This window comes from Pseudomonas serbiensis, from assembly GCF_030580745.1.
In the GTDB taxonomy this organism is placed as follows: domain Bacteria; phylum Pseudomonadota; class Gammaproteobacteria; order Pseudomonadales; family Pseudomonadaceae; genus Aquipseudomonas; species Aquipseudomonas serbiensis.
The window spans coordinates 114866-172536 of record NZ_JAUQOO010000004.1 but is presented as its reverse complement, the minus strand read 5'-3'; the positions used below and the strand labels follow the sequence as shown (position 1 = coordinate 172536).

At 58.5% G+C, this 57671-nt stretch carries 53 protein-coding genes and 4 tRNA genes (1 of these 57 cut by a window edge); 36 read left to right on the top strand and 21 right to left on the bottom strand.

All coding sequences use genetic code 11. The features are described from left to right. Both Q6A51_RS07420 and Q6A51_RS07415 read right to left on the bottom strand, forming a co-directional pair. A protein-coding gene (locus Q6A51_RS07420) for an L-threonylcarbamoyladenylate synthase (RefSeq protein ID WP_200999861.1) crosses the window boundary here: on the bottom strand, positions 1–512 show its 5' portion. 118 nt of this gene lie to the left of the window's left edge; only the first 512 of its 630 coding nucleotides appear in the window; its start codon is at positions 510–512; the stop codon falls past the left edge of the window. Between the two features lie 13 nt (positions 513–525). After that, the gene (locus Q6A51_RS07415) at positions 526–1389 is read right to left on the bottom strand and encodes a PHP domain-containing protein (RefSeq protein WP_304574451.1); all 864 of its coding nucleotides are present in this window, start codon (positions 1387–1389) and stop codon (positions 526–528) included. A gap of 67 nt (positions 1390–1456) precedes the next feature. Between Q6A51_RS07415 and Q6A51_RS07410 the strand changes: the two genes are divergently transcribed. The 6 genes from Q6A51_RS07410 (at position 1457) to Q6A51_RS07385 (ending at position 5637) form a co-directional block, all read left to right on the top strand. Then, a complete protein-coding gene (locus tag Q6A51_RS07410) occupies positions 1457–2056 on the top strand; it encodes a septation protein A (RefSeq protein WP_201019346.1) in 600 nt (199 codons plus the stop codon). A 1-nt stretch (position 2057) separates the two neighbouring features. After that, positions 2058–2357 (top strand): YciI family protein, encoded by a 300-nt coding sequence (locus tag Q6A51_RS07405; RefSeq protein ID WP_117164088.1) that lies wholly within the window; start codon positions 2058–2060, stop codon positions 2355–2357. Positions 2358–2516: 159 nt separating this feature from the next. After that, positions 2517–2930: a translation initiation factor 2 gene (locus Q6A51_RS07400; protein WP_304574450.1), complete on the top strand. Its 414-nt coding sequence runs from the start codon at positions 2517–2519 to the stop codon at positions 2928–2930. Positions 2931–2937: 7 nt separating this feature from the next. Then, positions 2938–3615: a response regulator transcription factor gene (locus Q6A51_RS07395; protein WP_200999866.1), complete on the top strand. Its 678-nt coding sequence runs from the start codon at positions 2938–2940 to the stop codon at positions 3613–3615. A gap of 139 nt (positions 3616–3754) precedes the next feature. Further along, positions 3755–4216 (top strand): Spy/CpxP family protein refolding chaperone, encoded by a 462-nt coding sequence (locus Q6A51_RS07390; protein ID WP_201019348.1) that lies wholly within the window; start codon positions 3755–3757, stop codon positions 4214–4216. Between the two features lie 80 nt (positions 4217–4296). Further along, positions 4297–5637, top strand: a complete 1341-nt coding sequence (locus Q6A51_RS07385) for a sensor histidine kinase (RefSeq protein WP_304574449.1) — start codon at positions 4297–4299, stop codon at positions 5635–5637. A gap of 33 nt (positions 5638–5670) precedes the next feature. On the opposite strand, the gene Q6A51_RS07380 is transcribed toward Q6A51_RS07385, so the two are convergent. Then, the gene (locus Q6A51_RS07380) at positions 5671–6231 is read right to left on the bottom strand and encodes a nitroreductase family protein (protein ID WP_304574448.1); all 561 of its coding nucleotides are present in this window, start codon (positions 6229–6231) and stop codon (positions 5671–5673) included. Positions 6232–6394: 163 nt separating this feature from the next. On the opposite strand from Q6A51_RS07380, the gene Q6A51_RS07375 reads away from it, so the two are divergent. Both Q6A51_RS07375 and Q6A51_RS07370 read left to right on the top strand, forming a co-directional pair. Beyond that, positions 6395–7849 (top strand): TrkH family potassium uptake protein, encoded by a 1455-nt coding sequence (locus Q6A51_RS07375; protein ID WP_200999870.1) that lies wholly within the window; start codon positions 6395–6397, stop codon positions 7847–7849. A 58-nt stretch (positions 7850–7907) separates the two neighbouring features. Then, a complete protein-coding gene (locus tag Q6A51_RS07370; protein WP_201019351.1) occupies positions 7908–8219 on the top strand; it encodes a DUF962 domain-containing protein in 312 nt (103 codons plus the stop codon). 6 nt (positions 8220–8225) lie between these two features. On the opposite strand, the gene Q6A51_RS07365 is transcribed toward Q6A51_RS07370, so the two are convergent. Further along, the gene (locus Q6A51_RS07365; protein ID WP_201019352.1) at positions 8226–9047 is read right to left on the bottom strand and encodes a UDP-2,3-diacylglucosamine diphosphatase; all 822 of its coding nucleotides are present in this window, start codon (positions 9045–9047) and stop codon (positions 8226–8228) included. Positions 9048–9180: 133 nt separating this feature from the next. Here Q6A51_RS07365 and Q6A51_RS07360 point away from each other — a divergent pair, with 133 nt between their 5' ends. After that, entirely contained in the window at positions 9181–10068 is an 888-nt protein-coding gene (locus Q6A51_RS07360; protein WP_304574447.1) for a DMT family transporter, read from the top strand. Here Q6A51_RS07360 and Q6A51_RS07355 read toward each other — a convergent pair. Next, positions 10062–10364, bottom strand: a complete 303-nt coding sequence (locus tag Q6A51_RS07355) for an Rdx family protein (protein ID WP_304574446.1) — start codon at positions 10362–10364, stop codon at positions 10062–10064. The two genes, Q6A51_RS07360 and Q6A51_RS07355, sit on opposite strands and share 7 nt — an antisense overlap. Before the next feature lie 407 nt (positions 10365–10771). On the opposite strand from Q6A51_RS07355, the gene Q6A51_RS07350 reads away from it, so the two are divergent. Then, positions 10772–11653 (top strand): DUF4123 domain-containing protein, encoded by an 882-nt coding sequence (locus tag Q6A51_RS07350; protein ID WP_304574445.1) that lies wholly within the window; start codon positions 10772–10774, stop codon positions 11651–11653. Positions 11654–11905: 252 nt separating this feature from the next. Continuing rightward, positions 11906–12994, top strand: a complete 1089-nt coding sequence (locus tag Q6A51_RS07345) for an LLM class flavin-dependent oxidoreductase (protein ID WP_201019355.1) — start codon at positions 11906–11908, stop codon at positions 12992–12994. 61 nt (positions 12995–13055) lie between these two features. Here Q6A51_RS07345 and Q6A51_RS07340 read toward each other — a convergent pair whose 3' ends face one another. Next, a complete protein-coding gene (locus tag Q6A51_RS07340) occupies positions 13056–13961 on the bottom strand; it encodes a LysR family transcriptional regulator (protein ID WP_200999877.1) in 906 nt (301 codons plus the stop codon). Between the two features lie 228 nt (positions 13962–14189). On the opposite strand from Q6A51_RS07340, the gene Q6A51_RS07335 reads away from it, so the two are divergent. The 14 genes from Q6A51_RS07335 to Q6A51_RS07270 all read left to right on the top strand — a co-directional run bounded on the left by Q6A51_RS07335 (position 14190) and on the right by Q6A51_RS07270 (position 29044). Continuing rightward, on the top strand, positions 14190–14798 hold the full coding sequence (locus tag Q6A51_RS07335; protein WP_201019356.1) for a cysteine dioxygenase family protein: 609 nt from the start codon (positions 14190–14192) through the stop codon (positions 14796–14798). Beyond that, positions 14795–16378 carry a rhodanese-related sulfurtransferase gene (locus Q6A51_RS07330; RefSeq protein WP_304574444.1) on the top strand — a complete coding sequence of 528 codons (1584 nt, stop codon included), beginning with the start codon at positions 14795–14797 and terminating at the stop codon, positions 16376–16378. Before Q6A51_RS07335 ends, Q6A51_RS07330 begins: the two co-directional genes overlap by 4 nt. 342 nt (positions 16379–16720) lie before the next feature. Next, a complete protein-coding gene (locus Q6A51_RS07325; protein ID WP_304574443.1) occupies positions 16721–18073 on the top strand; it encodes an LLM class flavin-dependent oxidoreductase in 1353 nt (450 codons plus the stop codon). Then, a complete protein-coding gene (locus Q6A51_RS07320; RefSeq protein ID WP_304574442.1) occupies positions 18070–19248 on the top strand; it encodes an acyl-CoA dehydrogenase family protein in 1179 nt (392 codons plus the stop codon). The genes Q6A51_RS07325 and Q6A51_RS07320 overlap by 4 nt, the downstream gene beginning before the upstream one ends. A gap of 496 nt (positions 19249–19744) precedes the next feature. Beyond that, complete coding sequence (locus tag Q6A51_RS07315) at positions 19745–20848, top strand: methyl-accepting chemotaxis protein (protein ID WP_405046128.1); 1104 nt, start codon at positions 19745–19747, stop codon at positions 20846–20848. A gap of 33 nt (positions 20849–20881) precedes the next feature. Beyond that, positions 20882–21247 (top strand): response regulator, encoded by a 366-nt coding sequence (locus tag Q6A51_RS07310; RefSeq protein WP_200999883.1) that lies wholly within the window; start codon positions 20882–20884, stop codon positions 21245–21247. Positions 21248–21251: 4 nt separating this feature from the next. Next, positions 21252–21569 (top strand): STAS domain-containing protein, encoded by a 318-nt coding sequence (locus Q6A51_RS07305; RefSeq protein WP_201019361.1) that lies wholly within the window; start codon positions 21252–21254, stop codon positions 21567–21569. A gap of 3 nt (positions 21570–21572) precedes the next feature. Then, positions 21573–23639, top strand: a complete 2067-nt coding sequence (locus Q6A51_RS07300; protein WP_304574440.1) for a chemotaxis protein CheA — start codon at positions 21573–21575, stop codon at positions 23637–23639. Between the two features lie 27 nt (positions 23640–23666). Further along, positions 23667–25295, top strand: coding sequence for a methyl-accepting chemotaxis protein (locus Q6A51_RS07295; protein WP_201019363.1), 1629 nt, complete (start codon positions 23667–23669; stop codon positions 25293–25295). 15 nt (positions 25296–25310) lie between these two features. Then, positions 25311–25829 (top strand): chemotaxis protein CheW, encoded by a 519-nt coding sequence (locus Q6A51_RS07290; RefSeq protein WP_201019364.1) that lies wholly within the window; start codon positions 25311–25313, stop codon positions 25827–25829. A gap of 1 nt (position 25830) precedes the next feature. Beyond that, the gene (locus tag Q6A51_RS07285) at positions 25831–26643 is read left to right on the top strand and encodes a CheR family methyltransferase (RefSeq protein ID WP_304574439.1); all 813 of its coding nucleotides are present in this window, start codon (positions 25831–25833) and stop codon (positions 26641–26643) included. After that, positions 26634–27164 carry a chemotaxis protein CheD gene (locus Q6A51_RS07280; RefSeq protein WP_236250234.1) on the top strand — a complete coding sequence of 177 codons (531 nt, stop codon included), beginning with the start codon at positions 26634–26636 and terminating at the stop codon, positions 27162–27164. The genes Q6A51_RS07285 and Q6A51_RS07280 overlap by 10 nt, the downstream gene beginning before the upstream one ends. Beyond that, the gene (locus Q6A51_RS07275; RefSeq protein WP_304574438.1) at positions 27161–28213 is read left to right on the top strand and encodes a protein-glutamate methylesterase/protein-glutamine glutaminase; all 1053 of its coding nucleotides are present in this window, start codon (positions 27161–27163) and stop codon (positions 28211–28213) included. Before Q6A51_RS07280 ends, Q6A51_RS07275 begins: the two co-directional genes overlap by 4 nt. A gap of 168 nt (positions 28214–28381) precedes the next feature. Further along, the gene (locus Q6A51_RS07270; protein WP_200999891.1) at positions 28382–29044 is read left to right on the top strand and encodes a response regulator; all 663 of its coding nucleotides are present in this window, start codon (positions 28382–28384) and stop codon (positions 29042–29044) included. A 2-nt stretch (positions 29045–29046) separates the two neighbouring features. Here Q6A51_RS07270 and Q6A51_RS07265 read toward each other — a convergent pair whose 3' ends face one another. From Q6A51_RS07265 to Q6A51_RS07255, 3 genes are all read right to left on the bottom strand, one after another. Then, the gene (locus Q6A51_RS07265) at positions 29047–31317 is read right to left on the bottom strand and encodes a molybdopterin guanine dinucleotide-containing S/N-oxide reductase (RefSeq protein WP_304574437.1); all 2271 of its coding nucleotides are present in this window, start codon (positions 31315–31317) and stop codon (positions 29047–29049) included. 106 nt (positions 31318–31423) lie between these two features. After that, positions 31424–32347, bottom strand: a complete 924-nt coding sequence (locus Q6A51_RS07260; RefSeq protein WP_304574523.1) for an ABC transporter substrate-binding protein — start codon at positions 32345–32347, stop codon at positions 31424–31426. A gap of 232 nt (positions 32348–32579) precedes the next feature. Continuing rightward, entirely contained in the window at positions 32580–33473 is an 894-nt protein-coding gene (locus Q6A51_RS07255) for a LysR family transcriptional regulator (RefSeq protein WP_304574436.1), read from the bottom strand. A gap of 150 nt (positions 33474–33623) precedes the next feature. Here Q6A51_RS07255 and Q6A51_RS07250 point away from each other — a divergent pair, with 150 nt between their 5' ends. From Q6A51_RS07250 to Q6A51_RS07235, 4 genes are all read left to right on the top strand, one after another. Then, on the top strand, positions 33624–34646 hold the full coding sequence (locus Q6A51_RS07250; RefSeq protein WP_304574435.1) for an alpha/beta hydrolase: 1023 nt from the start codon (positions 33624–33626) through the stop codon (positions 34644–34646). A gap of 64 nt (positions 34647–34710) precedes the next feature. After that, the gene (locus Q6A51_RS07245; protein WP_201019368.1) at positions 34711–36138 is read left to right on the top strand and encodes a mechanosensitive ion channel family protein; all 1428 of its coding nucleotides are present in this window, start codon (positions 34711–34713) and stop codon (positions 36136–36138) included. A gap of 243 nt (positions 36139–36381) precedes the next feature. Beyond that, on the top strand, positions 36382–36786 hold the full coding sequence (locus tag Q6A51_RS07240; RefSeq protein ID WP_201000267.1) for a helix-turn-helix transcriptional regulator: 405 nt from the start codon (positions 36382–36384) through the stop codon (positions 36784–36786). A 99-nt stretch (positions 36787–36885) separates the two neighbouring features. After that, the gene (locus Q6A51_RS07235) at positions 36886–39660 is read left to right on the top strand and encodes an ATP-binding protein (protein WP_304574434.1); all 2775 of its coding nucleotides are present in this window, start codon (positions 36886–36888) and stop codon (positions 39658–39660) included. Here the strand turns inward: Q6A51_RS07235 and Q6A51_RS07230 are convergent. Beyond that, positions 39640–41109: an ATP-binding protein gene (locus Q6A51_RS07230; RefSeq protein ID WP_304574433.1), complete on the bottom strand. Its 1470-nt coding sequence runs from the start codon at positions 41107–41109 to the stop codon at positions 39640–39642. The genes Q6A51_RS07235 and Q6A51_RS07230 overlap by 21 nt on opposite strands. 217 nt (positions 41110–41326) lie before the next feature. Further along, on the bottom strand, positions 41327–42277 hold the full coding sequence (locus Q6A51_RS07225; protein ID WP_304574432.1) for a GlxA family transcriptional regulator: 951 nt from the start codon (positions 42275–42277) through the stop codon (positions 41327–41329). A 210-nt stretch (positions 42278–42487) separates the two neighbouring features. On the opposite strand from Q6A51_RS07225, the gene Q6A51_RS07220 reads away from it, so the two are divergent. Then, positions 42488–43210, top strand: a complete 723-nt coding sequence (locus tag Q6A51_RS07220; protein WP_304574431.1) for a pirin family protein — start codon at positions 42488–42490, stop codon at positions 43208–43210. Positions 43211–43323: 113 nt separating this feature from the next. Here the strand turns inward: Q6A51_RS07220 and Q6A51_RS07215 are convergent. From Q6A51_RS07215 to Q6A51_RS07200, 4 genes are all read right to left on the bottom strand, one after another. Then, positions 43324–43399, bottom strand: a tRNA-Gly gene (locus Q6A51_RS07215). Positions 43400–43401: 2 nt separating this feature from the next. Beyond that, a tRNA-Glu gene (locus Q6A51_RS07210) sits at positions 43402–43477 on the bottom strand. 104 nt (positions 43478–43581) lie between these two features. Then, positions 43582–43657: transfer RNA gene (locus Q6A51_RS07205), tRNA-Gly, on the bottom strand. Positions 43658–43661: 4 nt separating this feature from the next. After that, positions 43662–43737, bottom strand: a tRNA-Glu gene (locus Q6A51_RS07200). Positions 43738–44021: 284 nt separating this feature from the next. On the opposite strand from Q6A51_RS07200, the gene Q6A51_RS07195 reads away from it, so the two are divergent. Further along, positions 44022–44780 (top strand): hypothetical protein, encoded by a 759-nt coding sequence (locus tag Q6A51_RS07195; RefSeq protein ID WP_200999899.1) that lies wholly within the window; start codon positions 44022–44024, stop codon positions 44778–44780. Positions 44781–44831: 51 nt separating this feature from the next. Here Q6A51_RS07195 and Q6A51_RS07190 read toward each other — a convergent pair whose 3' ends face one another. Continuing rightward, positions 44832–45314, bottom strand: coding sequence for a GAF domain-containing protein (locus Q6A51_RS07190; RefSeq protein WP_200999900.1), 483 nt, complete (start codon positions 45312–45314; stop codon positions 44832–44834). Then, positions 45311–46201: an ATP-binding protein gene (locus Q6A51_RS07185; protein ID WP_200999901.1), complete on the bottom strand. Its 891-nt coding sequence runs from the start codon at positions 46199–46201 to the stop codon at positions 45311–45313. Before Q6A51_RS07185 ends, Q6A51_RS07190 begins: the two co-directional genes overlap by 4 nt. A gap of 86 nt (positions 46202–46287) precedes the next feature. Here Q6A51_RS07185 and Q6A51_RS07180 point away from each other — a divergent pair, with 86 nt between their 5' ends. Beyond that, positions 46288–48648, top strand: a complete 2361-nt coding sequence (locus tag Q6A51_RS07180; RefSeq protein ID WP_304574430.1) for a hybrid sensor histidine kinase/response regulator — start codon at positions 46288–46290, stop codon at positions 48646–48648. On the opposite strand, the gene Q6A51_RS07175 is transcribed toward Q6A51_RS07180, so the two are convergent. Beyond that, positions 48641–49126, bottom strand: a complete 486-nt coding sequence (locus Q6A51_RS07175; RefSeq protein ID WP_200999903.1) for a glutathione peroxidase — start codon at positions 49124–49126, stop codon at positions 48641–48643. The two genes, Q6A51_RS07180 and Q6A51_RS07175, sit on opposite strands and share 8 nt — an antisense overlap. A 111-nt stretch (positions 49127–49237) precedes the next feature. Then, on the bottom strand, positions 49238–49633 hold the full coding sequence (gene msrB / locus Q6A51_RS07170) for a peptide-methionine (R)-S-oxide reductase MsrB (protein WP_236123884.1): 396 nt from the start codon (positions 49631–49633) through the stop codon (positions 49238–49240). A 191-nt stretch (positions 49634–49824) separates the two neighbouring features. On the opposite strand from msrB, the gene Q6A51_RS07165 reads away from it, so the two are divergent. The 3 genes from Q6A51_RS07165 to Q6A51_RS07155 all read left to right on the top strand — a co-directional run bounded on the left by Q6A51_RS07165 (position 49825) and on the right by Q6A51_RS07155 (position 53125). Then, positions 49825–51036 (top strand): pyridoxal phosphate-dependent aminotransferase, encoded by a 1212-nt coding sequence (locus tag Q6A51_RS07165; RefSeq protein WP_025261262.1) that lies wholly within the window; start codon positions 49825–49827, stop codon positions 51034–51036. A gap of 248 nt (positions 51037–51284) precedes the next feature. Further along, positions 51285–52172: a protease HtpX gene (htpX, locus tag Q6A51_RS07160; protein WP_025261263.1), complete on the top strand. Its 888-nt coding sequence runs from the start codon at positions 51285–51287 to the stop codon at positions 52170–52172. Between the two features lie 185 nt (positions 52173–52357). Beyond that, positions 52358–53125 carry a DODA-type extradiol aromatic ring-opening family dioxygenase gene (locus tag Q6A51_RS07155; protein ID WP_304574429.1) on the top strand — a complete coding sequence of 256 codons (768 nt, stop codon included), beginning with the start codon at positions 52358–52360 and terminating at the stop codon, positions 53123–53125. A 72-nt stretch (positions 53126–53197) separates the two neighbouring features. Here Q6A51_RS07155 and Q6A51_RS07150 read toward each other — a convergent pair whose 3' ends face one another. Together Q6A51_RS07150 and Q6A51_RS07145 are read right to left on the bottom strand one after the other, a co-directional pair. Then, positions 53198–54901, bottom strand: a complete 1704-nt coding sequence (locus tag Q6A51_RS07150; RefSeq protein WP_201019376.1) for a DEAD/DEAH box helicase — start codon at positions 54899–54901, stop codon at positions 53198–53200. A 412-nt stretch (positions 54902–55313) separates the two neighbouring features. Then, the gene (locus Q6A51_RS07145) at positions 55314–56075 is read right to left on the bottom strand and encodes a spermidine synthase (protein ID WP_200999907.1); all 762 of its coding nucleotides are present in this window, start codon (positions 56073–56075) and stop codon (positions 55314–55316) included. A gap of 162 nt (positions 56076–56237) precedes the next feature. Here Q6A51_RS07145 and Q6A51_RS07140 point away from each other — a divergent pair, with 162 nt between their 5' ends. Beyond that, complete coding sequence (locus Q6A51_RS07140) at positions 56238–57584, top strand: class II 3-deoxy-7-phosphoheptulonate synthase (RefSeq protein WP_200999908.1); 1347 nt, start codon at positions 56238–56240, stop codon at positions 57582–57584. Positions 57585–57671: the final 87 nt, after the last annotated feature.

Below are 57671 nucleotides of genomic sequence, written 5' to 3'. Positions count from 1 at the left end.
ATCAGATCGACCTGATGCTCCAGAATCTGCCGCATCTCATAAGGGTCGCTCAGCGGCACGCTGTCACCGGGCATGATCAGGCTGACGCTCATCAACGGCTCGCCCAGTTGCTCCAGCAACGCTTGAGCAATCGGATGGCTGGGCACGCGCAGACCAATGGTACGGCGCTTGGGGTGCAGGATCAGGCGCGGCACTTCACGGGTTGCATTCAGAATAAAGGTGTAAGGTCCCGGCGTATGAGCCTTGAGCGCTCGAAAGGCACCGGTATCGACCTTGGCGAACAGGCCCAGTTGCGACAGGTCGCAGCACATCAGGGTGAAATTGTGCTTGTCGTCCAGTTGGCGCAGACGGCGGATACGCTCGATGGCGCTCTTGTCGCCGATCTGGCAGCCCAGCGCATAGGACGAATCGGTCGGGTACACCACCAGCCCGCCGGCCTTGATGATTTCCGCGGCCTGTTTGATCAGACGCGGTTGCGGGTTCTCCGGGTGGACCTGGAAAAATTGACTCACGGTAACTTCCTGTTCAGACGGAGGCTGGAGGCTGTTCATGTTTGAATCTGCACCACAGTGGCGGCAGATCCTCGGGCAATGGCCGGTATATACCGATCTCGGACCAGGCACCTGGGCCGTGAAAGTCGCTGCCGGCCGTAACCAGCAAGCCGAACTCACGGGCCAGTATTGCCAGGGTCCCGACCTGATCGGCCGGTTGCATGCCATTCACCACTTCGATGGCGTGGCCACCAGCCTGGATGAAATCGGCGACCAGTTTACGCCGTTTACTGCGCGTGAAGTCATAATGCGATGGATGCGCAAGGCTGACCCAGGCACCTGAAGCCCGCAAAGTGGCGACTGTTTCTTCCAGAGTCGGCCAATGCTGCTTCACATCACCCAGCTTGCCCGCCCCCAGCCACTTGCGAAACGCTTCAGAGCGGTCCTTGACGAAGCCGGCACGTACCAGAAAGTCCGCAAAGTGCGGACGGGCCGGTGCATTACCGCTGTCTCCCAGCTCCTGCTGGATCGCCCGGGCACCTTCCAGCGCTCCAGGCATACCTTTTATCGCCAATTTGCGACTGATTTCTTCGGCCCGCAGCCAGCGGCCTTCGTGCAAACGGCTGATTGCATCGACCAGCGCCTGGGCATTCACATCGAATCCGTAGCCCAGAACATGAATGGTCGCGCCACCCCAGGTGCAGGACAATTCAACCCCGTTGACCAGTTGCATCCCCAGCGAATGCGCAGCCGCACGGGCTTCTTCAAGGCCTTCGACCGTGTCATGGTCGGTCAGGGAAAGGACGCGCACGCCGTTTTCATAGGCACGGGCAACCACAGCCGCTGGCGCAAGAGAGCCATCCGAAGCGGTGCTGTGGCAGTGCAGGTCAACATTCATATTGGGGTGCTTTCGCTGTCTTTGATGTTTGTTATTATGCCGTCACATCCTGCTTCTGGCTGCCATTGTGAAACAATTCCTAGACTTCATCCCGCTGCTCCTGTTTTTCATCGTCTACAAGACCGAACCTCGCGCCGTCGACATCCTGGGCAACAGTTACATGCTAGGCGGGATTTTCAGTGCAACCGCGATGCTGATCGTAAGCTCCGTGGTCGTATACGGAATCCTTTACATCAAGCAGCGCAAACTGGAAAAAAGCCAGTGGCTGACCCTGATCGCCTGCCTGGTCTTCGGTAGCCTGACCCTGGCCTTTCACAGCGAAACCTTCCTCAAATGGAAAGCGCCGGTGGTCAACTGGCTGTTTGCCCTGGCATTCGCCGGCAGCCATTTCATCGGTGATCGTCCACTGATCCAGCGTGTCATGGGCCATGCCCTGAACCTGCCCGCTGCCGTCTGGGTCAAGCTCAACGTTGCCTGGATCCTGTTCTTTGTCTTCTGCGGTGCGGCCAACCTGTATGTGGCCTTTACCTATCAAGACTTCTGGGTCGACTTCAAAGTCTTCGGCAGCCTGGCAATGACCCTGATCTTCCTGGTCGCTCAAGGCATTTACCTGAGCCGTCACCTGAGTGACGCGGCACCTTCTTCCACCACCAAAACCGAGGACTGACATGCTCTACGCCATCATTGCTACAGATGTTGCCGACTCGCTGGAAAAACGCCTGAGCGTACGTCCTGCTCATCTTGAGCGCCTCAACGCCCTCAAGGACGCAGGCCGTCTGGTGCTGGCCGGTCCACATCCAGCGGTAGACAGCAACGATCCGGGTCCGGCCGGTTTCAGCGGCAGCCTGATCGTCGCCGAGTTCGAGTCCCTGAGCGCCGCCGAAACCTGGGCCAAGGCTGATCCGTTCGTTGCAGCTGGCGTCTATGGCAATGTTGTGGTCAAGCCGTTCAAGCAAGTCCTGCCGTAAATCAGCTATTGCGCGTAGGAGCGAATTCATTCGCGAAAAGCACCGTCTCGCGAATGAATTCGCTCCTACGCATACCTCCCCTTTGCTCATCATTCCCGCCTTCCTGCCGACAACCTCATCGATATTTCTAATAGAAACGGCTCTATCAAGGGAGTTCAGATGCGTTCAGGTGCGTTGTATCTGTTGATGATGGTGTTGGCGGTAAACGTTGAAGTTCATGCCGAAGAAACCAGTGCCTCCGGCACAGTGCAGGCATTGCATTTGCCCAGCCCTGCCAGCCAGATTGCCGAGCTTCAGCAACGACTCAAGGAAAGCGAGCGTCTGCGTGAGGAACAGCTCAAGCAGGCGCAGAATGCCGATATAGAGCGTGAAAGCGCGCAGTTGGCACGTTTGCGTCAAGAGAACCAAAGGCTCAAGCTGCAACTCAAAGAAGCGCAATCCGTCGCCTCCTCACGAGTCCTGACCGAACAGCAACAATGGTTCGTTGCAGGCGGTGGCGTTGCGGTGACTGCCCTTGTGTGCGGTATATTTGTCGGCGGCCGACGTAAGCAACGTCAGCAATGGCTAAATTGAGTGAGTCATGAGCGAGCTGTTACTAATTGATGATGATCAGGAGCTATGTGAGCTTCTGAGCAGTTGGCTGAACCAGGAAGGTTTTCAGGTACGCGCCTGTCACGACGGCCACAGCGCGCGTCGGGCACTGGCTGAAACCGCTCCGTCTGCCGTTGTGCTGGATGTGATGCTGCCCGATGGCAGCGGCCTAGAATTGCTCAAGCAACTGCGCACTGACCACCCCGACCTTCCGGTTGTGATGCTCTCGGCCCGTGGCGAACCTCTGGACCGTATCCTTGGCCTTGAGCTGGGCGCCGACGATTATCTGGCCAAGCCCTGCGACCCTCGGGAGTTGACGGCCAGGCTGCGTGCAGTACTGCGCCGCAGTCATCCGGTTGCCACACCCAGCCAGCTTGAACTGGGCGACCTGTGTTTCAGCCCGGTACGTGGCGTTGTCAGCATCGATGAAAAAGAACTGACCCTGACCATTTCCGAAAGCCGCCTGCTCGAAGCGCTGCTGCGTCAGCCGGGCGAACCTCTGGACAAGCAGGAACTGGCCCAACTGGCGCTGGGGCGCAAACTGACACTCTATGATCGCAGCCTGGACATGCACGTCAGCAACCTGCGCAAGAAGATCGGCCCACACCCCGATGGCCGGCCACGTATCGTGGCACTGCGCAGCCGCGGTTATTTCTACAGCCTGTAAACAAAGCCTCGGCGCTTGGTAAATCCTGGTGCCGGTTCGCTTTACACAAGCTTTACCCTGGGCTGACCGCCCTTGACCTTGATCTCCCTAAACTGGGCTCCAACGGCATCGAGCCGCACCAGAGACAAGGAGATACACCATGCGCAAGACCCTGATCGCTTTGATGTTCGCAGCAGCCCTGCCTACCGTCGCCATGGCCGTTCCACCACCTGGCGGCCCGGACCTTGATGCTCCAGGCCTGCATCAGGATCGTGATCATCGTGGCCCTGGCCCAGAGCTGAAACGTGGCCCTGGCCCTTTCGCTGACCTGGACCTGACTCGCGAACAACGCCGCGATATCGGCAAATTGCTGGGCGAGCAGATGCACAGCCGCCGTGACGTCACTGAACGCTATCTGGCCAAGCTGTCCCCCGCAGACCAGAAAGCCATGAAAGAAGAACTGGACGCGAAAAAGGCCAAGACCGATAGCGATATCCGCGCCCTGCTCAAGCCTGATCAACAGAAGCAATTCGACGAGATTCGGAAAAAGCAGGAAGAACGCCGCGCTGAATGGGCTGAATTCAAAGCCTGGAAAGCAGAAAAGGCAAAAAAGGCGCAATAATTGCCCTGATTGTGAGCCTGCTCACTTAGCTAAAACCCGGCATGCCAACGCATGTCGGGTTTCTCCATTGAGGTCATCCTGTGCGTTCATTGTTCTGGCGAATCCTGGCCAGCTTCTGGTTAGCCATAGCCCTGGTTGCAGGCCTGTCGATTCTGCTTGGGCATATGCTCAATCAGGATGCCTGGATCCTCAGCCGTCATCCGGTCCTGAACGATCTTCCGAAAAAATGGGTGCAGGTTTATGAAGAACAAGGTGCAGCCACGGCCCAGGATTATCTGCAGAGCATAAAACGTCGTTACCGGATCGATGTACAGGTGCTCAATGACAACGGCGAATCCGTGGTACTCGGGACCTTTCCCCCGCGAGCGGCGGCTTTTGAAGCCCGTCAGCAGGACGATGCGCGCCAATTGCCATGGCGACGCCTGACCACCGAATACACCAGCGACAGCACCGGCATCACCTACCTGCTGATCTTCCGCATCCCGCATCCCGAAATCGAAGAATGGCATCGCCAAAGCCTGATGTGGCCGCTGAGTGCCTTGGGTATCGCGCTGGTGGTGCTGACCCTGTTCAGCCTGTTGGTGACACTCTCCATCACCCGGCCACTGAGTCGACTGCGCGGTGCCGTGCATGACCTGGGACAAACCAGCTATCAGCAACACAGCCTGGCGCAACTGGCCAACCGCCGCGACGAGTTCGGTGTACTGGCGACTGACTTCAACCGCATGGGCGCACGCCTGCAAAGCCTGATCGGCAGCCAGCGCCAGTTACTCCGTGACGTGTCCCATGAACTTCGCTCGCCCCTCGCACGACTTCGTATTGCCCTGGCGCTGGCCGAGCGCGCAGAGCCGGCAGAACGAGAAAAGCTCTGGCCACGCCTGGACCGTGAATGCGATCGCCTGGAAGCCTTGATCAGTGAAATTCTTGCTCTGGCTCGCCTGGATGCCGACTTTGGCAGCCCGGAACCCGTGGATCTGAGCACGATGTTGCAACGCCTGAAAAACGACACGCAACTGGACAACGCCCAACAGAGCATCAAGGTTCAGGTCGAGGACAACCTGCAACTGCAAGGCTGGCCGGACATGCTCGAACGTGCCGTGGACAACCTTCTGCGTAACGCCTTGCGCTTCAATCCGCCGGGCCAGCCCATCGACGTACAGGCTGTGCGCACGGATAACCATATAAAGCTGAGCGTGCGCGATCACGGCCCCGGCGCCGCAGAGGAGCACCTGTCACAACTGGGTGAGCCGTTCTACCGCGCGCCCGGCCAGACGGCTCCTGGCCATGGCCTGGGATTGGCCATTGCCAGGCGGGCGGCGGAGCGTCATGGCGGCAGCCTGACGCTGGGCAATCATACGGAGGGCGGCTTCATTGCCACACTGGAAATACCGCTAGAGCCCGTCAACCCGCAGACAAACTGATCGATCCCGGTCGCTCATCAGAGCGACCTGCAATCAACCCTGCCATTCGCTGACAAAACCCGCCACGTCCACTTTCGCAGCTTCACGGGGCGGGTTCTGCGGCGTGCCCAGATACAGGAAGGCAATGACTTCCTCGTCATCGGCCAGCCCGAAGCCCTTGGCGACATGAGGTGAATACGACAGATCACCGGTACGCCATACCGCTCCGACGCCCTGGGCATAAGCGGCCAGCAGCACGGCATGCGCGGCACAGCCGGCAGTGATCAGTTGTTCCTTGCGCGGCACCTTGAAATGATCCTGCAAGCGCGCAACCACCACGACCACCAACGGAGCACGCAACGGCCCGAGACGCGCCTTGTCCAAAGCCTGCGGCGTAATTTCGCCACCGCCCTCCTGCAGCGCCTCGACCAGCAGTTCGCCCATGCGCTCACGGGCCGAACCTTCGACAGTAATGAAACGATAAGGCCGCAACTGGCCATGATCGGGTGAGCGCAAGGCTGCACCAAACAGGATTTCCCGCTGTGCAGCATCCGGGGCGGGATCGACCAATCGCGGGACCGAAACACGATTGAGCAAAACGTCGAGAGCCTCCATGGGCGACCTCCTTGAGAATTGATCGGGCATTCTAGAGTGTGTTCAGAGTCAATAACGAGCACGTCGAGCAATTACTTACCACCGATGACCTTTGCCTGTCGGTTTACATGCACTCAGGCACAGGTAAAATGGCCGCCTTTCCCTATTTCAGTCAGAGCAGTTCATGGCGTTGCCGACCCTCCGCATCATCGGTTTCATCATCGGCATATTCCTGATCACTCTGGCGGTTGCCATGATCGTGCCCATGGCAACACTCGTCATATACGAGCGTTTTGAAGACCTGCGCTCCTTTCTGTGGGCCAGCGCCATTACCTTCATCGCGGGCCTGGCGCTTGTGGTGCCGGGCCGGCCGGAGCATGTCCATCTGCGTCCGCGGGACATGTACATGCTCACGGTTTCCAGCTGGATCATCGTCTGCATCTTCGCCGCCCTGCCCTTCCTGCTGACCCAGCACATCAGCTACACCGATTCGTTCTTCGAGAGCATGTCGGGGATCACCGCCACTGGCTCGACCGTGCTCAGCAATCTGGACAGCGCGTCTCCGGGGATTCTCATCTGGCGCTCCATGCTGCACTGGCTGGGCGGCATCGGCTTCATCGGCATGGCGGTAGCGATCCTGCCCCTGCTGCGCATCGGCGGCATGCGCCTGTTCCAGACCGAGTCCTCCGACCGCTCGGAAAAGGTCATGCCACGCTCACATATGGTGGCCAAGTTCATCGTCCTGGCCTACGTCGGCTTTACCGCTCTGGGCAGCCTTGCCTTCTGGGCGGCGGGCATGAGCCTGTTCGACGCAATCAACCATGCGATGTCTGCGATCTCCACAGGCGGTTTCTCCACCTCCGATCTTTCCCTGGCCAAGTGGCCACAGCCTGCCGTGCATTGGGTCGCAATCGTGGTGATGATCCTCGGCAGCCTGCCCTTTACGCTGTACGTGGCAACACTGCGCGGCAATCGCAAGGCGTTGATCAAGGATGAACAGGTTCAAGGGTTGCTCGGCCTGCTACTGGTCACCTGGCTCATGATGACTCTGTGGTACGGCGCGACCACCGACCTGCCCTGGAGCGACGCACTGCGTCACGTGGCCTTGAACGTGACCTCGGTCGTCACCACCACCGGCTTCGCACTGGGCGACTACAGCCTGTGGGGCAATTTCTCGCTGATGCTGTTTTTCTATCTGGGCTTCATTGGTGGCTGCTCCGGCTCGACCGCCGGTGGCGTGAAGATATTTCGCTTCCAGGTGGCCTATATCCTGCTGCGCGCCAACCTCAATCAGTTGATCCACCCGCGCGCCGTCATCAAGCAGAAGTACAACGGGCACAGGCTCGACGACGAAATCGTACGTTCGATCCTGACCTTTTCGTTCTTCTTCACCATCACCATCTGCGTGATCGCGCTGCTGCTTTCACTGCTGGGCCTGGACTGGATGACTGCCCTGACCGGTGCTGCAAGCACGGTTTCAGGCGTGGGCCCTGGGCTGGGAGAAATCATCGGGCCAGCGGGCAACTTCTCCACTCTGCCGGATGCTGCGAAATGGATTCTGTCCGCTGGCATGCTGCTGGGCCGTCTGGAGATCATCACTGTTCTGGTGCTTTGCGTACCGGCATTCTGGCGGCACTGATGCAAGGCTTGCCCTCACTCGGCTAGACTCAGGTCAGACCGACATGAGGGTGGGCATCATGGATCACGTCAAACAGTTCACGAGCTTCGCTGAGTTCTATCCTTTCTATCTGCAGGAACACCGCAGCAGCACCAGCCGACGCCTGCACTTCATCGGCACCAGTCTGGTGATCTTCCTGTTGGCATTTGGAATCGGCAGCGGCAGATGGTGGCTGTTGTGGCTACTGCCCGTTGCCGGTTACGGCTTTGCATGGGCGGGGCATTTCTTCTTCGAGAAAAACCGGCCGGCCACTTTCAAGCACCCGTTCTACAGCCTGCTCGGCGACTTCGTCATGTACCGGGACATGCTGCTGGGCAAGGTGCCGTTCTAGACAGCATCAAACGACCGACTCAGCGACCGGCTCCTGCGGCGCAGCAGCCTTTTGCTGAAGATGCGCATCGGCCAGACGAAACAGTTCGATGGTACCGTCCAGATGCTCGATCAAGGCGGTGCAGGACTCTACCCAATCGCCACAATTGAGGTATTCCACTTCTCCAACCATGCGAATTTCAGCGTGGTGGATATGCCCGCACACCACGCCATCGAGCCCGCGCTTCACACATTCGTGGGCGATGGCTTCCTCGAAGTCGCTGATGAAATTCACCGCCGTCTTGACCTTGTGCTTCAGATACGCCGACAGCGACCAGTAACCGTAGCCATATTTTGCCCGCCAGTGGTTGAGCCAGCGATTGAGAGTCAGCGTGAACTCGTAGGCCGAATCCCCCAGAAAAGCCAGCCAGCGGTGATAGCGCGTGATGACGTCGAACTGATCGCCATGAATCACCAGCAATCGACGGCCGTCCGCCGTCACGTGCTCGACTTCATCCACAAGCTGGATATTGCCCAGGATCAGCTTCGAGTAACGGCGCAGGAACTCATCATGGTTCCCGGTGATGTAAATCACCTCGGTGCCGCGCTTGCTCATGGTCAGCAAGCGGCGAATCACGTTGGTGTGCGCCTGAGGCCAGTACATGCCGCTGCGCAGCTTCCAGCCGTCTATGATGTCGCCGACCAGATAAACCTTGTCGGCCTGATAGCGCTTAAGGAAAGCCGACAGATGTTCAGCCTGACAATCGCGAGTGCCCAGATGCACATCTGAAATCCACAAGGTCCGCACACGTTGCTTGGAGCTGGGTTTGGCAAGCTGAGCACTGCTCATGGGAAGACCTCCGGCAGGTTTTCCACGAGAGTGCGGCATATGGGTTAACTGGATGTGACACCGATATGACCGTGTAATGACATACTCCGCCCCTGCCATGAACTCGCACACTTCACTGCTTTCAGGGATCAGAATGAATCAGCGCTCCGCCCTCGGCGCCTTGCATATCGGCGCCCTGATGTTTGGCCTTGCCGGTGTACTCGGCAAGCTGGCTGCCGCCTCGCCTTCGGTCATCGTTTTCGGACGCGCAGCCTTTGCAGCGGTTGCCTTGTGGCTCTTCATCCATTTCGCCCGCAATGCCGCCTGGGCATCTCTGCGCCTGAGGCATTGGGCACAACTGCTGTTCAGCGGAGTGTTGCTGAGTGCCCATTGGGTCACGTTCTTCATGGCGGTGAAAATATCGGGTGTGGCGGTTGCGACTCTGGGCTTTGCCAGCTTTCCGGCCTTTACGGTCATTCTCGAAGGCCTGTTCTTTCGCGAACGGATTCGTCTCACGGAAATTCTTCTCGTGGTGCTGGTCAGTGCCGGGCTGATACTTGTGACACCGGATTTCGACCTTGCCAGCGAGGCGACCACGGGCCTGCTCTGGGCCATATTTTCGGGGCTGACATTCTCGCTGCTGTCACTGGTCAATCGCGCAAGCTCTGCACATGTCCCCCCGGTGCAGGCTGCGTTGTGCCAGAACCTGATCGTAGCAGTCTGCCTGTTGCCTGCTGCGGCCGGTGAACTGGGTGATGTCTCAAGGCTGGACTGGCTGTGGATCGGGCTGCTTGGCGTATTTTGCACAGGTGTGGCACACAGCCTGTTCGTCGCCAGTCTGGCGGTGATAAAGGCAAGAATGGCAGCGATAGTGTTCGCCATGGAGCCGATCTATGGCATTGCTTTCGCCTGGCTGATATTTGCCGAGAGCCCCTCGCCGAGAATGCTGCTGGGGGGCGCCTTGATCATTAGCGCCATCATGGTTTCAGGGCTGATGAATCGATCGGACACCACGCCCTCGACCACCGCCAGGACTCACTGAGTATCGGGTTGGCCCGACCTGTCGTTATGACCCAGATCGCGCAGAGGATCGATCTGGTCGCGCACTCGCTGCTTGAGAACCTTGGCTTCCGGAAACCCGCCATCGGCCTTGCGCTCCCAGATCTGCGCACCATCGCAGGTGATGCGAAATACCCCGCCCGTACCCGGTTCCAGGGAAACTTTACCGAGATCGTCCGAGAACGTGCTCAATAACTCCTGGGCCAGCCAGGCCGCACGCAACAGCCACTGACATTGGGTGCAATAGGTAATGACGACTTCAGCTTTTTCGACTGACATGAACGGACTCTTCAAGACAAATCAATTGAGGTACCCACAATAGAGCACATGATAAACATTCCTTGTTTTCATGACGTTTGTGGAACTCCGTTTTTTAACTGCCCACCTATCAATAGTAGCCACAAGCCTTGATGCGCATCTATTTGCGCACCCATCTCTAGAAAAAACGCCATAAAAACCGCTACAGCCCTTATGGATCAAGCCAGTCACCCAACTGCGCACGATATTGCGCATGTGCGCATTTTTTTGCGCAGCTTATCGGAGGTATTTGCTCAAAAAACAATCAAAAATCGCTCGTTAAAAACATAAGCAATTGATTTAAATAGAGAAATAAATTCAGGCACGACTCTTGATAGAGGCAATGCCATTCAGCGGGCAGCATCGCCCGCAAGACAAAGGAACAAGGGATGTTCACACCTGCTCATCAGGCCAATTACATGTTGATCGACGGTGCTCTGCACCCGAACGCCATTCGCCATCTGCAACAGCGGAGCGAGCCACTGGAAATCGAGCCGCTTTACCTCGGCACAGGCCTGGCCACTCTCAAGGAACAAGGACCGATTCTGGTACACGCGCCTGTCGGCACCTCGCTGATTGCCGAATGGCAACAGAGTGCAGTCCAGCACCTGTATGCCAGTGTCTTCACCAGCCAGGCGCCCTTGCGCACGGTCTCCAGCCACCTGCGCCATTTCCTCCAGCCGCCGGACCATCTGGGCAATCACAGCCTGCTGCGCTTTGCAGACCCCGTCGTGATGTATTTCTGGTTATCGAGCTATCGCCAGGAACATCTGGACTCATTGCTGGGGCCTGTCACCGACTTATGGATCAAGACACCGATTCATCGCTGGCAACCTGAGCCCGAGTCCCCTTTCACACACTTTGCCCGCCATGGCCCGCCTCAAGCCTGGGATGCACGTTTTGCGCTACAGGGCGAACAGCAACTGGCCGCATTCGAGCAGTCTTATCGCTGGCTGTTCATCGAGCAGCTTCACGAATGGCTCACCGAGAACCACTCATCGGCGTTCGCCAACCAGACGGACGAACAGGTCCGCCGCTGGATGGAACACGTACTGGAAAAAGGCCGGGCATGGGGGCTGGAAAGTGATTACGCATTCGTGGCGTGGGCGGATGTCTGCCACACCTGGGGCCTGGACTTCATGGATCGGACTGACGGCCCCTATCAGCGCTGGCTGACGCTGTTTCCCGACAAGGCACAGTTGCCTCCCGAACTTCGCGTCGAGGCAGTCGCAGCACACGCACGCAGCATCACCGGTGCGCCCCCAGACTGACAAGCACGCCCCCTTCGGCAACGGCATGCAGCAAGTCGTGCAGCTTGCGCATGCCCAGCCTTCATATCGCAAGCTCGATTGTGCCTGGGCATGGCACAGTCAGGTCGAAAACTTACTGATTATAATCAATAAAAGTGATGCATATTTTTTATAATTAACTTAGACCAAAATCGAATTTCACAGGCAGTGCTGCATCACTTTAAGGTGCTCTGGACAAGGTCGAACGGACCTCTACCATTGGCAGGAGTTGTCATGAGCATCGAATTCATCGGCTATATCGCCACCCAACCCGGTTCTGAAATCCATCCCCGCAGCGGCCCGACCATTCAGCCCGACTACGTGGAAAAGGTCGCCAAGGCTCATGAAGACGCAGGCTTCGATCGGGCGCTGGTGGCGTATCACTCCAATAGCCCTGACAGCGCGTTTGTTGCCGCTCATGCCGCCAGCGTCACGACCAGACTCAAGTTTCTGATTGCCCATCGCCCGGGTTTCATTTCGCCAACCGTGGCTGCACGCCAGTTCGCGACGCTGGATGTCTTCAATGGCGGGCGCACTGCCGTGCATATCATCACTGGCGGGGATGACAAGGAGTTGCGTGCCGATGGCAGCCATATCGGCAAGGACGAGCGCTATGCCCGCAGCGATGAATACCTGAGCGTGGTGCGCCAGGAATGGACCAGCGACAAGCCGTTCGACCATCAAGGCACCTATTACCAGTTTGAAGGCGCTCATTCGCAGGTCAAATCGCCACAGCAGCCGCATATCCCTCTGTACTTCGGTGGCTCATCCGCCGCAGCGATTGCCGTGGCAGGCAAGCATGCCGATGTCTATGCGCTGTGGGGCGAGACCTACGAGCAGGTGCGCGATGTCGTCAAACAAGTCCGCGCCGAAGCGGCCAAACATGGCCGCACCATTCGCTTCAGCCTGTCATTGCGTCCGATCCTGGCAGAGACCGAAGAGAAAGCCTGGGCGCGTGCCGACAGCATTCTGGAGAAGGCCACCGCCCTGGCTCAAAGCAATGGTTTCGTACGTCGCGAACCGCCAAATGAAGGCTCGCGTCGCCTGCTGGCTGCGGCGGCGCAAGGGGCGCGTCTGGACAAACGCCTGTGGACCGGCATTGCTGGCCTGCTGGGCGCCCAGGGAAATTCCACTTCGCTGGTGGGAACACCGGAGCAAGTCGCTGAAGCACTGCTGGATTATTACGATCTGGGAATCACCACGTTCCTGATCCGTGGTTTCGATCCGCTGGACGATGCAATCGATTACGGCAAGAAGCTGATCCCGCTGACTCGGGAGCTGGTTGCAGAACGTGAGCGTCAGGCTCGGGAACGGGTTGCCTGATACGTAGCCGTCGCGGCAAGGCCCCTCCCACGATTCCCCATGCGGGAAGGGGCCTGGTCATTCATGCCGCGACCTGTTCCTGCCGCAACGACCTCGCCACCAGACTGCCGAATGATTCCACCGGCCCTTGCAGGTTGCCGAGGAAACGCGGGTAGACCAGCCACAAATCCATCACCGGCTTGAAGTCCTTGAGTGGCAGTACCGCCAGTTGCTCGCGATGGGCGCTACGCTCCAGCAATGGACGCGGTACCAGCCCCAGCCCCATGCCATCGGCAACCAGACCCAGTTGCAGCTCGGTGCCGAAGGTTTCCAGGTTGACCTTCAGGTTCAGCCCCTGATCGGACAAGGTGCGCTGTAGCCCTGCACGAAAGCCACAGCCATCCGGGTTAAGCACCCAGCCCTGTTCATAACAGTCAGCCAGCTTGCCGGGCTTCTTCATCACTGCGTCTTTGGCACAAACCACCACCAGTTCCACCTTGCCGATGGATTGGCCGATGATGTTTTCCGGGAATATCTTGCCTGCCGGGAAAAGCGCCGCCGCCGCATCCAGCTCACCGTTCTCGATCTTGCCGATCAGGTTGCTGCCCCAGCCGGTCACCACCTGGGCACGCAGGTCCGGGAATTCGCCCCGCAGTTGCTTGAGCGCATCAAGCAGCACCACATCGCCAATGGTCTGCGGCACACCCAGGCGCAACAAACCGCTGGGCGGTGTATCGCTGGCTACGAGTTCTCGCAACGAGTCCATCTCACGCAGGATCGCCAGGCACTTTTGATAGACCTGCATGCCGATCGGTGTGGGTTTGAGCGGCTTGGTGTTGCGGTCGAACAGTTCGACACCCAGCGCCTGCTCGAAATTCTGTACCCGGCGGGTAATCGCAGGCTGAGTCAAATCCAGCGAATCCGCCGCATGGCTGATCGACTGACAACGAATCACTGCAACGAAAGCATCGATATCATCAATTTTCATTCGGACCGCACATAAAAATATAAAAAGAACATAGGCAAAAAGCATAGTGGGATTTCAGGATTCTGAATAGCTGCCTTCACGCGACAAGAGCGAATCATTCACGAAAGTCCCGGCTCGCAAAAAAGTATTAAAGAGCTTTTCGTTATAACCTAATCATAAAAAAATAGCATATTAAGATCTCACATTATGTTTACATCCATTCAGGCATCAACCAGCCCTGGAATGGATATGACACAGACTCGACACCCGGAACGACTCAGGGCCTTCATTGGAGCACTGGCCGAGCTTATCGATGGCAACCCGCGCGAGGGCGATCTCTTGCATCGTGGCGGCAAACTGCTTTCACAACTGGTCAGCCATGACGACTGGCTACCTGACGAATTCGCGATCCCCGACCCGACCCGCTATCAGCAATTCCTGCTGCATGCCGATTCCCGGCAGCGCTTCTCGATTGTCAGCTTCGTATGGGGGCCGGGCCAGAGCACGCCGATTCACGACCATCGGGTCTGGGGCCTGATCGGCATGTTGCGTGGCGCCGAATACTCACAGGGTTTCGTTCGCAGCCCCGATGGACGCCTGGAGCGCGAAGGCCCGGCGATTCGCCTGGAGCCCGGCCACGTGGAGGCCCTGTCGCCACGCAGCAACGATGTCCACCAGGTCAGTAACGCCTTCAGCGATCAAGTGTCGATCAGCATTCATGTCTACGGCGCCAACATCGGCGCGGTAAAGCGTGCCGTCTATGAGCCGGACGGCACCGAAAAACTGTTCATTTCCGGTTATTCCAACGCCTTTCTCCCGAATATCTGGGACCTGTCAAAAGAGAGCAAAGCCCAATGACCACACAATCGACCCGAACCTTTGCCGACATTCGCCAAGCGCTGCTGGAACGCCGGGAAACCGCGCTGGTGGATGTGCGCGAAGAAGCCCCGTTCGCTGAAGCGCACCCGCTGTTCGCAGCCAATATCCCGCTGTCGAAGCTGGAGCTGGAAGTGTTCTCGCGCATTCCGCGCCGCGATACCGCCATCACCCTTTATGACAATGGCGAAGGCCTGGCGCAGATTGCCCTGCAACGCTTGCAGGGCCTGGGCTACAGCGACGTCAAACTGCTCGATGGCGGCCTGCAGGGCTGGCGCGATGCGGGTGGCGAACTGTTTATCGACGTCAACGTGCCCAGCAAGGCCTTTGGCGAACTGGTTGAACATCATCGCCATACCCCTTCCCTGTCGGCCGAAGAGGTCAAGGCACTGCTCGATAGCAAGGCAGACGTTGTGGTGCTCGACGCTCGACGCTATGACGAGTACCAGACCATGAGCATCCCCAGCGGGATCAGCGTGCCGGGCGCCGAACTGGTGCTGCGCGCACGGGAACTGGCGCCGGACCCGAACACCCGGATCATCGTCAATTGTGCCGGACGTACCCGCAGCATCATTGGCACACAGTCGCTGGTCAACGCGGGCCTTCCCAATCAGATCAACGCACTGCGCAACGGCACCATCGGCTGGCTGCTGGCCGGACAGACACTGGATCACGGTCAGGCACGTCGCTTCGCGGCAGTCAGCGAGGAAACTCGTGAAGTGGCCAGTGCCGATGCCCGCAAGGTTGCCGACAAGGCCGGCGTACAACGCGCCAGCCGCGCCGACCTGCAACGCTGGCAGGCCGACGCCACACGCACCACGTATCTGTTCGATGTACGCACCCCGGAAGAATTCGCCAAAGGCCACCTGCCTGCAGCTCGCTCCACGCCCGGCGGGCAACTGGTGCAGGAAACCGATCACTTCGCCAGCGTGCGCGGTGCGCGTCTGGTGCTGGTGGACGATGACGGCGTACGGGCCAACATGTCGGCGTCCTGGCTTGCGCAACTGGGCTGGGAAGTGTTCGTGATCGATGATCTGCAAGCGGCGGACTTCAGCGAGCAAGGTGACTGGGATGCTCCTTTCCCGACGCCGCCTCAGGTCGAGGAAATCAGCGCCGGGACCCTGGCTCAATGGCAGGCCGACGGCAATGTCGCGGTACTCGACTTCACCGCCAGCGCCAACTACGTCAAGCAGCACATCCCCGGCGCATGGTGGACATTGCGGGCGGATCTCGCACAGGCCCTGAGCAAAGTGCCCAGTGCCGAACGTTATGTGCTGACTTGCGGCAGCAGCCGTCTGGCCCGCCTGGCGGTGGCCGAGGTTGAGGCCTTGACCGGCAGGCAGGTGTTCCTGCTCAACGGCGGGACCGCCAGCTGGATCAAGGCTGGCCTGCCACTGGAGCACGGCGAAAGTCACCTGGCCTCGCCACGCATTGATCGCTATCGCCGCCCCTATGAAGGCACTGATGCACCACGCGAGGCGATGCAGGCTTATCTGGACTGGGAGTTTGGTCTGGTGGAGCAACTGGGTCGCGACGGGACCCATGGCTTCAATGTGATCTGACTTTGCGCTGAACTTTACTGGCCTCTTCGCGGATGACTCCGTTCCCACAGAAAAGCTCACATGTGAACTTGATTCCGTAGGAGCGAATTCATTCGCAAAAGGCCTGTACAGCCAAGGAAAACACACCGCCTTCAATGACGTCTAGCGGATGAATCCGCATCAACAAAATCAATATTATTTATATTTTAAAAACAAAAAATCAGTTAATTACATAATTAGCATATAACCAAAAGATACTTCACATCTGTTTCTTATAGGAATAACTTCAATCTCATTCACCCAGGCAGGGACTGCTGACCTCCAGAGCCGTCAGCCCACGACACCCATTCAGGAGCACTCGACATGAGCACACAACGTCACTTGAAACTCGGAGCCATGGTTCATGGCGTGGGCCACGGTTGGGGTGAATGGCGCCATCCGGATGCGCTGGCGGATGCCAGTGTCAATTTCGGTTTCTACAAGCAGCAGACCGCCCTGGCCGAAGCGGCCAAATTCGATTTCGTCTTCATTGCCGACAGCCTGCATATCCACGAGAAATCCAGCCCGCACTACCTGAACCGCTTCGAGCCGCTGACAATCCTCTCGGCACTGGCGGCCATCACACAGCACATCGGTCTGGTGGCGACTGTCACGGTCAGCTACACCGAACCCTTCCAGGTGGCCCGCCAGTTCGCCTCACTGGATCACATCAGTGGCGGTCGCGCTGGCTGGAACGTGGTCACTTCCTGGCTCAGCGGTACTGCCGACAACTTCAGCAAGGGAGAGCATCCGCCCCATGCGGTTCGCTATCGCATCGCCAAGGAACACGTCTCGGTGGTCAAGGGCCTGTGGGATTCCTGGGAAGACGACGCCTTTGCCCGCAACAAACAGACCGGCGAATTCTTCACCCCGAGCAAGCTGCATGCGCTCAACCATCAAGGCGAGTTCTTTCAGGTCAAAGGCCCGCTGAACATTTCCCGCTCCCGTCAGGGTCATCCCGTGCTGTTTCAGGCCGGGACTTCCGAGGACGGGCGCAATTTCGCAGCGGAATATTCCGATGCCATCTTTGTTCATGCAGAAACCCTCGAAGACGCCAAAAACTATTCCAGGGACCTGAAAAAACGCGCCGCAGGATTCGGCCGCAACCCGCAAGACCTGTCGATCCTGCCGGGTATCCGCCCGATCATCGGCCGCGATGAAGCCGAAGTGGAAAGCCGCTATCAACAGGCCGTGGAACTGGTGTCCATCGAAGATGCCATCGTTGCGTTGGGGCGCCCATTCAACGATCACGATTTCAGCCAGTACCCACTGGATGAGCCGTTCCCCGAACTGGGCGACCTGGGCTCCAACAGTCAGAAAGGCGGCTCGGACCGCATCAAGCAACTGGCCAAAGACGAAGGCCTGACCCTGCGTGAAGTCGCCTTGTACTTCTCGCGCCCTCGCCGCGATTTCGTCGGCACACCCGAGCAGGTTGCCGACGCTGTCCAGACCTGGTTTGAACAAGGCGCGGCGGATGGCTTCATCATCAATTCGCTGCTGCCGGACGGCTTGCAGTATTTCACCGAGCTGGTCGTGCCGCTGTTGCAGCAACGCGGTCTGTTCCGCAGCGAATACACGGGCGCAACCCTGCGTGAGCACTTTGGTTTGTCCGTACCGGTCAATCGCCATGCACAAGGCGCCCAGACCCTGGGTTCCAGAGAGGAAGCCGTGGCATGAGCCTTTCCCTGCTTCGTCCTCAGGACAATCCAGAATCAGCCGAGGCTTTCGCGGCCCGGCTGGCCCAGATCACCGCACAACTGGCCGAAACAGCCGAGCATTACGACGTCAGCGGCGAGTTCCCCCACGACAACTTCCGTCTGCTGCATGAACACGGACTGCTGGGCCTTACCGTCCCCACCGACCTGGGCGGCGGCGGTGCCGATCTGATTCAGGCACTGCAAACGGTCAGTGCCGTTGCCAAGGGCGAACCTTCCACTGCGCTGATTCTGGTCATGCAGTACATCCAGCATTCCCGTTTGCAGGAAAGCAAAAGCTGGCCCAGGGATTTGCGTGTACTGGTCGCGAAACAAGCCGTTCAGGATGGCGCACTGATCAATGCACTGCGAGTGGAGCCAGACCTCGGCACTCCAGCTCGCGGCGGCCTGCCTGCCACCACTGCCCGCCGCACAGCGGAAGGCTGGCGGATCAGCGGCAGCAAGATCTACTCCACCGGCAGCCATGGCCTGACCTGGTTCAGCGTCTGGGCTCGCAGTGATGATGAAGACCCACTGGTCGGAGCCTGGCTGGTACACAAGGACACGCCCGGCATCCGTATAGTCGAAGATTGGGACCATTTGGGGATGCGTGCCACCAGCAGTCATGAAGTGATCTTCGAGGACGTGCTGGTACCGCTGGAACATGCCGTCAGTGTCAGCCGCTGGAGCGCTCCACAGCCGGAGCTCGACGCTTCGGGCCTGCTCTGGATGTCGGTGCTGCTGTCGTCGGTCTATGACGGTATCGCCCACTCGGCAAGGGACTGGCTGGTTCAGTGGCTGGAGCAGCGCAAGCCGTCCAACCTCGGAGCTGCACTGTCGACCCTGCCACGCTTTCAGGAGGTGGTCGGCCATATCGACACCTTGCTGTTCGCCAATCAGAACCTGCTGGAGTCGGCCGCCAGGGGGCTGGTGCCGACGAAAAACGCTGCGCAGATCAAATACCTGGTGACCGGCAACGCCCTTCGCGCTGTAGAGCTGGCCATCGAAGCGACCGGCAATCCCGGCCTGTCACGCAGCAATCCGCTGCAACGCCATTACCGTAATGTGCTGTGTGGCCGGGTTCATACGCCGCAAAACGACGCGGTCCTTCAGGGGGTGGGCAAGGCTGTTTTCGCGGCTCGCAGTACATCCCTGTAAGGACTTCATCAGATCGTTTTTTCCGATGATAATGAATCTATTTAACAGGCGTCTTCACGAATAACTTCGTGAAGACGAACATCAAAATAAAAATGTCATATTCAATATTAAAAGCCTATTTTTTCAACCCTTTAGCAAACCGCTTTTTTATTTGTCCCCCCTCATTCATCCCCCCTGAAATATCACCCTAGTTAGTTATCGTACATCGATAGTAAATCCATCTAAAACTCATATTAGTTCGCCCTTTCAAACCGCTTTCAAGCTCACACCCTTAAGCCATTTACCTAGGACCACACACCTGTCGCGCACACCTGCGACAGTCCGTTCTGGATCCAAAAACATTGAATACAATGACTTTTACCTGACACTCCAGTCAGCTAAAAATCCAAATACCTGTGTCGTAGAGCCTACGCCGCCCACTGCAAGGATTAGGGGTTATCCCGATATTGACGTCAATTTACCATCGCTATCATCCGATTATCTTTAAGGCAATCGAATGGATGCGAGGATGGCTATTTACATTGGTTTTTGGCTTGGCCTCGCTGTAAGCGCTACCGGGATCGCACTGGGACAAAACATAGTTTCAGCCAGTGGCCTGGTTATTATTGCTATCGCTACTATTGCCCTGCATTTACGTGCCAGAGCGTCTACAACGCCACTTGCCACAGAACACTCCGACTCAGACCCGTCTCAATCCCTGAGCCAGCCCGACGTACCGGCGCTGTTGCATACCGTCGTTCCAAGCTGGAGCGAAAGCATCAATCAGAGCCGTGACCTGCTGCAAACCAATATCAGTGAACTGTTCAACAGCTTCAGTAATATTGCGACCCGCCTGGAAGGCAGCCTGCAGAACTCCGAGAACATTCTCGGAAACGGTGGCGTCGGAGCCAGCCTGCTTGAAGCCAACGAACGGCTCAAGGAAGTGACCCACTCCTTCAACGCCAGCAGTCAGCGACAGCAGGAATTGACGACCACGATCGGCAAACTCGACAGCTATGCCGGTCAGTTGCAATTCATGGCCAAGCGCGTGCAGGAAATCGCCAGCCAGACCAACCTGCTGGCCCTCAATGCCGCTATCGAAGCCGCTCGTGCCGGCGAACATGGCCGTGGCTTCTCGGTAGTCGCCGACGAAGTGCGCAAGCTCTCTTCGCTGTCCGCCGAGACAGGCCAGGGCATGGACACCAAGGTCGAAGAAATCAACCAGGCCATCCAGTTCACCATCACCGCGGCCGCCGAACTGGGCGCAAGCGAGCGCAACAACCTGGACTTTCTCAACGACTCGGTCACTCAAGTCATGGCCCGCCTGGGAGAGAACCTCAACGAACTTTCAGATTCCTCCCAGGCGCTGCAACGCGATGCCAGGGATACCCAGCGCGATATCCACTCGATCATGGTCAACCTGCAGTTCCAGGACCGCGCCGACCAGATGCTCGATCACGTCCAGGCCGATCAGCAACAACTGCTCGATGCCCTGCACAGTCAAGACCAGAGCCTCGATGATCCGCACGCATGGCTGGATCGCCTGCGTCAGCGCTTCACCACGGAAGAAGAGCGCAACGGGCGACCACAGGCCGCTGCCAGCGAAATCACTTTTTTCTGATTCCTGCTTTTTCCCTATACGAGAGTTCCGAACATGGCCAAGACCGTAATGATCGTCGATGACTCTTCATCGATGCGCCAGTTGGTGAGAATGAGCCTGAGCAGCGCCGGGCATCAAGTGATCGAGGCTGTAGACGGGCGCGATGCCCTCAACAAGCTGACCGGGCAGAAGGTCAACCTGATCATCAGCGACGTGAACATGCCCAACCTCGACGGCATAGGCCTGGTCAAGGAAGTCAAGGCACGCCCTGAATACCGCTTCACGCCCATCATCATGCTCACCACCGAAAGCGAACAATCCAAGAAAGCCGAAGGCCAGGCCGCGGGTGCCAAAGCCTGGATCGTCAAACCTTTTCAGCCTCAGCAATTGCTCGCTGCGGTCGAGAAACTGCTGGGGTAAGCCCATGTTCTCGATAACAGGCGGTACGCAAGACGCCCCGACGCTGATGCATGTGAAGGGCGACCTGACCATCTATGAAGTCAGACAGGCGCGTGAGTTGCTCATCCCCTTGATGTCCACCCAGGCCCATTCATGGCAAATGGACCTCAGCGGCATCGATGAACTCGACAGCGCTGGCGCCCAACTGTTGCTGGCATTGCAGCGCGAGCTGTCATTGACCGGGACACCAGCCACCGTCAGTGCAGCCTCGCCCAGCGTGATTGAAATGGCCGAGCTGCTGGCTCTGGATGTTCTCCAACCTGTGGCCAAGGCCGAGGATTGACCGATGCTCAGTGGCGAACAGTGGAATCAATTACTCCAGGGCTTTCTGGATGAAGGCCGTGACCTGCTCAAGGATGCCGAAGACAGCCTGCTGCGTCTTGAAACCTCGCCTGACGATCACGACGCCGTCAATGGCCTTTTCCGGGCTGTACACACCCTCAAAGGGTCAGCCGGCATTTTTTCGCTGACGCCGCTGGTCACCCTCACCCATCACCTGGAAAGTCTGTTGATGTCGGTACGCGACGGCCAGCGAGTGCTGACCTCGGACCTGACTTCGCTAATGCTCAAATGCATGGATGAACTGAGCACGATGCTCGAAAGCGTAGACCCCGACAACGGCCTGATGGAAGCCAACGAAAGCCGCCAGGCCCCACTGCTCGCGGCATTGGCCAAGGCTCAGGGACATGATGCCGTCGAGACCGAAGATACCGCGTCGAGCAGCAGTGAAACGGCCGTGAGTGCCGACGAACGCGACTGGCAGGTTTGCATCGCGTTTGCCAAGGAACTGTTCCAGAACGGTTTTGACCCTGCGGCCTTCGTGCGTTACCTCAAGAAGCTCGGCACCATCACGCACTTGCAGACGCTGACGCCCTCCTTGCCCGAGCTGGGGAAACTCGACCCTGAAGACTGCTACCTGGAGCTGAAACTGACCCTGCGCAGCAGCGCTCAGGCCAGCGAGATCGAAGACGTTTTCGAGTTCATTCAGGATTTCTGCACACTGCATATCGAGCAACTGACTCCTGAACCCGATGCTGGCCAAACCGTTATCGAGCATTACCCAGTCGTCGAACAGGCTCCGGTCATGCAAGCGCAGGCCGTGGCTCAGGTCCCCGTAGCCGCGCCTGAAAGACCCTCCGCGGCCCCCAACCGTGACCGTCGGCCCGTGGAAACCACGCTGGTCAAGGTCGCAGCAAACAAGCTTGATGAGCTGATCAATCTGGTCGGCGAGCTGGTCATCAGTACAGCCGGCGCGCAAATGCAGGCTCGTCTCAGTGGCCACAACGCCTGTATCGAAAGCACTCAGGCGGTGCTCCAGCATGTTGAGCAGATCCGCGAAAGCGCGCTGAAGCTGCGCATGGTCGAAGTGGGTGAAACCTTCAACCGCTTCCACCGCGTAGTGCGTGACGTCAGCCAGGAACTGGACAAGAAGATCCAGTTGACCATTCGCGGGGGCGAAACCGAGCTGGACAAGTCGGTGATCGACAAGGTGGCCGACCCGTTGACGCATCTGGTGCGCAACGCCATCGACCACGGCATCGAGTCCGCGGCCGACCGCCTGGCCGTCGGCAAACCCGCCGAGGGCAATCTGAGCCTCAATGCCTATCACGACTCAGGGATGATCGTGCTGGAAATCAGCGATGACGGGCGCGGCCTGAACACCGCACGCATTCTGGAAAAAGCCATCGCCAAAGGCATGGTCGAACCTGACGCACAACTGAGCGACAGCGATATTCACTTGCTGATTTTCGAGGCCGGGTTCTCCACCGCCGAGCAGGTTTCCAACCTGTCGGGACGCGGTGTGGGAATGGATGTCGTGCGTAGCGCCATCGATCAACTGCGCGGCCTGATCGAGATCGATTCGGTTGCCGGTGAAGGCTGCACATTCCGCATTCGCCTGCCGCTGACCCTGGCCATCATCGACGGTTTTCTGGTCAGCGTAGGCCAGGACAGTTTCGTCATTCCGCTGGACATGGTCACCGAATGCATGGAGGCCAGCGAGCCGCCTCTGGAAAACGGCTATGGCTATCTGAACCTGCGTGGCAGACCCCTGCCCTGCATCGCACTGGACAGTCATTTCGGTATCAAGGCCGAGCCTTCACGCCGCCGCAATATTGTCGTGGTCAGCCAGGGACGCCAGCAGGCCGGGCTGATCGTCGATCAGTTGCATGGCGAATTGCAAACCGTCATCAAGCCTCTGGGCAAGATGTTCCAGCACCTTCGCGGTATCAGCGGCTCCACCATTCTGGGCTCCGGTCAGGTCGCACTGATTCTGGATATACCCAGCCTGTTTCGCCATTTACAAGCCCTGGTCGAAAGCGCCAACCAGACCAGTGTCGCCAGCACCAACTAACTTTTTCAGCCTTCAGGAGATGTAAACATGCAGTTCATCCGAAATATGAAGATAGGGGTCAGGCTGACACTCGGTTTTCTGATCGTCGTGGCCTTGACCGCGACCATTGGCTTGCTTGGCATCCGCAACCTGGACGAGGTGAATCGGCTTTCGGATCGAATGTACGACATCGACGTCGAGGGCATGAGCCAGTTGCAGGAAGCCAATATCCAGTTGATCACCGCAGGTCGCGCCATGCGCCAGAGCCTGCTCTCCACCACTCAGGAAGAGCGGGAAAGTGCGGCCAACCTGACTCGCAGCACACTGGAAACCACTCGCGCTCTGATCGTCAAATCCCGCGAGAGCTTCATCACCAAAGAAGGCCAGGCCAGAGTCGATGGCTTGCTGGCACCACTGACCGAATACGAAAACGTAGCCAAGCAACTCTTGCTCGCCCATCAACAAAGCGGCCAGCTCCAGGAAGCCAGTGAGGTAACCAATCTGTTGCCAAAGGCCATATCGACGTCCGAGATAGTCGACCGCATGCTGGGTGAAGTGGTCGATTACAAGAAAGAACGGGCCGGACAGTCGAATCAGGAAATCACCACGATCTCCGAAAGCTCCCGCGTGCAAATGATTGTGCTGGTGGCCGTCGCCACTCTGCTGGGCATGCTGATCGGCGTACTGGTCACCCGCAGCATCACCAAGCCGCTCAATGGCGCGGTGGAAGCCGCCAACCGCATGGCGGCCGGCGACCTGAGCAAGGACCTTGAAGTCAACAGCAAGGACGAAACCGGTCAGTTGCTGGCTTCCATGCAGAACATGGCCCTGCGTCTGCGCAGTATTCTGGGTGATGTACGCAGTGCCGCAGACTCGCTGTCTTCAGCCTCGGAGCAGGTCAGTTCGACCTCGCAGTCCCTGAGCCAGGCGGCCAACGAACAGGCCGCCAGCGTCGAACAGACCAGCGCCTCGGTCGAACAGATGTCCGCTTCGATTGCCCAGAACACTGAAAGCGCCAAGATCACTGACGGCATCGCAGGCAAGGCTGCCAATGACGCCGTTCAAGGCGGTGGCGCTGTCGGCGACACCGTCCTGGCCATGAAGCAGATTGCCGACAAGATCAGCATCATCGACGACATCGCTTACCAGACCAACCTGCTGGCCCTGAACGCAGCAATCGAAGCCGCACGAGCGGGCGATCACGGCAAAGGCTTCGCAGTGGTCGCCGCCGAAGTGCGCAAGCTGGCCGAACGCAGCCAGGTGGCGGCCCAGGAAATCGGTCAGGTCGCCTCCAGCAGCGTACAACTGGCCGAGCAGGCTGGACGCCTGCTCAACGAGATCGTGCCCAATATCCAGAAGACCTCCGACCTGGTGCAGGAAATCACTGCGGCGTCCCAGGAACAGAGCGGCGCGGCCGGGCAGATCAATATCGCCATGGGCCAGATGAACCAGATCACCCAACAGAACGCTTCGGCCTCCGAAGAGCTGGCGGCCACGGCAGAAGAAATGAATGCCCAGGCCGGCCAGTTGCAGGAACTGATCGGCTTCTTCCGCTTTGAAGCACAGTCTTCATCCAGACCTCAGCCACGCGCCTCGGACAACTACAGCAGCACGCCGCCGCCATGGTCCAGAGGCAAGTCGCAGGTCGATGAAGGCCAGTTCGTCAGTTTCAATTAAGGGGGGACGTGACCCATGAGCCTTCCGCAAACTGTAGAGCTGTTATCCGACGCCGACACGATGAGCATCCAGCATCTGTCGTTTCGGGTACGCGATGCCGCATATGCGTTACCCATCGATCTGGTGCGCGAAATCATCGAGTACGACGAAGTCACTTCCGTACCGATGATGCCGGCCTTTATCCATGGCGTGATCAACCTGCGCGGTAACGTGGTGCCGGTGCTCGATCTGGCGGCGCGCTTCGGCTTCGAGCTGACGCAGCCCGGCAAGCGCACCTGCATCGTGATCATCGAGCTGACGCTGGAAGACCTCTACCAGCGCATCGGTCTGGTGGTGGACGCCGTGGACGCCGTGCTCGATATCGATCCGCAACAGGTGGTGCCCGCCCCACCTTTCGGGGCCGGTATCCGCACAGACTTCATCGCCGGCATGGCTCGTCGCGACCAGACTTTCACCATCATTCTGAACATTGCACAAGTGTTGTCACTGGACGACATTCGCCAGCTCAGTCTTGCTGTGCTCAAGGGAACCTGAGATGTCAGAAGCACTGAAGATGCCGACACTCGGTGATACCGAGTTCCTCCATCTGCAAAAACTCATGGCCGATGCTTCAGGCATCCAGCTGGCGCAGAACAAGCGTCCGCTGGTTGCCGGTCGCCTGATGAAACGCCTTCGTTATTACCGGCTCGACAGTTACACCGAATACCTGCACATGCTCGAACAGCCCATGTACAAGCAGGAACGCCGTCTGGTGGTGGATCTGCTGACCACCAACGAAACGTACTTCTTCCGCGAACATCCACACTTCGAGTTTCTCGGCCAGTGGCTGGCCAGACGCCGGGGCTCACTGCGGATCTGGAGTGCCGCCTGCTCATCGGGTGAAGAGCCCTACAGCCTGGCGATGGTGCTCAGCGAACACGCCACCACACAGGACTGGTCCATCATGGCCAGCGACCTGAGCCTGAGCATGCTGCACAAGGCCCACGAAGGCATCTATGACATCGCCCAGGCCAAGTACTTTCCCCAAGGCTGGATGCAGCGCTACTGCCTGAGCGGCGTAGGCGACATGAGCGGACGCTTCCGGGTGCAGGCGGCCCTGCGCGACCGGGTCACGCTGCGCGAGGTGAATCTCGTCCAGCCGCTGGCAGAAGACGTGGGCATGTTCGATGTGATCTTTCTGCGCAACGTATTGATCTACTTCGACAACGAAGAAAAGAAACGTATTGTGCAGCGCCTTGTCTGTCAGTTGCGTCCCGGCGGCCTGCTATTCATAGGCCACGCCGAAAGCATTCATGGTTTTGAGCTACCCGTACGACTGGTACGGCCCTCGGTGTACGAATGTCTGTGAATCAACCCATTTTCCTGCGCCCCGGCGATTACTTCTTTGGGCGCCACGACGGTCCTGTCACGACCCTGCTGGGCAGTTGCGTATCGATCATTCTCTGGCATCCACGCTGGCGCTTGCTGGGCGTATCCCATTACGTCCTGCCCCGTGACCCGACGGCCAGCTACAACAAGGCACCGCTCAACGATCAGGACACGCGCTACGGCGATGCCGTGTTCCAGCGCATGCACGCCGACATGGTGCGTCACGGCACCAACCCGAGCGAGTACCGCAAAGGGATTTTCGGCGGTGGCTGCCTGTCGCGTTTCGAGGGTAACTCGCTGCGCAAGATCGGCCACACCAACAGCGACTTCGCCCGCAAACAGTTCAGCCTGCGCAACTGGGCGGTGGACTTGCACGACCTCAATGGCGAGCACTACCGCCGCCTTCAGATAGATGGCCTGAGTGGCAGGATCGACTGTCAGCGCAATGAAGTCACGCCGCCCGTCATGCCGAACTCAAGGACAGGTGGGCATATTCTGTGATCCGCGTATTCATCGTTGACGACTCGGCCCTGGTTCGCCAGGTGCTTACCAATTGCCTGGCAAACCATCCCGGCATCGAAGTGATCGGCCAGGCCAGTGACCCGCTTTACGCCATCGACAAGATGCGCCGCGACTGGCCTGACGTGGTGATTCTGGATGTCGAAATGCCGCGCATGGATGGTCTTACCTTTCTGCGTCAGATCATGAGCGAACGCCCTACTCCGACCCTGATCTGTTCGACGCTGACCGAGGAAGGTGCCAGCGTTTCCGTCGAGGCACTGGCAGCCGGTGCAGTGGGGGTTTTCACCAAGGCCCGGCTGGGTCTGAAACAAAGCCTGGAGCAACTGTCGGGGGATCTGATCCGCAAGATCGAAGAGGCCGCCCGCACACGCCCAGGCGCTTTCCGGCCACCTGCCCGCGCGCAGGTCCAGGAAGCACCGCCCGCAGTAAATCCATTGTTCAGGACCACCGACCGGGTGGTCGCACTGGGCTGCTCGACCGGAGGCACCCAGGCACTGGAATTCATTCTTCGCCAACTGCCACGTGACTGCCCGGGCATTGTGATCGTTCAACACATGCCGGAAAAATTCACGGCAGATTTCGCAAGACGTCTCGATAGTCTCTGCCAGATAGAAGTACGTGAAGCCAGGCATCTGGATCGCGTTCACAGCGGTCTGGCACTGATCGCTCCCGGTGGTCTGCACATGCAGCTCAAACGCAACGGGGCACACTATCAAGTCGAGGTTCTCGATGGCCCACCGGTCAACCGGCACAAGCCATCGGTAGACGTGCTGTTTCGCTCTATGGCCAGACATGCAGGCGCCAATACGCTGGGCGTGATCATGACCGGCATGGGAGACGACGGAGCGCGCGGCCTGCTGGCCATGCGCGAAAGCGGAGCCCACACCGTCGCCCAGGATGAGGCCAGTTGCGTTGTGTTCGGCATGCCCAAGGAAGCGATTCGCATGGGCGCGGCACAAGCGATAGAACCGCTGTCCAGAGTACCGATACTGATCCAACAGTTTGGTGACAGCGCACGGCATGGCTAACGGAATGCCATCGCCGATATTCGGGATAGGGACGTCCTCCCCGTGGGCGTCTTGCAAATGGATGCAGCTAGCCATCAGCGGGCTATCATCAACCCCCACGGGAGAATAGTAATCGTAGCTGTCACTCGTTGGCCGCTATTCACTTCCCATGCGACACAGGCCGTACATATGCCTTGCCGAATTCTGCTCGCCGATGACTACCCGTTGTTTCGGGCTGGTATACGAGCACTACTGGAAAAACAACACGAATACGAAATCGTCGGGGAGGCTGGCGATGGGGATAGCATCGTCCAGCTTGCTTGCCTGTTGTCGCCGGACATCATCCTGCTCGACATGTCCATGGAGCGATCATGCAGCGTCCATACACTGGAGGAGTTGTCAGTCCATGCGCCCTGCAGCAAGGTGCTCATGCTATCGACACATACCGACTCAAGCTTCGTCATGAAATGCCTGCAACTGGGTGCCCAGGGCTATCTGCTCAAGAGCGCCAGCTTTCTGGAGCTGGAACTGGCCTTACAGGCGTTGCAGCATGGCGATCAATATCTGTCTTCGGAAGTCGTGCCGCTGGTGGTCAGCCAGGCCGTCAAGAAAAGCCTTACGCAGCCTTCGGGCAGCAGATCCGGAAACTTTTCACTGACTGAACGCCAACTGGAAATCCTGCGCCTGATCGCCCGTGGCGAATCGACTCGTTCCATCGCACTGGGCCTGGGCCTGAGCGTCAAGACAGTCGAGGCCCATCGCTCTCAGGTCATGCATCGTCTGGGGATTCACGATATCGCCAGCCTGGTGTTGTTTGCCGTGCGTGAGGGGATCATTCAGGTCAACGATTAGCCTCACGTCAGCAGTGGCGGCTCAAAGGCCGTCACTTGCGGCAACGCCTGATCCCACCTGACGACCTCCACCGACGCTGTTTGTGCCGAGCAACCCTGAGACAAGCGTGAAGCACCCACATCGAGGGTAATCACGTTCGGGTTGCCATGTTTCTCAAGGCTGCCCTTCTGGCCATGGGCCAGTGGATCGAACCAGGCTCCGGTGGCGATCTGCACGACACCGGGGCGAATGTCATCCGAGACAATCACCCCGGCCAGAAAAGCCCCTCGCTCGTTGAAAACCTTGACCACATCGCCATCGACAATGCCTCGGGCCTGCGCGTCGATACGATTGAGGGTCAAGGGCTCACGCTCGTGGATCTTTGAAGCGCGGCTATAGGCACCGTGGTCGTACTGACTGTGCAAACGGGTTCGCGGCTGGTTGGAGAGCAGGTGCAAGGGAAACGTGGCCGCTGGCTTGTTCAGCCAGACCGGATGCCCCGGACAGTCCGCGTAACCGAACCCGGCAATGCGCTCGGAGAAGATTTCGATACGCCCTGAAGGCGTGGGCAAAGGGTTGGCCTGCGGGTCGTCGCGGAAGGGCTTGAGCAGGATCATGTCGGTTTCGGGGTACTGCACCTCGAACAGGCCCTCGCGCCAGAACCGATCATAGTCCGGCAACTGCACGCCGAAGGTTTCGGCCCGCTCGCGAGACTGTTCATAGATATAACGCAGCCAGGCAGACGCATCACGCCCCTCAGTGAAGGTATCGGCAAAGCCCAGACGCTGTGCCAGGTCGGCGAAGATCGAATAGTCGTCGCGGGCGTCACCCACCGGCTCGATGGCTTGCTGCATGGCGATCATGAAACGGTCGGAAGCCGAACTGCCGATGTCATTGCGCTCCAGCGCCGTAGTCGCAGGCAGGACGATATCGGCGTACCTGGCCTGGGCGGTCCAGTACTGCTCGTGAACAATGATGGTTTCCGGGCGCTGCCAGGCATCCAGCAGACGGTTGAGGTCCTGGTGATGATGAAAGATATTGCCGCCGGCCCAGTACACCAGCCGAATGTCGGGATAGTGCCGTTGCTGGCCGTTGTAATCGAAAGGCGCACCGGGATTGAGCAGCATGTCGGCGACACGTGCCACCGGGATGAAATCCTTGACCGGGTTGCTGCCCTGCTCGAAACGCGGCCCGGAAAATGCCTTGCGGCCGCTGCCCGTATTGTTCATGCAGCCATAACCCAGCCCAAAACCGCCACCCGGCAAACCGATCTGTCCCAGCAGTGCGGCCAGGGTCACGGTCATCCAGAACGGTTGTTCGCCATGGATCGAACGCTGCAAGGAATAGGCGACATTGATCATGGTCCGCTTGCTGGCCATGCGTTGTGCCAGCTCGATGAGCTGGCGGGCCGGGATTCCAGTCAGTTGCTCGGCCCATTGCGGGTCCTTTGGCTGTCCGTCGACATGGCCCAGCAGATAGTCACGAAAGCGCTCATAGCCGACGGTATAACGCTGCACAAAGGCTTCATCATGCAGCCCTTGGGTGATCAGGATCCAGGACAACGCCATCATCAACGCCGTATCGCTGCCGGGACGAATCGCCAGCCATTCATTCCTTTCAGGGCCGACCAAGTCATCGCGCAACGGGCTGACATTGACGAACTCCACACCCGCTTTCGACATCGACTGCAAAGCCTCACTCAGCAAGTGATCGCTGGCGCCACCGGGGCTTGTCTGGGCGTTCTTGGCAGGCAGGCCACCGAAGGCCACGAACAACTCGCAGTGCTCGGCCAGGTTTTTCCAGGAGGTGTGCGCCGCCAGCAGCCAGTCCATATTGCCGACGATATGCGGCATCAACACTCGTCCTGCACCAAGGCTGTAACTGTCGGTGCTGAATACATAACCGCCCAGGCAGTTGAGGAAGCGATGCAACTGACTCTGGGCATGATGAAAACGCCCCGCGCTGCCCCAGCCGTAACTGCCACCGAAGATTGCCTGATTGCCATGCTCGCCCCTGATGCGCTTCAGCTCTCGGGCGACCAGATCCAGTGCAACGTCCCAGGACACTTCAACAAAAGGCTCCTGCCCTCGCAGGTCGGGCCGACCGCCTTGCTCGTGAAGAAAACTGCGGCGCACGGCGGGACGCTTGATACGGGTCGGCGATGCGATGGCACCTGCTACCGAATCCCCTATGGGCGAAGGGTCCTTGTCCCACTCTGCGGGCACCAGCGCCTCAAGCTTTCCGTCCACAACCTGTGGACGGTAGACGCCCCAGTGCAATGAAGTGAAAGTCATGGTGAAGGGCTCCTGAGGGGGGGTGGGGTTTTGGCGTGGAGCTTTCGCGAATGAATTCGCTCCTTGGGTGCAGGAGCGAATTCATTCGCGAAAAGAAGCAGATGAATCAACGTGAAACCTGCTCCTGCAATTTAAGCGCCGAATTGAACGACTCATCGAACACGCTGGCCGCAGGATAGCTTTTGGTCAGCCCGGCGCTGTTGAAAAAATCGATGGTCTGCTGCGCGCCAGCCACCACTTCGGGTGTAATCGGCACCACAACTATCTGTGAACGGGAGAACCAGCGCCGAGCCACCTCCGCATCGGCCCGGGTCAGGCTCGACCAGGCGTTGGCGTAGGTTTCGCTGTTCTTCGGATCACGCACCGACCAGTCGCGGGCCGCTTGCAGACGCTGAAGGAAATCGTTGATCTGGGCGCGCTTGTTCTTGATAGCCTTGTCGTTGGCAACAATGAAACTCTGCGCGGGAATCAGCCCCTTGGCCGTGATGATGATCCTGGCACCCTGACGTTCCTGCTGGGTGACATAGGGCTCCCAGGTCGCGATGGCATCCACCGAACCACCGTCCAGGGCATGGGAGGAGTCCAGCGCACTGAGGTAACGATACTCCACGGCATCACGGGGCACGCCCGCCTTGTCCAGCGCAGTAAGCATCAATTGCTGGCTGAACGAGCCTTTCCAGATCGCCACTTTCTTGCCCGCCAGATCCGCAACGCTCTTGATGGAGGAGTCCTTGCGCACCACGATGGCCACGCCATCCAGATTCTGCCGCGAAACACCGATGACCTTGATCGGCGCGCCCAGAGCGCCCATGAACAAGGCGGGCGAATCGCCCAGCAAACCGACATCCAGGCTGCCGACGTTCAGGGCTTCGGCCACGGGCGAACCAGCGGTGAATTGCTTCCACTCCAGCTCATAAGGCAGATCATCGAGTACACCCGCGGCCTCCATCACGGTACGGGCGCTGTAACTCTGGTCGCCGACCACCAGATCGGCGGCATGGACGGCAGTCAAGGCAGCCGCAAGCGTCATGAACAGACCGGACAGAACGCTTTTCTTCCATCGGGCGAGGGTGTTGTCGGGCACGTGCAATCTCCACTGGATCAGAATGAAGCCTGGGTCCGCATGCACGGTCACCGACTTTTTGATAACGATTTCAACGTTTGAAAGGTATTTTTAGAACCTTATCACTCTGAAAATCATTATCTAAATTCATTTTCGATCTAGCCTAATATGCAAACGACTCAGTTACCGCCCTCTCGGTTCAAAGCATGTCATTGAGTTCCAGCCGTTCGCGCAGGAACTCGATCAGGGCCTGAACCGGCCTTGAAGCCTGACGATGCTGCGGATAAACCGCCGACAGCGTCAGAGGCTCGGGACGCAGATCGTCCAGCACCCTGACCAGACTTCCGCTGCTCAGCGCGGCCCCCACAATGAAGGTCGGCAAGTAGGTGATGCCCAACCCGGCAATCGCTGCATCGCGCAGCAACTCGCCGTTATTGGTGCGCATGCGCCCGCTGACATTCAGGCTCACGGGTTTGCCACTGCTCTGGAAACGCCACTGCACCTGACGGTTATGGCCGTAGGGCAAACAATCATGGGTGTGCAGGTCTTCCGGCCTTTCGGGACGGCCTCGCTCGGCCAGGTAAACAGGGCTTGCGCAGTAAACCCTGTCGATCGTGGCGATACGCCGGGCAATCAGGCTGGAGTCTTCCAGCACGCCAATGCGCAGCACCAGGTCATAGCCCTCGCTGAGCAGATCCACCGGGCGATCACTCAGGTCTACTTCCACCGCCACATCCCGATAGCGCTGCAAGAACAACGGCAGCAGACAACCCAGATGCGCCACGGCAAACGACAGTGGCGCACTCAGACGCAAGGTGCCACGCGGTTCGCTGTTCTGCCCAGAAATACCCTGCTCGACCTGCTCCACTTCACTCAGCAGGCGCAAGGCTGACTCGTAATAACTCTGCCCCAGCGGGGTGACATCCAGACGCCGGGTCGAGCGATTGAGCAAGCGCACGCCCAGCCGCTCCTCCAGCTGCATCAAGCGGCGGCTGACGAACTGTTTGGACAGGCCCAGTTTGTCGGAGGCCGCCGTGAAACTGCCCGACTCCATGACCTGGCAAAAAATACGCATATCTTCAAAGGGGTTCATTGTCACAACCTGGTTGACAGTTAAACGCTTTATAGCCGCTTTTTCGCCTTTCGGCACCCTATTAATCTGTGTCCATGGTGCAGCCGAGGCCCGAAGCCAGGACTGCCCTCACCCGCTAACCACTTTCGTTTTCTCAAAAGGACTGACCCCATGAACACTCTGCAAAAAGCCCTGACCACCACCCTGCTCGCCCTGTCCGTCAACAACGCCTTTGCCGCTGGCAGCCCAGGCGTAGAGCACAACACTCAGGCCTTTCTCGAAGCACTGGCCGCTGGCGGTGGCAAGCCACTTGAGCAACTGAGCCCCAAGGACGCCCGTGCAGTGCTGACCGGCGCGCAGGCCTCGGTCAAGGTGGATCTGTCGGGCGTGGAGGTCAGCGAGCGTTCCATTGATGCCAACGGTCAGAAGATCACCCTCAAGATCGTCCGCCCTGCCAAGCTCAAGGGTGACCTGCCGGTGTTCATGTTCTTCCACGGCGGCGGCTGGGTATTGGGCGACTTCCCGACTCACCAGCGACTGATCCGCGATCTGGTGGTGGGCTCCGGTGCGGTAGCCGTGTATGTGGATTACACGCCGTCACCTGAGGCGCAATACCCGACGGCAATCAACCAGGCCTATGCCGCAACCCGCTGGGTGGCCGAGCATGGCAAGCAGATCGGTGTCGATGGCAGCCGTCTGGCGGTGGCGGGCAATAGTGTCGGCGGCAACATGGCAGCCGTCGTTGCGCTGATGGCCAAGGAACAGCAAACCCCGGCGCTGCGCTTCCAGTTGCTGCTGTGGCCGGTGACCGATGCAAACTTCGATAACGGCTCCTACCAGCAATTTGCCGAAGGTCATTTCCTGACCAAAGGCATGATGAAGTGGTTCTGGGACAACTACACCACCGATGCTGGCCAGCGTGCCCGGATCCATGCCTCGCCCCTGCAAGCCAGCAGCGAACAATTGCGTGGCCTGCCTGCGGCACTGGTGCAGACCGCCGAGTTCGACGTGCTGCGTGACGAAGGCGAAGCCTATGCCCGCAAGCTGGATGCGGCAGGCGTGCCGGTTACGGCAGTGCGCTACAACGGGATGATCCATGACTTCGGCCTGCTCAACCCGCTGAACCAGGTGCCTGAAGTCCGCGCCGCGATGCGCCAGGCAGCTAACGAGCTGAAAGCCCACCTCGGCAACTGATCAGCCACCCGCCACAACCTGCCCGACCGGGCAGGTTCCAGCCTGTCATGCCCGGAGTCGCATCATGTCTGTTCTGCTGAGCCATCCCTTGCTGTGGAGTGCCCTGTTGCTGCTGGCCGATGTGTCGATCTGGCATCTGTCGCCCATCCAGCTACGAGTGATTCGGGTCGGCATTCGCCTGGGTCTGTTCCTGGCCTTCAGTACGCTCATCATCAATGCCGGTATCAGCCCGTTGCTGGCCCCGTCCTGGCCGGATGACAGCGTGCTGCAACTGGGTGCCACGGCACTGGCCATTCTCTGGTGGGTGTATGCCGCCCGTGTCTTGACCGTGCTGATCGGCCTGGCCTTGATGCACCGCATCGGTCATAGCGGACGCCTTCTTCAGGACGTGATAGGCGCGCTGGTGTTTCTGATTGCAGTGGTTGCGGCGGCCGGTTATGTGCTGGAACTCCCCGTCAAAGGGCTTCTGGCAACCTCGGGCGCCGTGGCAATCATTGTCGGTCTGGCACTGCAAAGCACCTTGAGCGATGTGTTTTCCGGGATCGTGCTCAACACCACCAAACCCTATCAGGTCGATGACTGGGTCGCGATCGACGGTATCGAAGGCAAGGTGACCGATATCGACTGGCGCGCCACACACCTGCTGACCGGCGCCGGCAGCACTGCCGTCGTGCCCAACTCCGTAGCGGCCAAGGCCAAGATCGTCAACCTGAGCAGGCCGACTCACATGCACGGTGTCTCGATCAGCATTCAGGTCCCCAACCATATCCGCCCACGCCGTGTGCTTGACGCACTGGATCGCACCTTGCAGGGCAGCAGCAGCCTGTTGCTTTCGCCAGCCCCGAAAGCTGTGCTCAAGGAAGCCGGCGAAAACATGTCCGAGTATGTGGCCAGCGGCTTTATCGCGGACCTGGGCAAGAAAGGCGAAGTGCGCAATCAACTCTTCGACCTTGCGCATCGCCACCTGGAAGCCGCAGGCATCGCTCGCCAGCCAGACGGCAGCAGCGAACCGACTTCCCGTGCCCGGACCCTGCTCGAAGAGGTGAAAGTCTTCCGTTCCTTGAGTGGATCGGAGCGGGACCGACTGGCACAGAACATGACGGCGCAGCAGTACTCGGCCGGTCAGGTGGTGCTGGATCTCAATGAGGTTGCCGATTGCCTGTTCGTCATCGCCACGGGAGTGGTCAGTGCCTCGGTCCCCGACGGCAACGAACGGATCGAAGCAGGCCGCATGGGGCCGAGCGAAGTCATGGGCGAGCAAAGCATTCTCGCCGATACGCCTTCCGAAGCCTGCTTCACGGCCATGACCTCCAGCATCATTTATCGCATCGACAAGAACGTCGCACGGGCCTGCATGGAGCAATCCGGCCAGGTCAATAACGCGCTGCACAAATTGCAGGCGGTCCGGCAGAAGAACAGCCATTCGGCGCTACTGGCAAGGCCGGCCCAGATCAAGAAAGGCGGCTTTCTCGGCTGGCTGAAAACTCGCTGAGAAAACACTGAAAACCGCAGGCCAGAGCACTGCGAAAAAGCAAATGGCGACTGATCGTCGCCTGCGAAATTAACAACGATTAACTCGTCAGCCCTGTTCCTGCACTCAAGAATGGCGCTCTCTGCGCAGACTTTTGCCCATCGAAAGGTGCTGACAACACAGCCAACCCATCCGCACCCTACCGCGATAATGGACATTGCCATGACCCACGCTCCGCAATACCCCTGCCCGACATGCAAACGCATGGAAGGCATCGAGAAGCAGACAGCAGTCAGCGGTGGCCTTACTCCCTGGCGCGAGCGCCTGGCCAAACAGTTGATCCTTGAGAGGCTGGGCGAAAATATCGAAGTCGCCGAACTGGCTCGCGCCTGTGCCTTGTCCAGGAGCTACTTCTCCCGGGCATTCAAATGCAGCACCGGCCTGTCCCCTCAGGGATGGATCCGCTGCCAGCGCATCGCCCGCGCCAAATGCCTGATCCAGCACACTGAAATGACCCTGACGCAGATAAGCCAGGAGTGCGGATTCTGTGACCAGTCGCACTTCTCGCATATATTTTCCCGCGCCGAGGGCATCAATCCCTTTACATGGCGTGGCCATGCGCTAAAGAAAACACATCACACCGAGCATTTTGTCGCATCTGAATTCTGAAATAAGAGCTAGATTGAAAGTCGCATCACGAGCAAGCTCGGGGGCGCATTTATCTGCCCGAAAAACAGCAGCCGGAGGCGACATAACAGGAATGAACCCTTGACCCTTCTCACCGAACTGGCTGTGCATTTCGGCCCTTATCGGATCTACCCTCAACAACGTCTGGTGCTGGACGCCGACCGTCCCGTGCGGCTGGGTAGCCGCGCCATGGATATTCTGTTGATCCTGATCGAGAACGCCGGGGATATGGTCAGCAAGCAACAGCTCATGGCTCATGTCTGGCCAAGAAGCGTTGTTGAGGACGGCAACCTGCGCGTACACATGGCTGCCCTGCGCAAAGCGCTGGGCGATGGTCAGTCCGGGCAGCGCTATATTGTTACAGTTGCGCAACGTGGTTACAGCTTTGTCGCTCCCATCACCCTGCAACGGGTCGAACACAGGCCAAACGCCAATATGAATACCTCGACCAGCCATAATCTGCCCACTCGTCAATCGCGTATTCTGGGACGTGATGCATTGGTCAACAGGCTGGCGAGCCAACTGCAACAACACCGTTTCATTTCACTGACCGGCCCCGGTGGCATCGGCAAGACCACGGTCGCATTGCGGGTCGCGGAACAATTGATAGGCCATTACCGCGATGGCATTCGCCTGATGGATCTGGCCCCCATTACCGACCCGGCAATGATCACGACTCATCTGGCCATGCTGCTCGATATCGCAGCGCACGATGACGAGCCGATGAACCGTATCGGCGCGTTCCTGCGAGACCGACAGATGCTGCTGGTGATCGACAATTGCGAACATATGGTCGATGCCATTGCCTTGCTGAGCGAAGGCATTCTGCGCAATGCGCCCGATGTGCATATTCTGATCACCAGCCGCGAGAGCCTGCAGATCGATGGCGAGTTCGTGGAGCGCCTGGAGCCTCTGGACTGCCCGCCCGCTGCGGGAAAAAGCCTTGCCGAAGCCATGCGTTTTGCTGCCCTGCAATTGTTCGTCGAGCGCGCGACGGCCAACCAGGAACACTTTGAACTGACTGAAGCCAACCTGCAGTTGGCCATTGAAATATGCCAGCGGCTCGATGGCATTCCGTTGGCTATCGAGCTGGCAGCCGCTCAGGTGGGCAACCTGGGCTTCAGTAATCTGCTTGAACATCTGCAAGCCAGCTTCCTCCTGCATGGCCAAAACCATCAGGGTGCATTGGCTCGCCATCAGACCTTGCGCGCCACACTGGACTGGAGCTTCCAGATGTTGAGCACCAGCGAGCAGATCTGCCTGCAACGCCTGAGCCTGTTCAAGGGCCGCTTCAGCCTGGAGTCAGCCATGGCAGTGGTGACCGATCCAGAGATTACAGCGCCTGAAGTCTTTGCCACCCTGCCCCAACTGGTCACCAAGTCCTTGCTCAATGTCGAGTTCGTGGACGAAGACGTGCTCTATTACCTGCTCGACACCACTCGCAGTTATGCCCTGGAGAAACTGCGCCACAGCGAACAACTGCCGGCCATACGCGAACGCCATGCCCAACGCTGCCTGGCCATCATGCAGCAGGCTCATAGTGACTGGGAGCAAATCCCCACTCATAAATGGATCGAGCGCTATATCCACAGCCTGGAAGACATCAGGGCTGCGCTGGATTGGGGGCTCGATAACTGGCATGCGCAGAAGCTGGTCATCGAACTGATCGCATACTGCACACCGCTCTGGCAGGAGCTTTCGCTGCTCAAGGAACATGGCTTTTATGTACGCAAGGCTTTGAAGCTGCTGGAAGCAGATCCATTTCCATCACCGAAACTGCTGATCTCTCTCAAGCTGGCACTGGGGAGCGTTTCCTATCACACGCACAGCAACATATCCGAAACGATGGATGCCTTCGTGACAGCCCAGGCACTGGCCGAACAGACTCATGATGTGGCAGGTCAGTTGCGGGCAATCTCCGGGCAAATGACCGTCAATCTGTGTCAGGGTCAGTACAAGGAAGCCCTTGAAAAAAACCGGCAGTTCAATCGACTGGGCATGCGCACCGACCTCATCACCTGCCTGAGCACCCATCGTTTACGGGTATTGGCGCTGCATTTTTCAGGCGATCAGACTCTGGCGCGACAGAATGCCGACCGGGTCATTCAGCGCCTGGCACAAAGCGGGCATCTCAATCGATTCACCTATGGTTTCGGCGTGCAGTACGACCAGAGCGTTGCGGCCCTGACCATACAGGCGCGTATTCTCTGGCTGCAAGGTCGCCCCGAACTGGCCTGGCAGACAGCCCGGCAGGCGCTGGAGATTGCCTTGCAGATCAACCACGGAACCTCGATCTGCCACACCCTCTCCCTCGCCGGTTGCGCCATCGCGCTCTACAACGGCAATACCGAGACAGCCAGCGAATTATTGAAACTGCTGCGCGAACAGTCACAACGGCACTCGGCGCTGCTGTTCTATGACTGGGGGCAACACTATGCTCAGTTGATGGCATCTCCAGACACCGATATCAACTTTGCGGACAGTGACGGGATTATCAGGGACATCATGCTCACCCTGCGCCAGGGGCAGATTGATGATGCCTTGTTCGAGCGGGCGCAAAGCGGAGCTGCCGGCTGGTGTACCTCGGAAATCCTGCGGGCCAGGGCCGACAGCCTGCCGCCTCAAGAGGCAGACGAGGCCGAAGCCATACTGCATAAAGCGTTGAAGGTAGCGAAAAAACAGGGAGCACTCGCCTGGGAACTGCGCAGCGCAACATCACTGGCGCGGCTCAAGCAGCGTCAGGGACATGAACGGCAGGCGTACGACGTGCTGGAGGCTGTCCATGCGCGGTTCACCGAAGGTTTTGCAACACCGGACCTGATCGCTGCCCGGCGACTACTCGACCAGTTGCAGTGACGGAGTGTACGTCTCACAGACACGCCCATGAGCGAGATGTCTCGCAAAACGTGCTTCATATACTCGCCCATGGCCGCTGTGTTGCAGTTTTTCCAGAGCATAGAAGCGAGTGGTATGCAGGAAGCCATACCGTAACGTGCCGGTGTTTTGGGTTACCGACAGCAGCGATTTGTCTACCAATTGCTCCACAGCCTTGCACACGCAATCGGCACTCAACGAGGTACAGGCGATCACCTCAATGGCGGCCGCCAGCGTGAATGCCGACGTAAAGACCGCAAGGCGCTGAAACACGACTTGCTCATGAAGACTCAGGCGCTCGAAACTCCAGTCCAGCGAGGCCTTGAAGGTCTGATGCCGGGTGACGGCGGAGCGTCGGCCAAAGGTCAGCAACTGAAAGAAATTGTCCAGTTGCGCCTGCAAACCCGATAGCCCGAAGACGTCGACTCGCGCAGCCGCCAGTTCGATTGCCAAGGGAATGCCATCGAGCCGTCGACAGATATCGCCCACCACCGCGACATCCTGCTCGCGCAAGACAAAACCTTGCTGACACGCCTGGGCTCGACGAACAAATAGCTGCATGGCGGAATAGGCCATGGCGTCATGTGTACCGGCTGGCGCAAGGGCCAGCCCAGGCAAGCGCAACACTGACTCGCCTTCGGCATGCAGCGGTTGGCGACTGGTCACCAGAATCGACAGATGGGTACAGGCCGGCAACAAGGACTCGGCCCAACGTCGGCCGCTTTCGGGCTGATGTTCACAACCATCGAATATCAACAACGCACGACGTCCGGCCAAGGTATCGACCAGACCATCCAGAGACAACTGCCGGGCAAGCCCCAGCGCCGTCACCAATTGATCGGCCACCTGCTGCGGGCCATCCAGCGCAGAAAAATCGATCATCCAGACACCGTCCGGATAATGCCTGAGGAGTGATTCGGCGACCCGGCAGGCCACGGTTGTCTTGCCGATACCTCCAGGCCCGACCAGCGTCATGAAACGCCGGCCTGGCAACTGACGCACGATCTTGCCCACGACCTCGTCACGGCCAATGACCGGCGTCAGACGTGCTGGCAGATTATGCCGTGACGCAGGGGGCTCGCTGCACGGTTCGACATGCTGAACGCTGGCCACGAAGCAATAACCTCGCTGGGGAACCGTCTGGATGTAGAGCTGACCGTTACGCCCATCCCCCAAGGCACGCCGAAGGGCTGCAACCTGTACACGCAGGTTGATGTCTTCGACGATAGAATTGGGCCAGACCTGGGCCATCAGGCTCTTTTGGCTGACGATGCTACCCGCGTGCGCGATCAGCACCTGAAGAATATCGAGCGCCCTGCCCCCCACACGCAACGCCGTATCGCCCTTCATCACAAGGCGTTGACGCACATGAAACACATAGGGACCGAAGCCCAGCACCGAATCGTTGTGAATGTTCTTGAGGCTGTCCATATCCATTCATGCGCCGATAAACCCGGCTCTCCGGACCACCGCACGACCTTTGTAAAGGATTGGCGTTTATCTTGGCAGGCAGGAGCGTCGGGACAACCGGCACGGGAGACGTGATACGGTCATTGCGGTGCGCAATACGGACAATGGGGAGTGGAATCAGCCGTTGAAGCGCTCGTTGGGCTCGGAGGGAGCCGGGGCTATGCAGCCCCGCACAGTCCTAGCTGAACTGCTCACGATACTGGGCTGGCGTCAGCCCGATCTTGCCGCTGAATAAGAACCGCATGTGCCGCACGCTGCCGAAACCGCTCTTATACGCCACGGTCTTGAGCGGCAGGTCCGTGGTTTCCAGCAGGTTCCTCGCGTGATCGATGCGGGCGCTTTGCAGGAAGTCCATGGGCGTCATCCCGACTTCACGAGCAAAGGTGCGGGCAAAGTGCCGGGCACTCATGTTGGCCAATCCTGCCATGCGCTCGATGCTGAAGGCCTCGTCCAGATGCTCCAGCACATAGTTCTGCACACGAGTGATGGCGGTTTCCTGAAGGGCGACGGCAGTCATCAAGGGGCTGAACTGTGCCTGGCCGCCTTGGCGCTTCATTAATACCAGCAGCACTTTGGACACATCCTGAGCGACCTTCTTGCCATGGTCCTGAGCCACAACCGCGAGAGCGAGGTCGATACCGGCAGTGACGCCACCCGACGTCATGAGGTTGCGGTCCCGGATGTAGATCTGATCGGTTTCCACCTGCGCCTTGGGGAAACGCTTGATGAGCCGGTCCGTGTAATGCCAGTGGGTAGTGACGCGATGCCCGTCGAGCAGCCCGGCATCTCCCAGAATGAAGGCACCGGTACAGATAGAGCCATAGCAAGAAGACCGGGGCGCAACCTCATTCAACCAGTTCAATAAAGGCTGGTGCCTTTCGTTGTAAGCACCCGGCCCTCCGGGTATCAACAGAAGGTCGTAATCCTCGATGGCCTGATCCATATGCCGGTCGGCCACGATGTTCACGCCGCTGGACGCACGAAGAGCGCCCTGCTCGGTCCCTATGGTCGATATCTGATAGTGCTTATCGGGATGCAGGTAGCGATTGGCAATGGAAAAAACCTCGATAGGCCCAGCCATGTCGAGCAAGAGAAAGTCCGGGAATAGAACCATCGCCACGGTTTTCATAAGTTATGCATCACTTGAATAAGGTGGGAAGACAGACTGCGCATTATGACGAAGATGAGCCGGCTCTGCTGCACGCCCTTGACTGTCAACCAGAACAGGACAGTCATTCGTTTTTCAGCTACTTATTACGCACTTCGATAACCAGTAACCTCTATCTCACTTGGTCGATACCTGAATGTGCAGCGTCGACATCTGGATGGAGAAAGAATCATGCTGACTCTTCGCAAAGCTTCCGAACGTGGCGCAGCCAACCATGGCTGGCTGAAATCGTTTCATACCTTCTCGTTTGCCAACTACTACAACCCGCTGGAACAAGGGTTTTCCGATCTGTTGGTGATCAACGATGACCGTGTTGCAGCAGGCAAAGGCTTCGGCCAACACCCCCACCGCGACATGGAGATTTTCTCCTATGTGCTCGAAGGTGCTCTGGAACACAAGGACACACTGGGAACCGGTTCGGTCATCCGCCCTGGCGATGTGCAATTGATGAGTGCTGGCAGCGGCGTCGCACACAGCGAGTTCAACCACTCGCCAACCGAGCAGGTGCATTTCCTGCAGATCTGGATTGTGCCGAATGTGGCAGGTGCTCAACCGAGCTATCAGCAAGAGCATTTCAGCCCTGAACAGAAACGCGGCCGCTTGCAGTTGATCATTTCCCCCGAAGGGAACGACGGCTCGTTGAAAGTTCGTCAGGATGCCAGGGTCTATGCCGGTCTGTTCGATGGAGATGAAACGGCCAGCCTCAAGCTTGCAGCCGACCGTCATGCCTACGTGCATGTAGCCCGCGGCAGTGTTGTGCTCAATGGCGAACGGCTTGGAGAAGGAGATGGTGTGCGTCTGCGCAACGAACAACTGATTCAGTTGAGTGAAGGCGTAGATTCAGAAGTGCTGATTTTCGACCTGCGCCCGAACGAGCGGCCACAGATGCCTTGAAGGCTTTCTATATATAGAAGGAAAAAAACGTGCCCCCTGATGACTGGGGGGCACACAAAGGGAAAATGCAGAAACAAAAACGCCGCTCAATGAGCGGCGTTTTTGTTTGAATATGGAGCGGGAAACGAGACTCGAACTCGCGACCCCGACCTTGGCAAGGTCGTGCTCTACCAACTGAGCTATTCCCGCAATGGCGTCCCCTAGGGGACTCGAACCCCTGTTACCGCCGTGAAAGGGCGGTGTCCTAGGCCACTAGACGAAGGGGACACGCTACCCGGAACACATGGTGTGTGTTCCAGTGTCCAGATCCGCATCCGAAGACTTGGTTCTGGTTTCACTCAACCTCGCCCTAAAGCAAGATTGTATAAAACTGGAGCGGGAAACGAGACTCGAACTCGCGACCCCGACCTTGGCAAGGTCGTGCTCTACCAACTGAGCTATTCCCGCAATATGGCGTCCCCTAGGGGACTCGAACCCCTGTTACCGCCGTGAAAGGGCGGTGTCCTAGGCCACTAGACGAAGGGGACACACGTGCAACATTCACTACTTATTGCGCTTCGCTGTGTGCTTTACGCTGTAAGTGGCGCGCATTCTATGGATGGTTTGGCAGGTCGTCAACCCCATTCTGAAAATTTATTTAAATCAACGACTTCGCCCCTCTTTAAGGTGAAGACCGTTGGCCGGAAAACCCTTGTCTAAAGAGAACATTTAGTTGCAATGTCCGACGGAGGCATCTATGCGCAATAGTGCTTAGCCACTACACTCGCACAATATTTACGGAAAAAATGAGGTTTGCGCAGTGACACCACTCATGATCACGCTGATGGTAGTAGCTGGTATCGCGCTGCTTATCGCGATTGGCTACCTGAACCATGTCGCTGAAAACAGCAAACTGGACAAGGCTCGCGCAAAGGTAGAACTCAGCGACCGACTGCGGCGTTGCAGTGAAATCAGCGAAACCTTCCCTGGCCAGCTAATGTCGCCAGCCCTCAAGTTGTTGCTGACCCGTCTTGAGCTCAATGTCGTGCAGCGCATGCTTGCGCTGGAAAAAAGCAACACGCAGCTCAAGACCCGCGTCACCGAACTGGAAGAACTGGTAGCCCAAGGCGACCGCATTCAGGTTACCAATCAGGTCAGCCCGATCCAGACCGAAGCCAAGGCCAAGGACATTCGCTTTCTATTGGAAGCGCTTCACGGCCAGGTCACTCGCGCCGCCCATGACGGCTTTCTGCCGACCAGCGAAGCCAAACACTGGATTCGTGAAATCCGCGTCATCCTGGTGAACCTGCATATCGAGTTCTTCAATAACCTGGGCCAGCTTGCACTCTCTCAAGAGCAGCCGGGTCAGGCTCGCCTGGCATTCGAGCGCGGCGTGCAATACCTGCGCAACCAGCCGGACCCTGTGACCTATCAACAACAATTGCAGGCCATGGAAAAACAACTGGCCCGCGCCAACTCGATGGTGCTGACCAATACTGCTCCTACCGATGACGATGACAACGCCCTGACTGAAGGCCTGAAGGCCGACGAAGTCGAATCGGAATGGAAGAAGAAGGTTATCTACGATTGATAACCGCACCGCCGTTGCGCTGCACTGCGCAACGGCGGAAAGGCTCCCGACTCAACAGTCGGTGGACGCCAGAAAGATAGCCGCCATACGCTCGATCCCCTTCTGATCCTCCTCCTTGAATCGCCCCAGCTTCGGGCTATCCAGATCCAGCACACCTATCAGGCGCCCTTCCTTTATCAACGGGATGACCAGTTCACTGTTCGAGGCACTGTCGCAAGCGATGTGCCCGGCAAATGCATGAACATCTTCAACCCGCTGGGTTTGCCGACTTTGTGCCGCAGCACCGCACACACCACGCCCGAATGGAATCCGCACGCAGGCAACCTTGCCCTGGAACGGCCCGAGCACCAGCTCTTCGTTGCGATTCAGATAAAAGCCGGCCCAGTTCAGATCCGTTATCTGGGTATGGAGAAACGCAGAAAACTGCGCGGCATTGGCAATGAAATCACGCTCATCGGCCAACAATGCCTGTAACTGTGCGGCGAGCAGGTCATAACCTTCCTGGCCTGCACCCACATCCTGCAAATCGATCATGCCTGTTGCTCCAACAATTTCAGGCCTACCCAGTAACGCGCAAACTGATAGGCACAACGACCATTACGATTACCCCGCCCTGTCGCCCAACGGACAGCAGCCTTGTCCAGCTCTTCATCACGCTGCCAGGTCAGACCGGCACTCTGTGCCAACTGGCTAATCCAGTGCTCCACCACATTCAGGAAGTGCTCCTGAGTGAACGGATAAAAAGACAGCCACAGGCCAAAGCGATCCGATAACGCGATCTTGTCCTCGACCGCCTCGCTGGGATGCAGTTCGCCATCCACATGCTTCCAGTTTTCGTTATCGCTCTCCTTCTCGGGCACCAGATGGCGGCGATTGGAGGTTGCATACAGAAGCACGTTGTCCGGCGCCTGCTCCAGCGAGCCATCGAGCACGCTCTTGAGTACGCGATAATCACCCTCGCCCGACTCGAAAGAGAGGTCATCGCAAAACAGCACGAAACGCTGCGGCAGTTTCTGCAAGTGCTCGACCAGACGCGGCAGGTCACCCAGATGATCGCGCTCGATTTCGATCAGACGCAAGCCTGCCCCGGCATACTCGGCCAGCAAGGCGCGAATCAACGAAGACTTGCCAGTGCCACGCGACCCCCACAGCAGCGCATGGTTGGCAGGCAGGCCATCGATGAACTGGCGAGTATTGCGCCCCAGTTGATCACGTTGCAGATCGACCCCGATCAGATCGGACAGGCGCATGGTCAGGCTGACTTCAAGCGGCAACAGATAACCGCTGCGCCCCTCGCGCACCCAACGCGCCGCCAGGGTCGCGGACCAGTCGACAGGCTCGCGAACGGCAGGCAACAAGGGCTCAAGACGAGCCAGCACGGCATCGGCGCGCTCCAGAAAAGCCATCAACCGAGAATCCACGAAACCTCCTTATATTTAACTGATTAACGACAATGCATGATCGGCTATGCTAGCCCCGCACCGGGTACCAGAAGCGACTGAACTCCATGGATATATCGTTCACTAACAGGCTGTCGTTCAAGCAGGCCCGGATGGCCGTATTGATCGGTTTCATTCTTGGAACCTTGCTCAGCCTGTTCCAGATTGCCCTCGATTATGCCAGCGAAGATGCCTCCATCGATCGTGAAATTGGCTCTTTGATGGAAATCAGCCACAACCCGGCTTCACGCATGGCGTACAACATCGACGCCGAACTGGCCCAGGAGCTGACTCTCGGCCTGCTGCACTCCCCGGCCGTGGTCAGCGCCCGGCTGACCGATAACAACAATATGGTGCTCTCCAGCGTCGAACGCCCCATGGCGAGCGGGCGCTACCGGATGCTCAGTGACTGGCTGTTCGGAGAAAGCCGGCATTTCGAGGAAGTCCTGCACCTGGACCATATGCCCAGCGAGGTGATCGGGACCCTGAGCCTGACCGTCGATACCTTTGCCTTCGGCAGCCACTTCCTGCAACGGGCAGAGATCACCCTGCTCAACGGCTTCGTCCGCAGCCTCGTGCTGGCGGGAATTCTGACCATGCTGTTCTACGCGACCCTGACCAAGCCGCTGGTCAATCTGATCCGCGACTTGAGCCGTCACGATCCGCGCAGCCCGATCCAGAAGAAAATGGCCTGCCCGCCCAGCCATGAAAACGATGAAATCGGCGTGCTGGTCAAGACCTTCAACCTGCATATCGAAACCATGAGCACCGAGTTTGCCAGACGCCGAGAGGCCGAGGATCGACTCACCAATCACTTGAACGAACTGGAAAACATCGTTTCGGCACGCACCAACGAACTCAAGGCCAGCAACATTCGCCTCAGCCAGTCCAACGAAGAATTGCAGATCGCCCGCAGCACCGCACTGGACATGGCCCACGCCCGTTCGGCCTTCCTGGCGCACATGAGCCATGAAATCCGCACACCGCTCAATGGCTTGCTGGGAATGCTGGCCCTGTCACTGGATGGCCCGCTCAGCGCCGAGCAACGCCAGCAACTGATGATTGCCCACGACTCGGGCAAGGTGCTGGTCGAACTGCTCAACGATATTCTCGACATGTCCAAGTTCAACGCCGGGCACCTGGAAATCGAGCACATCCCTTTCGATCTGGGCACGCTGGTCGAAGACACCGCCAACCTGCTCTCGCAGAACGCTGCGCCCAGCGTGGAACTGACCTGCCTGATCGCCCCGGACTTCCCCCCGCTGGTGATCGGCGACCCTACACGGGTCAGGCAGATCGTCAGCAACCTGCTCTCCAACGCCCTCAAGTTCACCCGTTTCGGGCGTGTGGATGTGCGTCTTTCCTGCGCACCGGACCCTGAAACTCGTGAAAACCGGGTGCGGATCGAAGTACGCGACACGGGAATTGGTATCGCCAAGGAAGCTCAGGAACGGATCTTCCAGCCTTTCACCCAGGCCGAAACCGCAATCACCCGGCAATTTGGCGGCACCGGGCTTGGGCTGGCCCTGACTTACAACTTGTGCGAGGCCATGAACGGCAAGCTGAGTATCCAGTCGCAGTCAGGCTTCGGTAGCCTGTTCTGTGCCGAGCTACCGTTGCCGGTCCACCTGACAGCCGTCATGCCGCCAGCGCTCAAGGGGCGCGTGACGGTGATCAGCATGGCGGGCAGCGGCCTGGTGGAACTGCTTGGCACCCTGCTGCCCACCTGGGGAGTCGACTTCACCCGCCGGGGCATCGACGATCAAACCTGCGAGCTGGAACTCGACCCGCATACCGACCTGGTGATTACCGATTGCCCGGAATGCCTGTTCGCGATACGTCCGGCCACACAGGTGCCCATTCTGCTGGTCACCGCCTATGGCAACTTCATGCCCGTCGAGCAGGTCAGCGCCCTGGCGCCCTTGCAGCAGCAGGCTCGACCGCTGGCCCGCAATGCGCTCTACAACACCTTGCGACGCGCCCTGCATATGGAGGAATCGGGGGTAAACGATACATCTCCCGAAGAACTGGCGACCCAGCGCCCGGCACGAATCCTGTTGGTGGAAGACAACCCGGTCAATCAACTGGTCGCCAAGGGCATGCTCAGCAAACTGGGCTGCGAAGTGATTGTCAGTGCCCATGGAGCAGAGGCCATCGAGCAACTGGAGCACAGTTACTTCGATCTGGTCCTGATGGACTGCAACATGCCAGTCATGGACGGTTACGAGGCCAGCCGCCAGATCCGCAGCAGCGGGCGCTGGCCCGACCTGCCTATTGTCGCCCTGACCGCCAACGCCATGCCCGAAGAGCGTGAACGTTGCAGGGCAGCGGGCATGAACGACTATATGGCCAAACCGTTTCGCCGAGCGGAACTGGTCAGCATGCTGGACCAGTGGATTCCGCTCGTGCAGGACAACCGGGCTATTTGAGCAGGGCTTCGATCTCGCCGGTCAACTCTTCGGGCTTGGTCAGCGGGGCAAAGCGCTTGACCAGTTTCCCCTCCCTGTCGACCAGGAACTTGGTGAAGTTCCACTTGATACGCTCCGAACCCAGAAGGCCCGGCGCTTTCTTCTTCAACTGCACGAACAGCGGATGAGCCTGACTGCCGTTGACGTCGATCTTTTTGAACAACGGGAAGCTGACACCGTAATTCAGCTCGCAGAATTCGGAGATAGCCCCTTCATTGCCCGGTTCCTGCTTGCCAAACTGGTTGCAGGGAAAACCCAACACCACCAGCCCGCGGTCGCGATACTGCTGCCAGAGTTCCTCAAGCCCCTTGTATTGCGGGGTGAAACCACACTTGCTTGCCGTATTGACCACCAGCACCGCTTTACCCGCGAAATCGGCCAGGGTCTTCTGCTCACCCTTGATCGTGGTGCAAGGAATGCTCAACAGGTTTTCGCTCATGACGATGCCTCACAAAAATGAATGATGACGTTAGCCTGCAATCGAATGACGCGCGCATTCAATTTCCCCTGTTGATAGAGGTCGATAAGCCAGACAACGAACATGACAGGGCTACGCCCGTGGCACCAGATCCAGGCACACCGAATTGATGCAATAACGCAGGCCCGTCGGTGGCGGGCCATCGGGGAATACATGCCCCAGATGGGCATCGCATTTCGCGCACACCACCTCGGTACGAATCATCCCGTGGCTGATATCGCGTACTTCTACCACCGCACTGCCTTCTATCGGCGCATGGAAACTCGGCCAGCCACAGCCGGAATCGAACTTGGTGGCAGAATCGAACAACGCCTCGTCACAACACACACAATGGTAGACGCCCGGGGTCTTCGTGCCGTTGTACTTGCCCGTAAAAGGTCGTTCGGTCGCTTTCAGGCGACAGACGTTGTACTGCTCTGGATCGAGCATTTGCTTCCACTCTTCAAGCGTCTTGTGCAACTTGTCCACAGGTACACCTCCGAATCCGAAAAAGCCCGATCTGTGTCTTTTCCACTGATCGGGTGGCACGTATGATTGCGCCTCATCAGATGTCAGTCTGTCACCCGCGTTTGTCGCATACAAACCCATTTTCATCGGGTCATGTCCAGCGACCTTCGTTGCAAGCAAGCAACAACTCGTCCATTTTCGGGATCAATCACATGCAGTTCAGCAAATCGAACAAGCTCGCAAACGTCTGCTATGACATTCGCGGGCCAGTGCTCAAGCACGCCAAACGCCTGGAAGAGGAAGGTCATCGCATCCTCAAGCTGAATATCGGCAACCCGGCACCGTTTGGTTTCGAGGCGCCGGACGAAATCCTCCAGGACGTGATCCGCAATCTGCCGACAGCCCAGGGCTACAGTGACTCCAAGGGCCTGTTCAGCGCTCGCAAGGCCGTGATGCAGTATTACCAGCAGAAACAGGTCGACGGCATCGGCATCGAGGACATCTACCTGGGCAACGGCGTCTCCGAACTGATCGTGATGTCGATGCAGGCGCTGCTCAACAATGGCGACGAAGTCCTGATCCCGGCCCCGGATTACCCACTGTGGACCGCTGCCGTCAGCCTGGCAGGCGGCAACCCGGTGCATTACCTGTGCGATGAGCAGGCCAACTGGTGGCCTGACCTGCAAGACATCAAGGCCAAGATCACGCCGAACACCAAGGCCATGGTCATCATCAACCCGAACAACCCGACCGGCGCCGTGTATTCCAAGGAAGTACTCCTGGGGATGCTGGAGCTGGCTCGCCAGCACAATCTGGTGGTGTTCTCGGACGAGATCTACGACAAGATCCTCTACGACGAAGCTGTACACATCAGCACCGCATCGCTGGCACCGGACCTGCTGTGCCTGACCTTCAACGGCCTGTCCAAGTCTTACCGCGTTGCGGGCTTCCGTTCCGGCTGGGTCGCTATTTCCGGCCCCAAGCACAATGCCCAGAGCTACATCGAAGGCATCGACATCCTGGCCAACATGCGCCTGTGCGCCAACGTACCGAGCCAGCACGCCATTCAAACGGCACTGGGCGGCTACCAGAGCATCAACGACCTGGTTCTGCCGCAAGGACGCCTGCTGGAACAACGCAACCGCACCTGGGAGCTGCTCAACGACATTCCCGGCGTAAGCTGCGTCAAACCCATGGGCGCGCTGTACGCCTTCCCGCGTATCGACCCGAAGGTCTGCCCGATCCACAACGACGAAAAATTCGTCCTCGACCTGCTGCTGTCGGAAAAGCTGCTGGTGGTACAGGGCACCGCATTCAACTGGCCATGGCCTGACCACTTCCGCGTGGTGACGCTGCCACGTGTCGACGACCTTGAACAGGCCATCGGACGCATCGGTAACTTCGTCAAGGGCTACAAGCAGTAAGCCACCTGACCTCCTGCCCCGAACCCGATTCGGGGCAGTTCCTGCAATATCTCCCCGCCCCCGCCGCCCCTCAATCCTCCAGCAAAACGCCCGCAGCATTGGCTCAGGTGCCATTCAGGTTGGGAGGATTAACATCGAATACGACAAAACGACACAGTTTGAAATAGTCCCCCTGTTGAATAGCAGCGGGCATCACCTTATATACCCGGCATCACGTTGCATTTATTCCCGAGGAGAACGTTTCGACCATGATGCGCATTTTGCTGTTTTTGGCCACTAACCTTGCGGTCGTGCTGATTGCCAGCATCACCTTGAGCCTTTTTGGCTTCAATGGGTTCATGGCGGCCAACGGGGTTGATCTCAACCTCAATCAGCTGCTGGTCTTCTGCGCCGTGTTCGGTTTCGCCGGCTCTCTGTTCTCGCTGCTCATCTCCAAATGGTCGGCAAAAATGAGCACCGGCACGCAGATCATTACCCAGCCTCGCACTCGCCATGAGCAATGGTTGCTGCAGACCGTTGAACAACTGTCCAGGGAAGCGGGCATCAAAATGCCGGAAGTCGGTATTTTCCCTGCCTACGAAGCCAATGCCTTCGCCACGGGCTGGAACAAGAACGACGCGCTGGTTGCGGTCAGCCAGGGTTTGCTGGAGCGTTTTTCGCCCGATGAAGTAAAAGCCGTGCTGGCCCACGAAATCGGTCACGTAGCCAATGGCGACATGGTGACGCTGGCGCTGGTGCAGGGCGTTGTGAACACCTTCGTGATGTTCTTTGCGAGGATCATCGGCAACTTCGTCGACAAGGTGATCTTCAAGACTGAAAACGGCCAGGGTATCGCCTACTACATCACCACGATCTTTGCCGAACTGGTACTGGGCTTCCTGGCCAGCGCCATCGTGATGTGGTTCTCGCGCAAGCGCGAATACCGGGCTGACGAAGCCGGTGCCCGACTGGCTGGCACCAGCGCAATGATTGGCGCGCTGCAACGCCTGCGCTCCGAACAGGGCGTACCGGTCAACATGCCTAGCACCATGAGCGCTTTCGGTATCAATGGCGGCCTGAAACACGGTCTGGCTGGCCTGTTCATGAGCCACCCGCCACTGGAAGAACGTATCGAGGCGCTGCGTCGTCGCGGTTGATCCAGAGCTGCAAAATCCAGAAAGGGCGACGCGAGTCGCCCTTTTTTGTGCCTGTCTTGCAGGCCTCTAATTGCCGCACCGCCAACACTTCAGAAATTTCGATCAGAACGCCTAAGAACTTATATTGGATTCCGATCAATGCTCTGCCCCAAGATAGGCGCATCTCAAAGACTCAGGACTTCATCATGTTCCCCAGCCTGTTTATCTCCCACGGTTCTCCCATGCTGGCGCTTGAACCCGGCGAGAGCGGTCCGGCGCTGGCTCGTCTGGCGAGCGAAATGCCCAGACCCAAGGCCATCGTGATTGTTTCCGCGCACTGGGAAAGCAACGAGCTGATCGTCAACGGCAATCCGCAACCGGAAACCTGGCATGACTTCGGTGGCTTCCCGGCCGCTCTGTTTGCAGTTCAGTACCCGGCCAAAGGTTTGCCGACACTGACCGCCGAGCTGGTCGAACTGCTGGCTGCAAACGGCCTGCCCGCTCGTACAGACAGCCGACGCCCCTTTGACCATGGTGTGTGGGTTCCGCTGTCGTTGATGTATCCGCAAGCCGATATCCCGATAGTGCAGATATCTCTGCCAAGCCGCCAAGGCCCCGCCTTGCAGACCCGTATCGGCCAGGCGATCGCCAGCTTGCGCGAACAAGGCGTGCTGATCATAGGCTCCGGCAGCATTACCCATAACCTGCGCGAGCTGGACTGGAATGCCGGCCCGGAAAGCATCGAGCCCTGGGCAAAAGAGTTTCGTGACTGGATGACCGAACGACTGGAAAGCAACGACGAGCCGGCACTGCACAACTACCGCACACTCGCGCCACATGCAGTACGCAACCATCCGAGCGATGAGCACCTGTTACCGCTGTATTTCGCACGCGGGGCTGGCGGCAGATTCAGCATTGCCTATAAGGGCTTCACCATGGGAGCACTGGGTATGGATATCTACCGGTTTGACTGACTGAATCCAGGGCAAAAAAAATCCCCGAACCAGTCGGGGATTTTTTCATCTGACGATCAACTCAGGTGTCGATCAGTCTTCGCGATAGCGACGCAGCTTCAACTGCTTGCCAGCAACGCGGGTGTCCTTGAGCTTGGTCAGCAGACGCTCAAGGCCATCTTCCGGCAGCTCGACCAGGCTGAAGCTGTCACGAACCTGGATACGGCCGATCGCTTCGCGGGCCAGGCCGCCTTCGTTGAGGATTGCACCCAGCAGGTTCTTGGCAGCGATACCATCACGCGCGCCCAGCGCGGTACGGCAACGAGCACGGCCTTCGGCAAGAGGCAACGGAGCACGACGCTCGCGCTCAGGACGATCACCACGGTCGCTACGCTCACCACGATCAGCACGCGGCGCGTTGTTCGGCACCAGTGGACGCTCACGCTCGATGGCGGACAGCGTCAGAGCCTGACCGTTGGTAGCCTTGCGCAGCAGGGCAGCAGCCAGAGCACGTGGCGTGCAGCCGATGTCGGCAGTCAGGCGATCCAGCAGGTCACCGTGGCTGGCTTCTGCATCAGCCACCAACGGCGACAGGCTGTTGGTCAGTTTCTTGATGCGGGCATCCAGAACTGCCTGGGAATCCGGCAGGCGGACTTCCACGACTTTCTGGCCAGTCACACGCTCGATCACTTGCAGCATGCGGCGCTCACGTGGAGTCACCAGCAGCAGCGCACGACCTTCGCGACCGGCACGGCCGGTACGGCCGATACGGTGAACGTAGGACTCAGGATCGTAAGGCATGTCCACGTTGAACACGTGAGTGATACGCGGAACGTCGAGACCACGGGCAGCAACGTCGGTCGCCACAACGATGTCCAGACGGCCATCCTTGAGGGAATCGATAACGCGCTCACGCTGGTTCTGGGCGATGTCGCCGTTCAGCGCAGCGGCCTTGTAGCCTTTGGCTTCCAGAGCGCTGGCCAGATCCAGGGTCGCCTGCTTGGTGCGGACGAACATGATCAGGGCGTCGAAGTCCTCGACTTCCAGCAGGCTCAGTACGGCAGAGGTCTTCTGGTCAGCGTGAACCAGCAGGTGAGCCTGCTCGATCGCGGTAACGGTCTGGGTCTTGGTCTGGATCTTGACGTGCTTCGGATCGCGCAGATGGCGTTCGGCGATGGCACGGATCGACTGCGGCAGGGTAGCCGAGAACAGAACGGTCTGGCGGCTTTCCGGCATGGCCTTGAAGATGACTTCCAGGTCGTCCATGAAGCCCAGCTTCAGCATTTCGTCCGCTTCGTCGAGAACCAGATGGTTCACGGTAGCGAGGACTTTCTCGTCACGACGCAGGTGATCGCACAGGCGACCTGGAGTGGCGACAACGATCTGCGCGCCATTGCGGATAGCCTTGAGCTGCGGGCCCATTGGCGCACCGCCGTATACGGCAACAACAGTCACGCCCGGCATCTGCTTGGCGTAGGTTTCAAACGCGGTGGCGACTTGCAGTGCCAGCTCGCGGGTCGGAGCAAGGATCAGGGCTTGCGGCTCACGCTTGCTCGGATCGATACGATGCAGGATAGGCAGGGCGAACGCGGCGGTTTTACCGGTACCGGTCTGCGCCTGGCCGATCATGTCGTGGCCGGCAAGAATAATCGGGATGGATTGCTGCTGAATGGCCGAAGGCTCTTCGTAGCCGGTCGCGATGACGGCTGCAACAATACTCGGATGAAGGTCGAGAGCGGCGAAGCCGCCGATTTCCTGGGTCATGGGTCTGCCTCTGGTGCATCCGCAAAGACCCATGCTTCAAAGCTGCGCGTGCCGTGTACGACCTTGAGGTCACCCTGGCTGCTTTGTCGGCGGGGATTTGCGAAAACGTTTGATGAATGGATCGTCAAGAATAGTCCTAAACGGACAAGCTACCGAAGCAGGCTTCGGAAAACTGCAATACCTGACGAGGGCCTCTTAAGGCCGGCGCGCACTATACCGGAATTGCGTTTGAAAGTGAGGCTTTTTTTACAAAATATTGGCGGCTGGAGCGCTGCTTGCAGGCATCGCGCAACTGGACAAATAAACCTGAATCCCTTGAGAGCCAGCGATTACGGGCACAATCAATTAAACGTTTCACCCATTCATGCATATGAATGGGATTGCGCATCGCGACATGCGGCGAAATGTCTCACTCCAGCTTCTCGCCGAACCGCTTGATTCCCTGTCAGGTTGCCGAACGAATGTCCTTGATCAAGGGGAGCAACGAGTAGCCCAACTGCGGCGCAAGCACCTCGGCGCGGCGGGTCAGCGACTCGACGTTCAGGGTCTGCTCCAGATCGGCCGGCACGATGAGGATGACATTGCCCTCCTTCACCGGCAGTTCCCAGTAGTGGCGGTGATAAAGCCCGCGCAGCAACGCCGCCCCCAAAGGCTTGCCGTCATCGGTAGCCCACTGGTTGATGATCAGCCACCCGCCCGGATTGAGGCGCTGCTGGCAACTCTGGAGAAAATTCCACGCCAGATGCCCGGCTCCCGGGCCGACATCGGTATAGAGGTCGACAAAGATCAGGTCGGCAGTTTCCGCACTGTCGAGCAGCTCAAGTGCATCGCCAATACGGATATACAGGCGCGGATCATCATCCAGCCCCATGTACTCGATTGCCAGGCGCGGAACATCCGGGCGCAGCTCGATGACTTCCACATCGTCCAGCGGCAGAAACTTCATGCAGGCTTGAGTGAGGGTGCCGGCGCCCAGCCCGAGAAACAACGCGCTCTCGGGGGCTTCATGGCACAAGGCACCGATCAGCATGGCGCGGGTGTAGTCATACTCAAGCCAGCTAGGGTCGGCAGTGAAGGTACAACTCTGTTCAATGGCATCGCCAAATTCAAGGAAGCGATACTCATCCACCTCCAGCACGCGAATCATGCCGAAATCATCATGTACTTCGGCCAGGATTCGTTCTTCGCGCTCACGCTCTTCAGTCATCACCTCTCCCGGTTGGCAATCGCGCCGAGCGCAAAGGGCGAATTGTCAGCCAAGCGAGAGCATTTGTCACAACTATCGAGCCTGCTCGTCCTGCGCGCGCTGGCAGCCCGACCCTGAACTGTTAACATGCCGATTCGATTGCATATCCCACAAGAGCCAATAATGAGCCAACCCTGGAGCCCCGACAGCTGGCGGGCATTACCTGTTCAGCAACAACCTCAATACCCTGACGCCGCGCACCTGTCAGAAGTCGAACAACGCCTGGCCAGCTATCCTCCACTGGTGTTCGCCGGAGAGGCCCGAGACCTGCGCCGCCAGTTTGCCGAAGTTTCTCAGGGCCGCGCATTTCTGCTGCAAGGCGGAGACTGTGCTGAAAGCTTCATGGAGTTTTCGGCAGCGAAGATTCGCGACACGTTCAAAGTGTTGCTGCAAATGGCCGTGGTCATGACCTTTGCCGCCGGCTGCCCTGTGGTCAAGGTCGGGCGCATGGCCGGGCAATTTGCCAAGCCTCGCTCGGCCAACGACGAAACCATCGACGGCGTGACGCTCCCGGCCTATCGCGGCGACATCATCAACGCTATCGGTTTCGACGAGAAGAGCCGCGTCCCGGACCCGGAGCGCCTTCTGCAGGCGTATCACCAGTCCACGGCCACCCTGAACCTGCTGCGGGCCTTCGCTCAGGGCGGTTTTGCCGATCTGCATCAGGTCCATCAGTGGAACCTGGACTTCATTGCCAATTCGGCACTGGCGCAGAAGTACAGCCAACTGGCTGACCGCATCGACGAAACCCTGGCATTCATGCGCGCCTGCGGCCTGGACAGTTCGCCACAATTGCGCGAAACCAGTTTCTTCACCGCTCACGAAGCCTTGCTGCTGAACTATGAAGAAGCCTTCGTGCGACGCGACAGCCTGACCAACGACTTTTACGATTGCTCGGCGCACATGCTGTGGATCGGCGACCGCACCCGACAACTGGACGGTGCCCACGTGGAGTTCTTGCGCGGCGTCCATAACCCGATCGGGGTCAAGGTCGGCCCGAGCATGAACACCGACGACCTCATTCGCCTGATCGACACCCTCAACCCCGACAACGATCCGGGCCGCCTGAACCTGATCGCCCGCATGGGCGCCAACAAGGTCGGCGATCACTTGCCGCAACTGATTCGCGCCGTGGAACGTGAAGGCCGCAAGGTGCTGTGGAGTTCGGATCCGATGCATGGCAACACCATCAAAGCCAGCAGCGGCTACAAGACCCGTGACTTCGCGCAGATCCTCGGGGAAGTGAAACAGTTCTTCCAGGTGCATCAGGCCGAAGGCACTTACGCAGGCGGTATCCACATAGAAATGACCGGCCAGAACGTCACAGAATGCATCGGCGGCGCACGCCCGATTACCGAAGATGGATTGTCGGATCGTTACCACACCCATTGCGACCCACGGATGAATGCCGATCAGTCGCTGGAACTGGCGTTTTTGATTGCAGAGACATTGAAGCAAGTGAAACGCTGAAAAACCGTGGGGGCGACTTCATTCGCGAAGGCCGATATTCGCGACTGAAGTCGCTCCTGCGCAGACCGTGTGAAAACGTAGCGAGCG

Coding starts and splice junctions, on each gene's coding strand:
- Q6A51_RS07150 (WP_201019376.1), bottom strand. CDS start 54,901: ATGGGTCTTTGCGGATGCACCAGAGGCAGACCCATGACCCAGGAAATC.
- Q6A51_RS07230 (WP_304574433.1), bottom strand. CDS start 41,109: ATGGACAGCCTCAAGAACATTCACAACGATTCGGTGCTGGGCTTCGGT.
- Q6A51_RS07195 (WP_200999899.1), top strand. CDS start 44,022: ATGATCACGCTGATGGTAGTAGCTGGTATCGCGCTGCTTATCGCGATT.
- Q6A51_RS07265 (WP_304574437.1), bottom strand. CDS start 31,317: ATGACTTTCACTTCATTGCACTGGGGCGTCTACCGTCCACAGGTTGTG.
- Q6A51_RS07380 (WP_304574448.1), bottom strand. CDS start 6,231: ATGGAGGCTCTCGACGTTTTGCTCAATCGTGTTTCGGTCCCGCGATTG.
- Q6A51_RS07415 (WP_304574451.1), bottom strand. CDS start 1,389: ATGAATGTTGACCTGCACTGCCACAGCACCGCTTCGGATGGCTCTCTT.
- Q6A51_RS07250 (WP_304574435.1), top strand. CDS start 33,624: ATGAACACTCTGCAAAAAGCCCTGACCACCACCCTGCTCGCCCTGTCC.
- Q6A51_RS07175 (WP_200999903.1), bottom strand. CDS start 49,126: ATGAGCGAAAACCTGTTGAGCATTCCTTGCACCACGATCAAGGGTGAG.
- Q6A51_RS07350 (WP_304574445.1), top strand. CDS start 10,772: ATGTTCACACCTGCTCATCAGGCCAATTACATGTTGATCGACGGTGCT.
- Q6A51_RS07190 (WP_200999900.1), bottom strand. CDS start 45,314: ATGATCGATTTGCAGGATGTGGGTGCAGGCCAGGAAGGTTATGACCTG.
- Q6A51_RS07405 (WP_117164088.1), top strand. CDS start 2,058: ATGCTCTACGCCATCATTGCTACAGATGTTGCCGACTCGCTGGAAAAA.
- Q6A51_RS07360 (WP_304574447.1), top strand. CDS start 9,181: ATGAATCAGCGCTCCGCCCTCGGCGCCTTGCATATCGGCGCCCTGATG.
- Q6A51_RS07225 (WP_304574432.1), bottom strand. CDS start 42,277: ATGAAAACCGTGGCGATGGTTCTATTCCCGGACTTTCTCTTGCTCGAC.
- Q6A51_RS07240 (WP_201000267.1), top strand. CDS start 36,382: ATGGAAGGCATCGAGAAGCAGACAGCAGTCAGCGGTGGCCTTACTCCC.
- Q6A51_RS07140 (WP_200999908.1), top strand. CDS start 56,238: ATGAGCCAACCCTGGAGCCCCGACAGCTGGCGGGCATTACCTGTTCAG.
- Q6A51_RS07305 (WP_201019361.1), top strand. CDS start 21,252: ATGTTCTCGATAACAGGCGGTACGCAAGACGCCCCGACGCTGATGCAT.
- Q6A51_RS07330 (WP_304574444.1), top strand. CDS start 14,795: ATGACCACACAATCGACCCGAACCTTTGCCGACATTCGCCAAGCGCTG.
- Q6A51_RS07300 (WP_304574440.1), top strand. CDS start 21,573: ATGCTCAGTGGCGAACAGTGGAATCAATTACTCCAGGGCTTTCTGGAT.
- Q6A51_RS07390 (WP_201019348.1), top strand. CDS start 3,755: ATGCGCAAGACCCTGATCGCTTTGATGTTCGCAGCAGCCCTGCCTACC.
- Q6A51_RS07395 (WP_200999866.1), top strand. CDS start 2,938: ATGAGCGAGCTGTTACTAATTGATGATGATCAGGAGCTATGTGAGCTT.
- Q6A51_RS07285 (WP_304574439.1), top strand. CDS start 25,831: ATGTCAGAAGCACTGAAGATGCCGACACTCGGTGATACCGAGTTCCTC.
- Q6A51_RS07255 (WP_304574436.1), bottom strand. CDS start 33,473: ATGAACCCCTTTGAAGATATGCGTATTTTTTGCCAGGTCATGGAGTCG.
- Q6A51_RS07245 (WP_201019368.1), top strand. CDS start 34,711: ATGTCTGTTCTGCTGAGCCATCCCTTGCTGTGGAGTGCCCTGTTGCTG.
- htpX (WP_025261263.1), top strand. CDS start 51,285: ATGATGCGCATTTTGCTGTTTTTGGCCACTAACCTTGCGGTCGTGCTG.
- Q6A51_RS07290 (WP_201019364.1), top strand. CDS start 25,311: ATGAGCCTTCCGCAAACTGTAGAGCTGTTATCCGACGCCGACACGATG.
- Q6A51_RS07320 (WP_304574442.1), top strand. CDS start 18,070: ATGAGCCTTTCCCTGCTTCGTCCTCAGGACAATCCAGAATCAGCCGAG.
- Q6A51_RS07260 (WP_304574523.1), bottom strand. CDS start 32,347: ATGACGCTTGCGGCTGCCTTGACTGCCGTCCATGCCGCCGATCTGGTG.
- Q6A51_RS07355 (WP_304574446.1), bottom strand. CDS start 10,364: ATGTCAGTCGAAAAAGCTGAAGTCGTCATTACCTATTGCACCCAATGT.
- Q6A51_RS07370 (WP_201019351.1), top strand. CDS start 7,908: ATGGATCACGTCAAACAGTTCACGAGCTTCGCTGAGTTCTATCCTTTC.
- Q6A51_RS07295 (WP_201019363.1), top strand. CDS start 23,667: ATGCAGTTCATCCGAAATATGAAGATAGGGGTCAGGCTGACACTCGGT.
- Q6A51_RS07280 (WP_236250234.1), top strand. CDS start 26,634: ATGTCTGTGAATCAACCCATTTTCCTGCGCCCCGGCGATTACTTCTTT.
- Q6A51_RS07325 (WP_304574443.1), top strand. CDS start 16,721: ATGAGCACACAACGTCACTTGAAACTCGGAGCCATGGTTCATGGCGTG.
- Q6A51_RS07335 (WP_201019356.1), top strand. CDS start 14,190: ATGACACAGACTCGACACCCGGAACGACTCAGGGCCTTCATTGGAGCA.
- Q6A51_RS07155 (WP_304574429.1), top strand. CDS start 52,358: ATGTTCCCCAGCCTGTTTATCTCCCACGGTTCTCCCATGCTGGCGCTT.
- Q6A51_RS07375 (WP_200999870.1), top strand. CDS start 6,395: ATGGCGTTGCCGACCCTCCGCATCATCGGTTTCATCATCGGCATATTC.
- Q6A51_RS07400 (WP_304574450.1), top strand. CDS start 2,517: ATGCGTTCAGGTGCGTTGTATCTGTTGATGATGGTGTTGGCGGTAAAC.
- Q6A51_RS07310 (WP_200999883.1), top strand. CDS start 20,882: ATGGCCAAGACCGTAATGATCGTCGATGACTCTTCATCGATGCGCCAG.
- Q6A51_RS07270 (WP_200999891.1), top strand. CDS start 28,382: ATGCCTTGCCGAATTCTGCTCGCCGATGACTACCCGTTGTTTCGGGCT.
- Q6A51_RS07220 (WP_304574431.1), top strand. CDS start 42,488: ATGCTGACTCTTCGCAAAGCTTCCGAACGTGGCGCAGCCAACCATGGC.
- Q6A51_RS07340 (WP_200999877.1), bottom strand. CDS start 13,961: ATGAAAATTGATGATATCGATGCTTTCGTTGCAGTGATTCGTTGTCAG.
- Q6A51_RS07365 (WP_201019352.1), bottom strand. CDS start 9,047: ATGAGCAGTGCTCAGCTTGCCAAACCCAGCTCCAAGCAACGTGTGCGG.
- Q6A51_RS07345 (WP_201019355.1), top strand. CDS start 11,906: ATGAGCATCGAATTCATCGGCTATATCGCCACCCAACCCGGTTCTGAA.
- Q6A51_RS07180 (WP_304574430.1), top strand. CDS start 46,288: ATGGATATATCGTTCACTAACAGGCTGTCGTTCAAGCAGGCCCGGATG.
- Q6A51_RS07145 (WP_200999907.1), bottom strand. CDS start 56,075: ATGACTGAAGAGCGTGAGCGCGAAGAACGAATCCTGGCCGAAGTACAT.
- Q6A51_RS07315 (WP_405046128.1), top strand. CDS start 19,745: ATGGATGCGAGGATGGCTATTTACATTGGTTTTTGGCTTGGCCTCGCT.
- Q6A51_RS07165 (WP_025261262.1), top strand. CDS start 49,825: ATGCAGTTCAGCAAATCGAACAAGCTCGCAAACGTCTGCTATGACATT.